This is a genomic window from Streptomyces sp. MAI_2237 (assembly GCF_054189285.1).
In genome coordinates, this window is sequence record NZ_JAJPGQ010000009.1 from 57,672 (window position 1) to 114,872 (window position 57,201).

Consider the following 57,201-nt stretch of genomic DNA (forward strand, 5'->3'; position numbering starts at 1 on the left):
AACGCGACGATCGTCCACGGGGCTGCTCGGCTCGCCGATACGCTCCGACGCACTCGGACTCTGCCCTCGGACCTGAGGGGCTCGGCCCTGACCGCACGGGCCGCGGTGGTGTGGGGGGCCGAACAGGCGCTCATGGGCAGCGCAACCCGCACCCGGCGCGCGCGTACCAGGTCCCCGGTTCGACCGGGCCATGACGGTCCAGCGACAGAACAGCGCGGGCAAGCCCGCCACGCCGTACGTATGGTCGCTGGAGGACCGATCCTCGCCGAGGAGTTCGTCGAGGACGTCCTCTCCCTCCCCGGCAGCTGGTCGGGGCCGGCGAGCTGCTCGTCCCCATGGCCGTCGGCGACTCCAAGAGCGAGGCCGCGATCTACGACGGGGCCAGGACACCTCCGCCGCCAGCCCATGCGGGGCCGCCTCAGCGCCTTTCAGTCACCGCAGGCAGCTGAGGGTAGCGGCGGTGACTACCAGGCACTGGCTGGCATCAAGCGCGGCGTGGGTTGGGCCGGGCGCAGTGGACACAGGTGGTCGCTGCCGGACGGATCTCCAGGCGCTCGGGGGGAACCGTTCCGCCGCAGACTTCGCACTGCCCGTACTCGCCCCGTTCGAGTCGTTCCAGGGCCCGGTCCAGCTCTTCCAGGTGCTGGCGCGCCTGGGCCAGCAGGGCGACAACGTGAGCTCGCTCGAAGGCGGTGGTGCCCCCTTCGGGATCGTGCTCGTCGTCTACCGCCACCAAGGCGTTCGCCGCGACGATCCCGTCGAAGTCGCGGCTCAGTGCCGCCGCCCGAGCGAGAGTGTCCGCGCGGTCGGCCGCGAGGCGGGCGCGGGCGGTCGGGAAGCGGGACGGGCCGGACTCATCATGGCCCTGCTGGGATACATGACCCATGTCGGGACAACGCTGATTCAAGCTTCCCGATTCCCCCTCCGCATCCTGCTGCTCCGCAACCTTGGCAGGGGGCGCTGGGGCAGTCGCTCTGGTTGAAGGAACTGCCCCGCGTGGGATGCGCGGCTCAAGTGGTCACGCCAACGGCAAGGCGTCCGCCTCACCGCCGAGGAGCCAGCACCTGCGAAGTTCGGTGAGTACCAGCCGGCACGAGCCCCGGCGCCCGGTCAGAACGCCGTGTGTGCGAACCAACGGTCAAGGAGCCCGGTGTCCCCCGATACCTCGAAAACCGGCTCCCGGTGGGACCGGCGGCCGTAGAGCAGTAGCAGAAGGTCCGCGGCCGGAGCCCGGACGGCCGCGAAGTCCGCCGCCGCGGGGCCGTTCCCGCCGCCCGGCACCAGCCCGAAGCCGTCCGGCTCCAGCCTTACCCGCCACTCCTCACCGACCGCGCCACTGGCGTCCGTGCACCCGAACGCGAGGACTTCGCCGTCGCCGCGCAGTTCGGTCACCCCAGGCGCGAAGAGGCCCGCATACGGCAGGTTCATCAGGAACTCGTCGATGCCGTCCGCGGCCAGCTCCGGATCGACATCGGCGTCGCGGCCGACGGCACGCTCCGCGTCCACCCGGTGCACCAGCGTCTCGAACAGCATCCTCCGGGCCCAGAATCGCGCGTGTGGGTCGGCGCCCCAGGTCCACATCACCGCACTGGGATCGGCGTCCCGCAGCACGGCCGCCACCGCCGGAACGCCCGCCGTAAGCCAGTCGGCGTAGTCCCGCACGTCCTCGGGAAGATCCAGCTCGACGTCCCGGTCGCGGGGAACCTCCTGCACCCGCCGGGACAGCAGGACGCAGAACCAGCGCTGCAGCGCTCCCACGTGCCGAGTGAGATCGGCCAGGGTCCAGCCGGGGCAGGACGGCACAGCGCCGGCCGGGTCGGTGCCCCGGACCGCGTCGGCGAACCGGCAGGTCTCCCGCCCGATCGCCTCACGATAGGTGTCGTACGGCAGGGGGTGTCCTGCCTGGTTCGTCGTCATCTGCAGCCGCCGTTCTGTGCTGTGCACTCGATTCAGCGATCAGTGTGGCGGCTGGAGCGCACTCGAAGGTGAATCGGCCCCGGGGGTCAGTGGGCGGCCCCCAGGTCGCGCTGAAGATCGACACCAGGGCTCCAGCTCATCCACGGCCGTGCAGAGCTCGATGTCGTCGACGACATTCCGGAGGATTACCTGCGGAGGAACAGCAGCTACGAGATGGCCCCCGGGCGAACGCGTCGAGTGGGCGGTAGAAGTGCGGTCCCTCTCGTACAGCCTGGTCCGCATCGTCGTCAGGTCCGAGCAACAGGCCTCCGTCCAAGACGAATTCCGAGCCGGTGGCGAAGGGAGCGGGCGAGTAGAAGTCGGCGATAGGCAGCCGGCCTCCGACGGTGGAGTGGTTGATCAGCGGTCTGGAGACGACGCCGGGGCGGATGGAGTTGACCGGCATGGTGTCCCGCCCCAACTCCAGCGCGGCCGTCCTGGTCGGCCCGGGCACGGCCCATCTGCTGGCGGTGCAGGGGGCGGAGAAGGCCGTGCCGGCGTGGGCCACGGTGGAGGCGATGTTGACGACGCCGAGGTCTACCCGTGCGATGCAGAAGGTTGCGGTGTCTTCCCTGGGCGATCTTCCTGTCGTAGTAGGGCCGCGAGGCCGGAGCGCCCAGGACGGCGAACGCCGAGTAGGAGAAAGCCCGCTTCAGGTGCTTGTTTCTCCCTCGGGGCGGCTGTTCGCTGCGGATCGAGGAGACCGAGTTCCGCATGGCCGGGGCGAGACCGGCATGGTCGGCCGGGTGGCCGGCGGCCTTCTCCCGCCTCGCCCAGTACCTGACCACCCTGCGCCAAGCTGCGCGGCTGACCCAGCGCGCCCTGGCCCAGTCCGCCAACATCTCCCGCGGCGCCGTCCAGCGCGCCGAGTCCGGCACCGCAGCACCCTCCGCAGCCGTCCTCGAGGCCTGCATGCGCGCCTGCGGCGGCAGTTCGGCAGAGACGGCCCGTGCCCACCTTCTGCGCAGGTGCGGCCGCCGCCCAGCGCGACCGGCTGCGCACCCTCAACGCGCCCGCCCCGCCCTCATCCACACCGAAGGCGACCGCGGCGCCGCCCTGGCCGCCGCCTACGAACGGGCCGGCGCGCCCTGCCCGAGCGACGGCCGCCTCTCACCCGGCCGCGCATCCCTGCCACGCACCACCGCCTGGCGCATCACCAACCGCAAAGGCATGCCGGCCACCCCCGCGCAACTGGTGACGTTCCTGATCGCCTGCGGCATCCAACCCGCCGAACGTCGCCCATACATCAACGCCTACCACATCATCACAATCCGCCGCACTCGCCCAACACCCTCTGCACGACGTGCCGCCAACCAGATCACGGGGGCCACTCCACTGGCAGAGATCCTGGAAATTCTGGAGCAACTACCCACAGGGCTGCATCGGGGACTGCTCGCAGCCACCACCCGGGTGGCCAGCCGGGAGGCACACGGCAACGGGATTGTCATCCCTGACCGGCCGTACTTCATCGACTTGACCACCACCGAGGGATACCCGTCACCACGGCCCCCACTCGACGACTCCGCCTCCGTGTCATGCGCTGGTGGTGAGCCCGCCCTTCGATCGATCACCTGCCTGATGTTTGCAGGTAGCACAGACCGCGGACTGCCTTGACTTTGAAGCTCCGGGAGGCAGGGACTTCGGTCTCGTCAATCCCAAAGCTGCGATGCGTCGAGGCGGAGTGTGTACGTGCCGTCGGGCCCGCCGATCGTGAGGTGCAGACCGGGCGAGAGGACGAGGGCCTGGCACCGTACGAGAAGGGGGATCGTGCGCACGCGGCCGGTGGGAACATGCCACAGATGCACTGACGCGTCGTTCCAGGCCACGGCGAGTACCGGGCCGTGGGCGGTGTGTGCGGCGGCCATGGCGGTGCCGAAGGCCGGCCGCTGCTCGACCGGATCTGGCATGGGATCGGCGGAGGTTGCCCAGAGCCGGACAGTGCCGTCCATGGCCGCGCTCATGACCAGCGTGTGCTGATCGTCAGGAAGACCCAGGCAGGTCACCGCAGTGACAGGGGCCTTGTGCAAGGCTCGTGAGTGCGGAGTGGGGTGGTAGGTCTCCAGGGCCCAGACATGCACGTTTCCCTCTTCGTCACCCACGACCGTGATGCCGCTGCGGGGGCACTGCCCAAGGGCCGTCGGTCGCATGGGGGGGTGTTTGAGGGTGAGTTGTCCGTGGCGGGCCGCGATGTGGCCGAGGACACCGGCAGCCGTTCCTTCGGCGTCCAGGGTGACGGGTTGCAGGGCGCCCGTGTCGGTGAGCAGCAGCACGGAGTGGTCACGGCGTACGGCGATGCCATCGGGAAGCACGGTCCTTGGAGATGCGACAGCGGCGGTGGCACGGCCGGTTGCCGGATCGAGGAGCGTGAGACCGCCCAGCGGATCTGCGGCGAGCAGGCCTCCCTGTTCGCCGGGCATCGGCGTCAGAGCGGTCACCGCCGCGTCCGGACGGGACCATACGGCCGTGAACAGGTGCTGTTCGGCGAGGGGCAGCAGGTACTGAGCGAGGGTCGGGCTTGCTCCCAGGGCGGCGGTGTGAAGGATGGCGGCGCGCTGGGTAATGCTGTGTCCAGTGTCCGACAACTGAGGGGCTGCTTCCCGCCAGACCTGCCGCAGTCCACGAGGTGCGGGGATGCGTTCGTCGGCCAGGCAGGCCGCGATGGACACAGGGGAACCGTGCACGAGAAACCCCGGGTCGGTGAGCAGAGCACGGACGGTGCGGCCCGTGTCCAGGGAGCGCAGCGCCTGGTCCAGAGCGTGTTCGCGGGCGAGTGCGGAGGCCAGGTCCCAGCGCGGACGGCCGTCGTCGTTGCGGGGAACCTGAGAGGTGAGGTCTCCGCCACCGAGGGCGCGGTCAGGCGCGACGAAGCTCTCGTGAGGTCTGTCGCCGACGTCGATGGTTTCGGCGCCTGTCCAGGTGTCGTGGAGGTCCATGTCACCGACCTCCACGACGGCGCGCGTCTGCGGCAGTCGCAGGAGAGGAACGAGTAGTTCACGCGTCAGGGCGGCCGGGTCGGCCGGTGGTCGGTCGGCGGGGCCGCGCCCGGCCAGATGAAGGTCCGGTACGAGGAGCAGCAGGGGGCGCGGATCGGCTGTGAGTTGGTCCAGCAGAAGATCGAGGGAGAGCGGGCCGTAGCCGAGTTGCCGGCCCAACTCCCAGGCGAAGGCGTCGGTGAAAAGCCCGGCGGAGGGGATCGTCGCGTGCGCGCTGGTGCGGGGGTGGCTGGCTGAGCCGAGGAGGAACCAGGTCAGCAGGTGGCTCTTTCCGCTGCCGCGGGCCCCACGGATCAGGCAGATCTTGGCGCGGCCGGGGGCTGTGTCGGCCGCCCAGTCCAGCAGCGTCGGACCGTGGGTCGCGGTGACCCCTTCTCGCGGCGGCCATACCGTGATGTCGGGCCCGCCGAGCGCGGGCGCCGTGCTCGCCAGCCGACTGCTCACTGGCCGGCCTCCTCGTTCTCGCGGAGCAGCCGGATGCCTTCCGCACGCGAGTCGGCCGACTCGCCGTAGGGGTAGTGGTGGGTCAGCTGGGCGTCCGGGAACACCTGCGCCAGCCACAGGGAGCAGTAGTGGCCGGGCATGAAACAGGGGGCCAGGTCGGTGTGGATGCGCAGGACCTGTTCCGGCTCGATCCCGGCCGCGCTCAGTCTGTTCCACAGCCGCTCTTCGGGGTGCAGTGCGATGGCGCCGGACTGGGTGACGATCTGCTTGCTGCCCTTGGCATCGACGTACTCGAAGGCCGCGTACCACTCAGCGCCGGCCGTGTCGCGGATGTCGTCGAGGACCAGGGGCCACCAGTTCTCCCGCTCGGCGAATGCGCGCGGATCCTGTGCGCGCAACCGCTCCCCCAGCCTGTCGAAGGCCGCCGAGGCGACCCGCGGCTGGTCCGTGCTCAGGATGACGCGCAGGGCCTCGCGCGCTTCCGTGAGGCCGGATGCGAACGCTTCGGGCGAGGAGTTGACGAAGCGGTTGGGTTCGTCGTAGCCCAGGAGCACCGCCCACACCGTCCCCTCCGTGTCGGCGCACAGTTCGAAGCCGCCGTCGCTGCCCAGCCGCGCCCAGCGTGCGTGCTCCTCCTGGGCTTCGCGGAGCCCGGCTGAGGCGGCGTATGCGCCCAGGTCCACCGGGTCGCTGTGATCGGTCACGAAGTAGGGCCCGACCTGCACCGGCACGGAAAGTCCGGCAAGCTCCGGCCCGAAGTTCCGCACGTCTCCGTCGTCAGTCACCGATTCCGCGCTCTCTCATTCGAAGTGATGTTCCGGGTCCACGATGTAGGTGAGGACATCGAACCAACAAGAATCCGGGTTCTCCAGAGCGACCGGATCCACGGAACTCATCTCTTCCCGGATGCGCAGGCGTACAGCCTCAAGTTCTTCCTTTCCATGCGATTCCCAGTCATAGTTCGGGCTCTCAGACTTGAGGAGGTACAGGAAATGAACAAATGACCGCAGCCCGCTGTTCAGGAGATAGATCTCTTTGTCTTGAGGCAGACAGTAGACCTTGCCGGTATCCGGGTCGAACGCGATATCGTCATAGGGGATCATCCCCAGACCGATCCAGCCGTCCGCCCCCGGCGGGACCTCGTCGAATCGGTCGGAGAGTTCTCCGTCCCACTCCGCGACCCGCTCCAGTCGCTCGCCGATCCCGTCATCCAGGTCGAACCAGGGGTTCTCCCAGACCGGAATACCCAGCGCTCCCAGGACATCCCGGGCATCCGCGTCCGACACAGGTCCGAGAATGATCTCCGGCGACCTGATCAGCTCGCCCGGGTCGAACACGGCCTCGAGCATGCCACGAGTGAGGTTGCTACTCATTTACCCTAATCTCACCGAAAGTAGATAACTCACAAGATCTTATCTACTTAGTTTCAGCTGGTCAAGATAGCTCTCCATGATGGCATTCCCGCGTTCCCTGGATGCCTTGTCGCCGTATTCGACGCTATGGCTCACCTCGGTTCCCGGGAATCTCTCCGCCATCCATGAGCTGCAATTCGCCCCTGTACTGCAGGGTTCTCGCTCCGTATAGAGATGGCGTATTCGCGCCGGTTCCCCCTCTCTCAGGAACGGCGTCCCGATCATCCGCTCGGAGTGCCGGCGCCCATTGCTGCGGGCAACGAGAACAAAGTCTTCGCTGCCGTCCGCACTGCGCACCCGCGCGGCCGCGTAGTTGTTACTCGTGAACTCCCCGTCCTTGTTGTGGGTGCCGTAACTGCGATCCGCGTGGCGGGCCAGCCGGGTGGCCTGGGAGAGGTCGGTGCTGCCCAGCGGAACCTGCTGGGAAGATGCCTTCGGCCGTGGATCAGTGCGCCCCTCGCTCCTGTCCTTCAGCTTGGCGTTCCGTTCACCTTTGACCGGACGTCCGATCGAGGTGCTGTCGAGCCCGAGCTTCGCCCGGTCCGCGTCCGTCAGGTCCGAATGGGAGCGGTCAGGGTTCAACCGGCGAATGCTTCCGTCGTCGGCCATGTGGTAGACCGGCGTCTCCTCGGTTCTGGGACGCTTGGCGATCCGCTCTAGCTCCGCCGCGTGCTTCGCATCGGTCTCGAGGTGGTTGTCCGCGACCCTCTTCAGCCGTTTCCCGGTGTCGTGATAGAGATCCTTGACGGCCTTGCCGGCGTCCTCTCCGACGGCTTTGCCGGTCTTCTCCGCGGCGTGCTCCAGTGCCTTGACGATCTGGTTGGTCACTCGAAGCTCACCCCCGCCAGCTTGGACTTGAACTCCTCGGCGTGCGCGGTCACCTTCTCCGCGTGACCGTGCATCAACTCCGCGCGGGTGTGCACCTGTTCCGGGTCGATGGAGAAACCCGTCCCCGCGTCGCCGCCGCCGACACCCGCTGCCGACTCCGCCGCCTGGAACACCAGTCCGCTCACCGCCCGACCGACCACCTCCACCAGCGGTTCCACGGCCGCCTCGATGACCTGCCCGATGATGTACTGCTCCAGTTGCTGTTCCAGGTAGTCCATCAGCTTCTCGGCGGCCTCCACGATCAGCACCTCGGCCGCCTCCGCGAGCCCGAGAGTTGCCACCGCTGCCGCCTGATCCGCCACGAACGACGCGGCCAGAACCGCCAATTCTGCGATCGCCTCCACCTTCATGCCCACGATCACGTCCGCCGCCACGTCGAGTGCGGTCGCAACCGTATGGCAGGCCGTCAGCAACTCGGACATGTGGCCGGAAGACAACTGCGACCACTTCGTCAGCAACGCCTCGTACGATGGCCCTTGGTACACATCGGCCATCCGCTTGAGTGTCGCTGAGGAATCCTGGTGCGTCTCGTCCAGCTTCTCCGCGAAGTCCCGCACGTGGGACGCGAACTCACGAACCTTGTCCTCGTTCACATTCGGCCAGTTCACACCGATGAACTGCAGGAAGGAAACGACTTCTTCAGGCAGCTCAATAGCCACAGTGCCCCCGTCCGGCAACAGCAAAAACCAGCTCAGCAGGCTAGTAGAGCGCGGGCAACGGTAGGGCAAACGCACCCTGTTGATACCTCCAACAGCGTCGGCCTCAACGCATCTGTGGAGCAGCCAGGTCTGGGCGGGGCACACTCGCGCTGCGCCGTCACCGACGAGCTGGGTGACGGCCCCCCGGAGTTGGTCGCGGACGGGGACCGAGACGGTGCCGACCCAAGACACCCGGGACCACCTCGGTGGTCCACCGGCGGCGGGCGCCGCGTAGGCGATCGGGGACGGCGGTAATGGCGATGACGAGCATGGAGGGCATCTCAGCCTCCGCTCGGCGCACAGTTCACCCCAGCAGACAGGAACCCGGTCTGGGGGTCCCAGAGGCAGACCATGCGTGCGTCGCTGCGTTCGCAGACGCCGTCCTCGGTGTCGGCTCTGGCATGAGGAGGTAGAGGCACATCCCCTCCGCGACCGAACCGGACACAAGACATGAATAGTTCGCGGTCACAGGCCTCAAGATGGCGTTGCTCGTTGGGCCCATGGCCGCTGTGGTTCTGCGGTGGTACCTCGAAGGGGGCAATTGTGGCCCCTTCGGTCGCCGGTCACTTCTGGTTTAGCGGCTGGCGAGTTCTCCGGGCAGTCGTTCGGTCTTGATGAAGGTGCTCAGGGCGGCGCCCCAGGGCACGGTGCGGGCGAATCCTTCGGCGAGGTGGGTGCTGGTCCGTATCGGTTGGGGGAGGTGACGGTCGTGGGTGAAACCGAGCATGCGGGCGACCGCCCGCCAAAGGCGGGCGTCCGGGGGGATGCCAACGGCCGCGTGGTGGCGTCGACATCGGCCGCCCGCACCAGCTCGCCCAGCGGCTGATCTCCATCTCCGAGCGACACGGCGTCGACTTCGAGCACGACCCCCCGTACGGGCGTGCCCGAGCCTGGCTCCGTCCCCGAGCCAAGGGCTGGCCGATGGCGGAGGAACTCTTCACCACTGCCCCCGCCCGCGTGATCAACAAGCAGGACGACAACTTCGAGGAGCACTGGGACGGCCTCGTCTCGGGCTCCGCCGTCCAACTCCCCCTCGGCTGAGCCACCCTCACCGTCTCCTCGGAAGGACTTCCCGTGCGCGCATCCATGCCCTCAGCTCCTGTTCCTCCCCTTCTCCCACTTGTCCGCCGTGCTGTACGTGGCCACGCCATCCGGAGCTGACGGCGGGTCGTCATGCAGGCCGGGCTGCTGGCCTGCATGACGACCCGGCCCAGGGAAATGTGATCCCGCCCGGCGCCCTGTACGCGTGCGACAACGGCAAGTTCGGCAAGGGCTGGCCCGGCGAGCCGGCCTGGTTCGCGTGGCTGACGGCGACCGTCGACCGCTACGGCCCAGACCTCCGCGCCCTGGGCATCCCGGCCGCATTGGCCGCCCAGGACGGCAGCGAGCACGGCCTCATCCCCTGGGACTCGATCGACGTGCTGTTCCTCGCCGGCAGCACCGACTGGAAGACCTCCCCGCCGCCCACCGCCTGGCCGTTGAGGCCCGGGAGCGCGGACTGGCCGTCCACATGGGCCGCGTCAACTCCCGCCGGCGGCTGCGCATCGCGCAGGCCTTCGGCTGCACCGGCTGCGACGGCACCTACCTCGCCTTGAGGCCCGATACCAACCTCCCTCGCCTCCTGGCCTGGATGAACGAACTCCTCACCACCCCAACGCTGTTCGGAGACGAAGCATGACGACCCGCCTGCGTCACATCGGCGCCGCGAGCATGGGCATCCTCGACCCCATTCCCTCCACCATGCCCTCCCCGATGACCGAGGAGGAAGGCGCCTGGGTCCGCGCGCACGCCTGGACGAAGGGACTGCGCAAGGTCGACGACGCCTACCCCCACGGCTTCCACCGCTGGTGCTCCTGCGAGCGCGGCATCTGCCCCGGCTGTGCCTCCGGGTACCACGGCCGGTGCGTCAGCGCCGGCGGCCCCCGCGTCGACGAGCACGCCGACACCATAACCAACGCCCAAGGGTTCGTCGTCGCCGTGATCCGGTACGGACCGGGCCAGCGGCCCTGCCGGTGGCTCTGCCCCTGCCCTCACCCGGTTGACGTCGACGAAACCGCTGACACGGGCAAACCCGAGAAACCCGCTGGCGCCCAGCAGACCGTCCCGGCACACCGGCCTGCAGCCAGCCCTGAAGGACAGCATGGCGTTGCTGCCCTGGGACGTCCGGATCTGCTCCTTCCGCCGCAACCATTTCCGCACCTCGCGGGTCACACCGGTGAAGCACGGCGGGCCGGGCCCCTCCCGGCGCATGGGGAAGGTTTCGGTCGGATGGCACGACGATCACGGGTACGCGCGGTCGCGACGGCGGCGGCGGGCGCGGTGGCGCTGGTGGCGTGGGTGTTCGGCACGGGTCCGGCCCGCGCCGACACGGCGGACGCCGCACGAGAGATGACGGTCCGGTTCACCGAGCACGAGGTCTTCATCGGGACGGAGCCGGCCGCTGTGAACGTGGTCTACCGGTGGAAGGTGGCCGGCGGGGGCACGGCACACCACGTCCACCTGACCGTCGACCTGTCCAAAGTGGCCGACTTCGCCGAGCCGGCACCGTCGCAGCACTGCAACGGCAACCTCTGCACGCTGGACCTGGCGTCCGCCACCTCGGACTTCCACGCCATCACGCTGGTGCCGAAGCCCGGTGCGGCCATCGGCAGCAGCGGCACCGTGACCGTCTCCGGCACGGCGTCGGACGCCACCGTCACCGGCGACCACCTCACCCTGACCAACGGCAAGACGCAGCTGAAGGTGAGCGCGTCCGCCGACCAGCTGGACCAGGTGCCGGGCGACACGCTGACCTATCCGCTCCACGTGTGGAACAACGGTCAACTCCCCGCGGCCAAGGGGGTGCAGCTGCGGATCGACACCACCGCCGGGCTGCACCTCCAGGGCTCCTGGGCCAACTGCCGCGACGTGTCCGCGAGCGGCCGCGGGGGGCACATCGTGCGCGAGACCCTGTGCGACTTCCCCACCCCGGTGGAGCCCGGCCGGCAGTACGCGTTGTCGTCGCCGCTGCGCGTCAAGGTCGGCGACGAGGCCTGGCGCGACAAGATCTTCTACGAATTCACCCCGCTGACCAGTGCCGCCCCGGCCAACGGCCCCGGGACCCCGCTGAGCCTGGTCCCGAGTGGCGCGATGCCGTCCGACGGGAACACCACCCCGTATTTCACCACCTACGTCAACAGCATCAACCACGCCGACTTCGCCGTCACCGGGGACACCGTCACCGGGCGGCGCGGCGGTCACGCCACGCTGCACGCCACGGTGATCGACCGGGGGCCGGCGGTGGTGCAGTTCGTCCAAGACGACTACGCCTCCCTCCCGGTCCTCGTCAAGCTGCCGCCGGGCACGAAGGCCACGAAGATCCCGGACAACTGCCAGCCGCCGCCCACGGACGACGGGTCGGACCCCGGCCCCCGGATGGGCCGGTCCTCCTACCAGTGCGACTTCGGCGAACCCGCCCCGGGGGACAGACACGTCCTGTCGTTCACCGTCGCCATCGGCCCCCGTACCCCGGCCGTCTCCACGGGCCGGGTCCGCACGCTGGAGATCATGCCGGGGCTCGACCCCGACGACTCCAACGACAGCGCGGCGCTGACCCTGCGGCTGGCGCAGGGCGGCTCCGCGGGCGGCGGCACGGCCGGAGCGTCCGGCTCCGTTTCGGGCGGCCCTTCTGCAGGGTCCCAACCGCTGGCCGACACCGGATTCGGCGGCGGCTGGATCGCCCGGGCGGCCGGCGCACTGCTGCTGGCGGGTGGGGTGGCCGTAGCGCTTATCCGACGGTCCCACGGTGGGAACTGACACGCCGTCCGCGTGTCACAACCAGTGCAGGGTGCATGAACCCGTCTTCTGCATCAGGGTGTGGATTTGCTGCCGCCGGGGCCCGCGACGAGCAGACTTGACCCGCTGACTGCGGCGACCCCTCTGCGGCTCAGGCTTCCCGTTGCCCTCTCGGCCGCGTGCCGTAGCCGCTACCGGCTGGGGCACATAGGTGCACGGCATGGGCGGCTCCCAAGCCGAGGCGTCCACGCGACGGTTCGAGGCGCTGGCCAAGGCCGAGGGACTCGCCCCCTACAGGGTGCTGGACAACCTGGTCGGCAACACCGACCTGGCGCACGAGTTCCTCGCCCACGCCTCCGCCGAGGGCAAGAACCGCGAAGCCTGGGACGCGATCTTCCGCGCCTACTTCGGCCAGACCCGCCCCGTCTTCAGCCTGGACGACCGGCTCGACCTGGCCAGGAGATCGGCCTGGACCGCGAGGGCACCCGCCGGGCGCTCACCGAGCACCGCTACCAGCGGCAGGTGAGCGACGATGCCGACCGCGCCCAGCGCCTGGGCGCCACCGGCGCGCCCTTCATCGTCATCGACGGCACGTACGGCGTCCCCGGAGCGCAGGACAGCGACGGCCTTCTCGACGTTCTGCGCACGGCCTGGGACGCATCCCACCCGCTCACCCTCGCGACCGGCGCCGACGCTGCGGTCTGCGGCCCCGACGGCTGCGCCGTACCGGCCCGCAGCTGACCTCCAGCGGTCACTCCCCGATCCACCCTTGATCGATTTGAAAGGCTGACTTCTCCATGTCCTATCTGCTGCACATCGACGCGTCTACGCTCGGCGAGGCCTCCTTCTCCCGTCAGGTCGCCCGGTCCTTCCGTGACGAGTGGCAGGGCGCGGTCGTCCACCGCGACCTGGCCGTCTCCCCCGCCCCGCACCTGAGCGCGGCGGGCATCACGGCCCGCACCACCGACCCCGCCGAGCACACGTGTGGATCCTGGGGCAGGACCTTAGGCGCGCCGTCCGTCGACGGCCCGCTGGCCAGCACGCCGACATGGCTCTGGCGGGTGCGCCGCGCCTGAGCGGGGGCCGGCAGTCCCGGGTGCGGAACGCCGGTATCCGCATCGGTACCGCTGTGGGACACGGTCGGCCGCATCATCCTCGGCACTGGCTCTCACCCCCCTCGTGCACGAGGGGGCAGGGGGGAGGGGCGATGTCGCATGCTGGCCGTATGGGGTTGTTCGCTGCGGATCCGGCGGCCTGCGTCTTCTGTGGCATCGTCGCAGGCCGGGTGCGCGCCAGCCGGGTGTACGAGGACGCCCGGGTCCTGTCCTTCATGGAGATCCGCCCGGCCGCGCCCGGAGATCTCCTCGTCATTCCCAAGGCGCACGCCGCAGGCCTGGAGGACATCGACCAGACCTTGACGGCGCACCTGTTTCAGGTCGTCCATCTGCTGGCGCGGGCACTGCGGCGCTCCGGGCTGCCGTGTGAGGGAGTGAACGTGTTTCTCGCCGACGGCGAGGTGGCCGATCAGACGGTCTTCCACCTTCACGTGCACGTTTTCCCCCGTACCCCGGACGACCGGTTCCGTTTGGAGGTCACGTGGCTGGATCGGTCCCGAGCAGACCTGGATGACGACGCCGCACGGGTCAGGGACGGCCTTACGCGCAACGGATACCGCTACGGGCATCCGTGAGGTGTGGTGGGTCGAAGGCCAGATCCTGTACGGCCGAGCTCCGTTCTAGTTCAACCGGCCCCGCATCCTCACCAGCCATGAGATTCATGGGGCAGGGCTGGATGTTCTTCAGGTCCTCCAGGGGCTTGGGTGCGTCTGCCGGGTGTAGGCGCTGGACCAGGGCTGGTCGCTCGCGAGGATCTGGCCTGTCGGCTCCTCACCATTGGCCGTACACTGCCAATTCATAAGCAAGCGGGCTGTATTGACGGGGGGGAGCCCACCATGTCTGGGGATTTCTACGGCCAGAACAGATTCGTACCGCCGATGCCGTCGAGTCCTCCGCCCGCGCCGCCGGACGCAGGCCGGGCCGTCGCCGTCGCCCTCCTCAACCTCAGCGGTCTGGGCCTGGGTTACGCACTGATGCGCCGCTGGGTCCTGGCCGCCGTGTGCTGGGCGGCGACCGTCGTCCTGCTGCTGATGGCGCTGCCTGCGGACGCCGACGGCGTGCCCGGGCTCGCGCTCGGCCTGTACGTCGTGTTCCTGGTGCTGACCGCCGTCCACGGCGCCGTCGTCGCACTGCGCACGCGCCTGGCCTGGCCTGGACGGTCGCCGATCGCGATCCTGCTGGGCGTGGCGCTGCTCGCCGTACCGGTGGGCGGGTCCGTGCTGTACGACAACGCCCGCCAGGAGGCCATCGAGCAGGCCCTCCTCAACCGGCTCCAGAAGGCCGACGACCTGGTGACGGCGGCCGGCCGGGACTCGTTCGGCAGCGGCAAGTCCGACTACAGGTCGGCGCTCGAGACCTACCGGAATCTCGCGATCCACCACTCGGGGTCCCGCGCGGCGGCCGAGGTCCCCGACCGGATGAGGACCTACTACGCGACGGTGGGCGCGGCCTACGGCCACAAGAACTACTGCGACGCCGTCGCACCGCTCGAGTACCTGCGCACGGTGCCCGACACCATGCCCAAGGACGCCATCGGCTCTCTGCGCACATGGCCCGACGACCGGCTCGCCACTTCGCTGTACGAGTGCGGTTCGCAGCGGATGTCCGGTGGCGACTCGGACTGGGTCACGCAGTACGGCAACCTGCTGGACACCTTCCCCGACTCCGAGCCGGCCGCGAAGGTCGCCCCCGCGGTGAGTTCGGCCGTCGACGCCGCCACCAAGGAGGTACACGGCGACGACCCGTGCGCCGCCGTCTCCCAGCTGCGCGAGCTGAAGACCCAGATCGGCGACCTGTCCGGCAGCGCGGGCGAGCAGTCGAGCGACCTCGACAAGGACGCCGACCGGGCGGGCGCGAAGGCCGACGCCGGTGACTACGCCTGCGGCGTCCACCAGTACAAGCACGGCGACTTCGATGAGGCCCAGCAGACCCTCACCAACTTCGCCTCCGCTCACAAGCACGACAAGAACCGGGCCCGCGCCCAGAAGATCGCCATAGCCGCTGAGATCGCCCAGACCATCCCGGCCGCCGGCAAGAAGCTGCCCACCACCGCCTCCGGCGGCGGCATCTCGGTGACGGTGAAGAACGACAGTCCCGACGACATCACCGTCCTCTACACCGGCCCCGTCACGGGCAGTTTCACCCTCAAGGCCTGCGGCAGTTGCAAGGCCTACTCCTTCACCGACACCATCACCCCCGGCTTCAAGCCCTGCTCCAGCGGCAAGAGCTACCCCCAGCGCACCATCAGCCTGCCAGCGGGCACCACCTACTTCGTCCACAAGCCCAAGAACCGAACCACCGCGTCGCCCGCCAAGGACACCGCCAAGATCAGCTCCGGCTACATCTACACCGAGTGCTCCTACACCACGCAGAGCCTCGGCAGCGTTCACTGACGGTCCGTTCCCTGCCGGTGGCGCCGAGCGTCACCGGCCGGAGCGAACCGCCAGGTGTGCCATGAGCGTGTAGTGCCCTTCTTCATCACGGGTCGCGGTGCGATCAGGTGCAGATCCGCGAAAACCCACGGATCGGGGCTCCATGCGTCCGTTGTCCGAGGTCGGCCGTCGAGGTGGTGCTCGCCGGCCGGCCACCGCACCGGCGCTCAGTCCTTGGTCTGCTCCAGTGTGGACTTGGTGTCCGACTTCAGCCAGTCACGGACCTCGCTGAGATCCGGCGGGCTCGTGTCACTGTCGTACGTCGTGCGGTACTCGGTGAACCCCATGGTGTACGTCATCCAGCCGTCCCGGACGGCGAGAGTGGCATAGATGGATCCGCTGGTCGTGCCGCTGGTGGTGTCGTTGCTGACGAGATACGCCTCGTCACCGATGCCCTTGACGATCTCCACGTCGTAACCCGAGTGGCTCTTGCGGTAGTTCTTCCACAGAGCGGTGAACTCCGCCGCCGGATCGGTCCTCTTGTGCAGGTCCATCTGCATGGTGAGATAGGCGTCCCCGTAGCTGGACGGGGTCTTCTTCAGGCTCAGGCTGCAGTAACTCTCGTCCAGCGCATTGGACTTGAGGGAGTTGCGGAGCGGCGAGGAGTCGTCATTCGGGTACTCGTCCTTGAACGACGAGTAGTCCGCGCCTGTGCACAGGTTCGAGGGGGTGCTGTAGCCGCGCAGGTCGGCGCTGTCGCCCCGGCCGAGGAGGAACACGCCGCCCGCCCATGCGGCGGAGGCGACCACCGCGCCGACGACCGCCCACAGCACGGCCCGCCCGGCGCCGCCACCGCCCCCCGGGGCCGCTGGGACGGGCACGGGGCCGTAGTAGGGCTGCGCGGCATACGGGTTGCCCGGCTGGGGCTGGGGCTGCGCTGGCTGGCCGACCAGGGTGGGCTGGGCGTAGAAGTTCGGCTGGGCCGCTGTGGGCGCGGGAGCCGGCGGCGGGTCGGATCCCGGCGCACCCGGAGTCGCGGGCTGCGGATTCGGGGACTGCGGCTTGGGGTGCGGATACGCGCTCGGCGTCTCCGGCGTCTCCGGGATGCCTGGCTGATCAGATGGCTGCGAAGCCTCGGGTGGCGTGGACATGATGTGAAGATAGTCGGCGATAGGCGTCAAGTCCCATGATATCCAGGATCGTTATGGCCCGGGGGACGGCTCTGGTACGGCACAGAGGGAACCGAACGAAGGAACCGCGTCAGTGCGGAATCACCCCCGTCTGCGTCCGTCCCGCCAACGAGGCGGACGTATCCGCCGTCTACGACCTCGTCAAACATCGCGACCAGCACGGATCAACTTCCGTACGCAGCTGCAAACTCTTCAGGAGTGTTGGACGACTTCACCCGCCTGCGCGACCGCTACCCCCCGCTGGTCGCCGTGGCGGACGGCCAGATCGCCGGCATCGCGTACGCCTTCCCCTGAAAGGCCCGGCGCGCCCACGACTGGACGGCCGAGGCCAGCCTCTACGTCTCCCACCGCCACCAGCGCCGGGGCCTGGCCCTGTACACGCATCTGCTGAAAACTTTGGAGGCGCAGGGCCTTCAAGAGCGTGATCGCTGTCATCGGCCTGCCCAACGACCCCAGCGTGCGCCTGCACAAGGCCTCGGCTTCACCCCTTGCGCCACCCTGCGGAGGGCCGGCTTCAAGCACGGGGAGTGGCACGAAGTCGGCTTCTGGCAAAGAGAGTTCACACTGCCGGCCCCGCCCCGCCCGGTGCGGCCCGTGGCGGATGCCGCCGCAGATTACGGCGTTGTGCCTGATCGCGAGGTCGGCTGTGGATCTCGCTATCGGCCGGACGCAGGAAGCCACTGACGATGCCGGGTGGGCAGGACCCGTCGCCCTGACCGTGCGTGGTCTCAATTGTGGTCTCGATTGCAACCGGATCCACTGGCGTCCAGAGCGGTACGGCAGCGTCGGAGCGAAGGGTTGACCAGGCGCGAAGTCGGCAGTCCATCCCGCAGACGACCTCGCCGACGTGGTCCTACAGCGATCAAGTCGCGCATCCCAACTGGCGGTCGAGTCGTCGCGGGCGGCCGGCCATGTTCTATGAGCCATCCGATCGGCTCCTCCATGACAGCCATACCCGGAGCGCCTGGGCCCACCGACCTTACGAATAACCAGCAGAAACCCGCGCTTGAAAGGTAGGACTCCATGATCTTGGGAGCCTGTGCCTGTCAACTCCGGGATGATCGCCAAGCCGGCGCACTGTCAGGAACCGGACGCCCGTGCAGCAACGCTGAAGCCTCCCGTGAGCCCTGCTAGGGCAATCGCCTGAGCCACAACACGGCAAGGCCGTAAGCAACAGCCGACACAGGTAGTCCCGTGAAGAACGTAGCCTCGTACGCCCAGTCGGGCAGCGTGCGCATGAAGAACCCGAACGTGACGTCGCGAGTGACGAGAAAAGCTGCGAGGGCGGCGAACATCGCACCTGCTGACTGTCGGGTCCACCCTCCCGGCTTCGAGGCGACGCGGCGATCCGGGAGAGGAGCAAGAGGGTCTGTCACTCGTCACTTGTACCGGTCCCGATGCTACTCATCAAACACCTGGTCGCGGTGGGAGACGCGGACCGGACCTGGCTGGGCCCGGGCAAAACTCTGCGAGCGAGCATGCAGACGCCGGGCCAAATGAGTTCAGCGCCTCGATACGTCAGGCTCGTCGGTGACCTGCTCCCTCTCTTCCAGCGTCAAAGGAGCGGCACTGATCAAGATCAAGCCTGGCGCCAGGAACGCATCCTCTCGGCGATGCCGTAGGAGTCCAGCCGTAGCTCTCGGATGTCGTAGATCAGTTCCCGCCAGAGCTCGAATTTCGTGTCCACGCGTTCTCCGGAGGCTTCCAGGTAAGCAACGGCGATCCCGTATCCGTACACCTCATTGCGGGCCGGGAGGGGGCGCAGTAGGACGCACTCCTCCAACATCACCGCAGCCCGCCAGAAGGCGTCGGGATGGTGCTGATCGTGCCGGGGCGGGTCGACCCGATGGCGCTGGGCCAGGCCGACGAGCACCGAGAAGTCGTTGACGGTGAGGTCGTCCCGCAGAACATCTTCCTGACGCTCAAGGAACCACCGGTAGTCGACGTAGACGACGGGAGGCACAGGTCAGGCCGCCCGCGAGGTGTGGTGCATAACGGGCGGCAGCCCGCCGAACTCGGCATCGAAGGCATCCATCACGCCGGGCTCGTTGATCGCGCGGCGGAAAGCGGCGGTCGCCGTCTGCAAGGCCCGCTCTTGCTCCTTCTCACCCACCAGCTTGGCCAGGTAGGCCTTCACGGAAAGGCCTTCGGCAGCGGCGAGGCCCTGCAGGGTGTCCCTGGTACTCGTATCGACCTTGACGGTGGTTTCAGCCATACTCATAGTATCCCGCAAAGTATCCGCCCTGCGCTACCTACTCGCTTGCGAGCACATCCGCCTCTTGCCCAGGCCTCCCCCGTCGCAGTCACCTCGGACGCCCCTGCCACCCCTCACCCATGCCGGCTCCGCCGCGCGACAGCCAGCCCAGGACGCAGGCACACCGCTTCCCTCCCCTGCAGGACGGCTGCAGCGGCAGCGGCTGGAAGCTGAAGACGGCCGCACACCCCGGCAGCTGATTTGCATAGGGATAGTCAAGGGCCGTCGACACTTTCTCGGCCTGATTGCCGGACGCCTGAACAAGAGAAGGGGCACCGCATGGCCGCCTGCCCGCTGTTCGAATCCACGACGCGCCAGGTGCCTCCCGAAGTGGGTGGACATCTGCTGCCCATTCTCGTGGACAAGGCGCTGCCCTTTCACGGACAGCAGTAGATGGTCGTGGAGCAGTGGCATGCCGGAACGTGCCTCGTCATGGCGGAAGCGTGCGGCGATCAGACCACCGGGCGGCCCGACCCGGTAGATGCCGTTCTTGCCGTAGCGAATCACCGCCACCTCGGCCTCGATCCACTCCAGCACCAGCTCGATCGCGCGCTCGTGTGCGGCCTCGATCACCGCCGGGTCCGCTCGGCGAGCCTGGCAGCAGCGTCCCGCAGGGCCGGGGCCTTCAACGCCTTGGTCAGATAGACGAGTTCGGAGCCGACGTCGCGGGCGGTCCTGGCCTGGTTCGTGCCGTTCTTCGTGCTCATCACGCCGCCCCTTCACCCGTGCTCAGCCCGCCGTCGATGACGCCGAAGATCCGGTCGTAGGTCTCCAGCGACCGCTCCTCGACCTCGGTCACGTCCAGTGGCGCCGGTTTCGTGCCGGCAGCCGTCTTGCGGGCGGCCGCGGCAGCGGCCGCGTGGTCCGGGTCGGTGATGGTCTGGTGGCGGGCCCAGCTGCGGGCATGGCGAGCGACCTCGACGCCGTCGCAGGTCACCAGGACCTAGTCCAGGTCGGCGGCGACCTCGATGCGGCGGCCGACCGCCAGCGGATGCACCGAGTAGTCGCAGGTGTCCAGGCGGACGTAGTGGTCCCGGGGCAGTCGCAGGGAGGCCTCCCACCAGCCCGGCGGGGCGATCGGCGGCAGAAGCCGGCATCCGGGAGCGGTCCGCTTCCAGCCGGTCTGCCGGGCGGGCCTGCAAGGTGCGGTGGATGCGCGGGTTGACCTTGGTGAGCCAGTCGGCGAGCTGGACGCTGCTCGCCCGCGCAGCAGGCGGCTCATCAGGGGTACCAGATGCCCTGCCAGGCAGGGTGGAGTTCGAAGGGCAGCGCGAAGGCCTTCATCACGGTGAAGGCGAGAATGGAGTCCACCGGCCAGCACGGGCCAGCGGCCCGTTCGCGCTGGACGCGCTGGACGCGCTGGACGCAGTCGTCCAGGATGCGCCGCTGCGTCGCCAGATGCGCACGGATCCCGGCCGGACACGGGCATGAGCACGTTGTGTGCGGTCCGGCCTGCAGAGCGAGGCAGTCGAGCTCGTGGAGGAGCAGAGCGGCCTCTTCTTCCTCGTCCCAGCGGGCGCGCAGGAAGGCGGCCAGATCACTGACGATACCCACGGCCTTCTCCGTGAAGGGCGGAAGCAGACTTCATTCGAAATCAGCGGGTGAGGCGGTAGCCGGTGATGAGATCAGCCTGGATGCGGACGATCTCGTCGACGTCCCGGTCGGTCCACGGGATCAGCAGCGCCCGGTAGCGGGCGGCCTCCCATGGCGCGGTGATCAGGCGGGCCCGGCCGGTGACCATCACACTCCACCCGGTCCGGGCGCGCGGATCGAGGTCGTCGGCCTCATAGACCACGACCTCGTCCACCGTGGTGTGGCAGGCCAGCGCCGACCCGGGATGGGTACGGATGACGACAGTGCCGCCGTCGACGAGATGGTTGACCGGGCGGATCACCGGCAGCGCCTGACGGGTGAAGCCGACCCGGCCGAACGGCACACCCGCCAGCAGCGCCAGGCACTCCTCGCGCCCCAGCTCGATCATCCGGGCGGCACGGGTACCGGCAGCGGATTCACTCTTCATGGCCGCTCCCTCAACACCGCGGACCCAACACTGAAGACCTTCGAGGATGCCCGGCACGGGCCGACCAAGGGCAGGGCCATTCGGCCCGACCACCCGCCCATACGGCCCCGAATCTCACTGCCCGCCGACAAGGAGTGACTAAAGACGCCGCCACATGATCTTCAACCGCTTCACCGGTGTCCGGAGGCCTGCAAGCGGAGCCTCAGGCAAGGGCATGCCGATCCAGGCTGAGATGGAGGTTGACGGCAGCGTGACCGCACCGACCCCCGCGCGTTGGGCCAGCTGACACTCGGACATCGAACGTGTCCTTGCGGGCTACAGCTTCTCCGGCGTGGGCTCGGGCACCGCGTAGGCATCCCGATCGTCGGCTTGTCATGACAGTTGGTCTCTGGTCTTCCCCCTCGAAGACCAGAGGCCATCGGCATAGCGTGGTGGTCTCCCTACTCGGCTGCCTTGGCATGTTCCGCAGCTTGCCGCCCGCTCGGGGGACTATCGCTCAGACGCCGAGCCAGGCCAGGGCGGCGACGGTCAGGGCGCTCACGCCGGTGTCCAGGGTGGGCTGGAGCACGGGGGCGAAGGCGGGGCTGTGGTTGACCGGGACGTCCTGGGCCACGGTGCCGTTGCGGGCGGCCTCGGCGTAGCGGGCGGGATCGATGCCGCCGATGCCCCAGTAGGTGAACGGCACGCCGAACGCCTTGGGAATCTCGCTCATGTCCTCGCTGGCGGTCTGGAGGTCGATGGTGTGCGCGTCGTCGCCGAAGCGGGCGGCGAAGGCGCCGGCGACGCGACGGGTGGGCTCCTCGTCATTGACGGTGGGCGGGAAGGAGTTGATGCGCTGGATCTCGGGTGCCTCGGGCGCGCCGGACGCCTCGCACTCCGCCCTGACGATGCGCTCGATGGCGTTCAGGACCTGGGTGCGGGAGGAGTCGTCGTAGGTGCGCACGTTGAGCTGGATGACCGCGTTGTCGGGGATGACGTTGGGGCCCGAGCCGGCGCGGATGCTGCCGACGGTGAGCACGGCGGGCGTGGTGGCGGCCAGTTCCCGCGAGACGATGGTCTGCAGCCGTATGACGATCATCGCGGCCATCACCACCGGGTCGACCGCCGCCTGGGGCATGGAGCCGTGCGCTCCGCGCCCGTGCACGGTGATGCGCAGGCTGTCCGCAGCTGACAGGAATGAACCGGGGCGGGTGCCGACGTAACCGGCCGGATAGGGCAGGACGTGCTGGGCCAGCACCACGTCGGGGGTGGGCGACCGGGACGTCAATCCGTCGTCGATCATGGCCTGGGCTCCGTCGCCGTTCTCCTCCGCGGGCTGGAAGAGGGCCACGAACGTGCCCCGCCAGGCGTCCCTGGACCCGGCCATCAGTCGTGCGCAGCCGGTCAGGCAGGTCACGTGCACGTCGTGCCCGCAGGCGTGCATGACCGGCTGCTCGGCCCCGTCCCGGCCGGTCACGGTCGTGGTGGAGGCGTAGGGCAGGCCGGTTCGCTCGCGCACCGGGAGGGCGTCCATGTCGGCGCGGCCCATCACGACCGGGCCGTCGCCGTTGGCAAGGACCCCGAGGACGCCGGTGCCGCCGATGCCGTCGGTGACCTCGTAGCCGCACGCGCGCAGGGCCTCCGCGGCCTTCTGCGCGGTGCGGTGCTCGCCGAAGCCGAGTTCGGGATGGCTGTGCAGGTCCTTGTAGAGGTCCTCCAGACCAGAGCGGATGCCGTCGAGACCGGACAGCACGATGGAGGCACGGTCCTTCATGATGATTCCTCGGGTGGTTGGGACTGCTCTCCCCCGTTGCCGGGGGTAGGGCCGATGCGGCGGCGCACCGCGGAGGCCACTTTGGACTGCGGCTCCCAGTCCAGCCCGTTGGGCAGGTTCCAGCCGTAGTGCACAGACACCAAACGGAAGACCAGCGCGAGGCCGACGCCGAGAGCCACGCCGAGCGCGGGGAGGCCGAGGTAGGAGCAGATCACCGTGACCCCGGCGACCGCGACGGCGACGGTGGCGTACAGGCCGTTCCCGCCGAACACCGCCGGGACCCGCCCGAGGATGACATCGCGCAGGGCGCCGCCGCCGACCGCGGTCATCGTGCCCAGCAGCACGGCGGGCAGCCAGCCCAGGCCGACCGCGAGGGTCTTGTTGGCGCCGGTGACCGCCCAGAAGCCGATCACCGCGGCGTCGAGCGCGGTGAACAGCCGGTTCCACGACTCCACGCTGATCTTGATGAGGAACACCACCACCGAGCCGGCCACCGCGGTCGTGAGGTACGCGTAGTCGGTCAGGGCGACCGGCGTGCCGTGCTGGAGCAGCACGTCCCTGATCAGGCCGCCGCCCAGTCCGGAGATGATGCCGACGACCAGGAATCCGAACAGGTCGAGGCCGGCAGTCCGGGCCACGGCACCGCCCAGCACGGCACAGGAGAAGACCCCGGCGAGGTCGAGGTAGCGCGTCACAACGGCCATGCCGGCGGGGACCAGGGAGTCCGCCATTACGAGTGCGGTGGACACATCGGGAGCATAGCCACGATCTACCCCTCGGCGGCCGGGACGGAACGCTCCCTCCGCCGGCGGCGGTCAGCCGGTCAAGGGCGGCCAACTCACCCAGCCGGTGCTGCCGGTCGTGCATTCCGCCTGACAGGACCGGCTGGTACCCCTGACACCGCACCGGGCAGGCGCAGGCGCCTCAGCAGGCAGCCGCGGCCGTCGATGCCCGAGGACGTTGCGGCAACAAGACGGCCCATCGCAACTCCAGGCCAAGTGCGGAACGGTGCTGGTCGTGGTCGACCAGCCGGCCTCGATCGGCGCCCTGCCGCTGGCCGTCGCCCGCGACATGGGCTGCCCGGTCGCCTATCTGCCCGGCCTGATGATGCGGCGGATCGCCGACCTCTACTCCGGCGAGGCCAAGATCGACGCGAAGGACGCGTTCATCATCGCCGACGCGGCCCGCGCGATGCCGCACACACTGCGGGCGGTCGACAGCGAGGACGAGACGATCGCCGAGCTGGAGATGATCGTCGGGTTCGACGACGACCTGGCCAGCGAGGCCACCCGGGTTGCGTACCGGCTGCACGGCCTGCTGACCCAGATCCATCCCTCGCTGGAACGGGTGCTGGGGCCGCGGTTGCAGCACCCGGCCGTCCTGGCCCTGCTGGAACAGTTCGGCTCCCCGGCCCAGATCCGCAAGGCGGGACGTCGGCGGCTGGTCACCCTGCTGCGGCCGAAGGTCCCCAGGAGGGCCGAGCGTCTGGTCGAGGACATCTTCACCGCTCTGGACGAGCAGACCGTGACGGTCCCGGGGACCGAGGCGGGCGCGTTGATCGTCCCGAGCCTGACGGCCTCGCTGACTGCCGTCCTTGACCAGCGCAAGCTGCTGGCCGGGCGGATCGAGGAACTCCTGGAGGCCCACCCACTTTCCAAGGTCCTGACTTCGATGCCGGGGATCGGCGTCAGGACCGGAGCCCGCATCTTGATCGAGGTCGGCGACGGCAGCACCTTCCCGACCGCAGGCCACCTCGCCGCCTACGCGGGACTCGCCCCGGCGACCCGCAGCTCGGACTCATCGATCCGCGGTGAACAGCCATCCCGGAGAGGAAACAAACAGCTCAAACGAGCCTTCTTCCTCTCCGCATTCGCCGCCCTGGGCGACCCGGCATCGCGGGCCTACTACGACGAGAAGATTGCCCAGGGAAAGCACCACACCCAGGCCCTGCTCTGCCTCGCCCGACGCCGGGCCGACGTCCTGTTCGCCATGCTCAGAGACGGCACCTTCTACGAACTTCGGACAACCGGAACGAGGTGACAGCAACAAGCCTGCCTGGAAACCGAGATCGCGGAGGCCCCAACGGCAGCACTACATGTCGTGAACCTCAACGGAGAACCCCTCCGCAAGGACGGAGTTCAGGTGCTCCGCATGCGCACCCAGCCATTGGCGCGCGTCAGAGCACTTCGCCGTCAGTTCGACAAGCACGTAGTCCTCGGCGCCATCAGTCGACCCACCACAGACGCAGCAACGGAGACGCTGACTGACCGCACCCGTCCACTCCGGTCCGTTCCCTCCCGTTGCCACGGCCTCATCATCAACAGGCACGAGCACATCGTTCCAGGCACCTTGGAACAGCCTCACCCACCTTGACCAAAGAGATACCTTGGCGACATCGAGGGCGCCGGGCCGTACCTGAAAGTTCTCCGCACGCCCCGCCTGAAGAACCTGCGGCACTGCCTCCATCTCGATTTGAGGCCCCGCCCCGTCGACGCTCACCGTCAGACGGCGGAGGTGGCCCGCTGGACCACCCTCGGCGCGATGTCCGCCGACGCGGGCCGGAGCGACTTCCCCTAAAAGGTGATGGCCGGCCGGAAGGCAACGGGTTCCGCGTGTTCGGGCCGGCCTGAGACACGGCTGCTCGGCGACCTCCCGGTACCGCGGCCGGCCCTCGTCAGCGGTTGCGCGGGCGCGGGGGCGCCGGGAGGCTAGGGCCGGCAGACCGAGAAGGGGCGACGAGGAGGCGGTGTGGCTCCAGCACAGCACACGTCGCACGGCGACCGGACCGGGGTGTCACGGCGCCGCTTCCTCTGCCTGTGCACCGGCACGGCCCTGGGGGCCGCCGCCTGTGACCACGCCACGGAGCGCCGTCGCCCTCGCGACGGGGCCACCGGTCAGCGCCCGGACGCCGAACGCGACGCGCCGGGCAGCCCCGACTGGCGCATCACCTCCCAGGGCCCCGCTGAGGCGATCGCGGGTTACACCGACCGGGTGAGCGTGGTGCCGGGGCAGGAGTGTGGCCTGTTCGTGTCGACGACGGCCGCCTCGTTCCGGGTGTCGGCGTTCCGGGTGGGCTGGTACGGCGGTGCCCTGGCCCGGCGGGTGTGGACCTCGCCGCCGGTGCCCGGCCGCGCCCAGCCGGCCCCGCTCGTCCTGCCGGAGACCCGCACGGTGTACGCGGGGTGGCGACGCAGCCTGCCGCTGGACACCACGGGATGGCCAGAGGGCGCGTACCTGCTCCGGCTCGACGCGGATACCGGCCACCAGCGACACGTTCCGCTGATCGTGCGCTCGGTCCGGGGCATGGGCCGCACGGTGCTGGTGCACGCCCCGGCCACCTGGCAGGCGTACAACCGGTGGGGCGGAGCCAGCCTCTACACCGGATCGTCGGGGGCGTACCAGACCCGCTCCCTGGCAGTCAGTTTCGATCGGCCTTACGCCGGCGACGGCGCCGGCAAGTTCCGGGTCTACGAATGGGCCGCGGTGGTCCTGGCGGAGCGGCTGGGCATACCCCTGGCCTACAGCACCGGCCTCGACGTCCACGACGACCCCTCAGTGCTGGAGGGAGCGGCGGCCGTCGTGTGCCTGGGACACGACGAGTACTGGACGCCCGAGCAGCGCGCGCACGTCACCCGGGCCCGGGACGCGGGCACCAACATCGCGTTCCTGGGCGCCAACACATGCTTCCGCCGGATCCGTCTCGACCCCGCTTCGGGGCCGGCCGGCCGCACCGTGGTGTGCTACAAGTCCGCCTACCGGGCCGACCCCTGCTACCCGTCCCGGCCGGCCCTGGTGACCACCGACTTCCGCACCGCTCCCGCGCCGAACCCCGAGTCGTCGTTGACCGGTGTGCTCTACGAGGGGTATCCCGTGGACGCCCCCTACGTCATCCACCGGCCCGGACACTGGATCCACGAGGGCACCGGAGTACGCGCTGGCGACGCCTTCGCGCACCTGGTGGGCGTCGAGTACGACCGCGTCACACCGTCCGCGCCGACGCCTCGCATGCTGGAGGTCACCGCCCACTCGCCGCTGGTGTGCCAGGGCCGGTCCAGTCACAGCGATTCGGCGTACTACACCGTGCCCGGCGGTGCGGGAGTGTTCGCGACCGGCACCATGCGCTGGGTGGAGGCCCTGGTGGCGGGTACCGGCGAGTTGGGCCGCGACCACGGCATGGACGCCCGCACGCGCGCCTTCGTGACCCGCGCGACGGAGAACGTCCTGCGCGCCTTCGCCGAGGGCCCGGCCGCCCGGCATCGCCCCGAACCGCAGGCCGGCACCGCCGAGTTGTATCCGGCGTGACCCGTGGTCCACGCGGCCACCCGGCCGTCGCCGTGCGCAGTATCGCGCGGTGCCGCCGTGCCGTGGCGATCAGGGCGTCGAGCGCGTCCCTCGTCCGGACGAGGTCGGTGACGTGCTCCAAGAGCCGGTCGCGTTCCTGCGCCGTCCGCTCCAGCGCGGCGTCGGAGTGTCCTCGTCGGGGTGCGTCGACGCACCGCACCGGCTCGGCGATGGTGCGGCTGGAGAGGTCGCCCGCGTACACCCGCTGGATGAACACCACCCGTCCGACCTGACCCGAAGTGTCCGGGCAGGTCCGTCCACGGTGTCCCGGTGCGGTACTTGAACGCGATCGCGTCGATGACCTGCCGGTGATCGACCGCCGTCACGGCCGCTGCCATGGGGACCGTAGCGCTGCCGGCCGCGGCCGCCGACCACCACTCCAGCTACCCCCGCCACGCGGCGGTGTACATCAGCGGTGTGCAGGCCGACTCCCCGGGATGGGACGACCGCTCCAACCGGTCGCTGAACCGGGAATGCTACACTTTCCGCCACATGTGGCTGGACGGCCGGTCCACGGTCCGCGTGCACACCGGAATCGGCCGGGACGTGGAGTCCGACGTGTACCAGGACCGCCAGGCGTACGTATGGGACAACTACAGCGACACCGCCACCCTGCGCAACGACCACGGCCGCTTCATCGACGCCGTCTCCTGGGGGCGCCTCGACCGCGACCACCGCGGCGGACACCACCACTGGCACGCCGCTGACGGTGCATGACGCCGCACCGCACACCAAACGTGGCGGGCCGGGAACAGTTCGGGGGAGCTGACCGTTCATCAACACGTGGCTGCGGAGGGGACAGTGCCCCCGGGCCTCACCTTCCGCCCATGGGGACGATCGTCCGGCTGAAGCCCCATGGAGCACCCAGCCGAAAGGCGACCGCCCTCCGCACGCCACCACGCCCGGCCCCGGCTGGTCTCCCCCGTCCAGCCGGGGCCTTTCCCCCATCTGCCGTCCCGCGCCCAACCTGGGGCGTCCTGTTCGTGCGTGTGGCGCTCCGCGACTCTGGTTCAGCCGAGGTGGAGGGTGGTCAGGGCGGTGTTCCAGTCGGTGACGACGGCCTTCTGCGCGGCGGCGAGGGTGATCTGGCCGGCGCAGACCGCGGTGTGGAGCTTGGTCTCCACCGGGTCCTTGCGGTTGTTCACCCCGGCGCCCTTGCGGTGGCCGGGGTCGGCGGGTTCGACCCACAGGTTGCGGGGGTCGTTGGGGTCGCCGCCGAGCTGCAGGTTGATGAGGTGGTCGTATTCGGCATCGGCCCTGCGGCCGGTGTAGCCGTAGGAGGCGGCGTTCAGCCTCTTCTCCTTGCCCGTCACATAGGCGGAGGGGCGTACACCGGAGGTGCAATCACCCTTGCGGCAGATCGTCGACTTCAGACTCGCCTGCGTCACCGCCGGAGAGAGCGCGCCAGGGGTGCACTTGCGGTCCTCGAAGGGCTCGCCGTGCTCGTAGCGGTAGTGACACGAGCCGGCTGGCGGCTGGTGCTGGACGGTGTAGTGCTTGCGTGAGCCCGCGCCCACCGGAATCGCCTTCCCCTGCCGCCCCGCCCGGCCGTGGCGGGTGCCGCTGCGGCGGCGTCATTTTTTCCTAGCGGATGCTGTTGGGTTGCCGAGCTGGACGGACGAACAGCCCGCGAGCAGCAGGCAGGTGAGCAGAGCGGGCGGCAACACGGTGGGTAGGACCCATGACGATCCCTCACAGACGGGCGACGCCTGAGCAGATGCTGCCCCACGATCGTCCGGTCCTACCGTGCGAGGTACCGCGGCGAAGCGCGGCGCCCGCTCGCGATCGTTGAGCCCCGCAAAACGGTGCGAGCCCCCATCTCGCCATACCGGTGATGGCGAGATGGGGGCTCGCGCAGTGGAGCGCCGGGCAGGCCTTGCACCTGCATTTCCCCGCAGGAAGCGGGGCGTCTTTCCTTAGACCACCGACGCATGTTCGAAGGCCCACAGTGGGCGATCGACTCAAGATCGATCATAGCGTGCCCGTGGCGGTCGGCGCCCTCCCAGCGGGGCCAACGACCCCCACCCGTCAGATGCCTGCGGAGCTCTTCAGGGGGCCGACTGCGCCGGAGAGAACCACGCGCGGCGCCCGATCCCCTCGCGCGCCGCCCGGGCCTGATCCACCCACTCCTCTTGTTCTTGGCTCGGTGACCGCGGCCTGTACATCTCGTGCGAGGTCGCGCCATGCCTGCCACGCGGTCTCGTAAGCGGGCGGATCGCCGGTCGCGTAGGGCTTGCACGGTCGCGTGCGCCCGGTCGGCGGAGCGTTGCATCTCCAGGAGCTCTTCGAAGGTGTGTGTCACGAAGGGACCAGGTCGCGCTCGCGAAGGGCGCCAAGCCGTGCGCTCAGTGCCCGTCGCTCCACTCCGGAGACGGCGACGTCAGGACCGCGCGTCGGCCGTGCGCCGTCGGGGCGGCTCGGACCCTACGGTCCACACGTAAGTCGCGGCGCATGGCCCTGGCGACTACCGCGAGCTCGGCATGGACGTTCGCATCGGCGCGGTGCTCCGCGTCCAGGGGCCAGAACGCGTCCCCGCGACGTGCGTCTCCTCCTTGTGGTGGATCGGTCTGCTTGACCCGGTCAGGGGCGCGCCCGTTCCGCCCCGTTGGGTGGCGATGATCTCCGCCGCGATGGACAGGGCCGTCTCTTCGGGTGTGCGGGCACCGAGATCGAGGCCGATCGGCGATCTCAGCCGGGCCAACTCCCCGTCGGTCAGGCCCGCTTCCCGCAGCCGTCTTTCCCGGTCGGCGTGCGTACGCCGTGAGCCCAGCGCGCCAACGAACGCGGCCGGCCTCCGCAGGGCCACTTCCAGCAGGGGCACGTCGAACTTGGCGTCGTGGGTGAGCACGCACAGCACAGTGCGCGCGTCGGTCGCGGTGCCGCGCAGGTAGCGGTGTGGCCAGTCGACGACGACATCGTCGGCCTCGGGGAAGCGGTTCGTGGTGGCGAAGACGGGGCGGGCGTCGCACACGGTGACGTGGTAGCCGAGGAACTTGCCCATCCGTACGAGTGCCGCGGCGAAGTCGATCGCCCCGAAGACGATCAGGCGGGGCGGAGGCACACTCGACTCGACAAGCAAGGTCAGTCCACCGGGGCAGCGCGAGCCGTCCGCCGACAGCTCGACTGTGCCGGTGCGGCCGGCGCCCAGCATGGAGCGGGCGTCGCCTGCCGCCGCACGGTCCAGTTCCGGGTGCCCGCCGAGTCCGCCTTCGCAGGAACTGGCCCTGGAGGGCCGGGATGGCTCCCCTTCCGCTTCGCTCGGCCGCACCAGCAGGGCCGTGCCGAGGAGATCGGCGGGGCCGCGTACGACGCGGGCGAGGGCTGCCGGCTCGTCCCGGACGGCAGCCAACAGGGCCGACCGGAGCACCGGCCTCCCAGGCGCGTCCGTGCCGACCGGGGTGACCATGATGTCGATGATCCCGCCGCAGGTCAGACCGACCGCGAAGGCGTCCTCGTCGCTGTATCCGAACCGTTCGACGACCGTCTTGCCGTGCTGCAGCGCCTGGAGGCAGAGGTCGTACACCGCTCCCTCCACGCAGCCGCCGGAGACGGAGCCGATCACCGTGCCCTCGCTGTCGACGGCTAGAGCGGCGCCGGGGCCGCGCGGGGCGCTGCCGCCGACGGCCACGACGGTGGCGACGGCGAACGCGCGGCCCTCCTCCATCCAGCGGTGCAGGTCCCCGGCGAGATCAAGCACGGACGCCTGCCATCAGGACACGGTCGGGGCGGATCGGCAGGTCCCGGTGGCGTACGCCGGTCGCGTGCCAGACCGCGTTGGCGACGGCCGCGGCGGCGCCCACGACGCCGATCTCGCCGATGCCCTTGATGCCGACGGGGTCGTCGGGGTCCGGGTCGTCGATCCAGTCCGCCTCGATGGCCGGAACGTCGGCGTGGGAGGCGACGTGGTAGCCGGCGAGGTCGGCGCCGTAGTGGCTGCCCAGCGCACGGTCGCGGACCGCCTCCTCGTGCAGGGCCATGGAGATGCCCCAGGTCATGCCGCCGACGAGCTGGTTGCGGGCGGTGAGCGGGTTGACGATCCGGCCGGCCGCGAAGATGCCGAGCATGCGGCGCACCCGGACCTCGCCGGTGGCGGGGTCGACGGCGACCTCGGCGAACTGGGCACCGAAGGAGTGTCGTTCCGCCCTGGCGAGGGCGCCGAGGGCCTCCGTGGTGTCGGACCGTACGGTGAGCCCCTCCGGCGGGATGTCGGCGCCGAGGGCGAGCCTGTCCCGCAGCTCCTGTGCGGCGGCCATGACCGCCCATGCCCAGGAGCGGGTGCCCATGGAGCCGCCGGCGATGAACGCGGGGCCGAGGTCGCTGTCGCCGATGCGCACCCGGACGTGTTCCGTCGCGGTCTGAAGGGCGTCGGCGGCGATCAGGGTGAGTGCGGTCCGGGCGCCGGTGCCGATGTCGGCGGCGTTGACCCCCACGGTGAAGGTGCCGTCGGCCTCCGCCGTCACGGCCGCGGTGGACGGGCCGGCACCCGCCGGGAAGGATGCGGCCGCTGTGCCGGTGCCGAGGAGCCAGCGTCCCTCGCGGCGCAGGGCCGGGGCGCCGGTCACGGTCGGCCCAGCCGAACCTGCGGGCGCCTTCCCGGAAACAGGCGGTCAGGTTGCGGCCGCTGAACGGCAGCCCGGACACCGGGCCCGCCGCGGGGTCGTTGCGGGCGCGCAGTTCGATCGGGTCGAGACCGCACTTCTCGGCGAGTTCGTCGATCGCCGACTCCAGTGCGAACGATCCCGGTGCCTCGCCCGGCGCGCGCATGTACGTCGGGGTCGGCACGTCGAGCCGGACGAGCCGGTTGGCGGTGTGGTGGGCGTCGGCGCCGTACATGGTCCGGGCGGGGCCAGCGGCGGATTCGATGAACTCGTGCACGGTGGAGGTGGCGCTGAGGGAACGGTGCTCCAGCGCCCGCAGCCGGCCGTCGGCATCGGCGCCGAGCCGCAGGCGCTGCCGGGTGGGGCTGCGGTAGCCGGTGAGGGAGAACATCTGGCGGCGGGTCATGACCACGCGGACCGCGCGCTGCAGTTCGGTCGCGGCCATGACGGCGGCCACCTGGTGTGCGCGGATGCCTTTGCTGCCGAAGCCACCGCCGACGTGTTCGGAGCGCACCCGGACAGCGGACGGGTCGAGCGAGAACATCTGCGCGAGTTCGCTCGCGACCCAGAAGGTGCCCTGGTTGGAGTCGACGACTTCGAGACGGCCGCCGTCCCAGCGGGCGGTCGCCGCGTGCGGCTCCATCATGGTGTGGTGCTCTTCGGGGGTGGTGTACTCGGCGTCCACGACCACCGCGGAAGCGGCGAGTTCGGCCTCCAGGTCGCCCTTCTCGATCACCGCCGGCCCATGGCTGTCGAGCGGGTACGCGTCGGGGTGCTCGCTGGTGAAGTCGACGTCGTGCGGCTCCTGTTCGTAGTGCACGACCAGCGCTTCGGCGGCCTCCCGGGCCCGTTCGGAGGTGTCGGCGACGACCAGCGCCACCGGCCAGCCGGCGTGCGGCACTCTGTCGTGCTGGAAAACGGCCGCGGTCGGGTCCGGAACGCCCAGCACACCGACGTACCCCGTCTCGACCCGCGGGGCGTTGCCGTGATGCAGGACGGCTATCACACCGGGCATGGCGAGGACGTCGGCGGTGTCGATGGAACGGATGCGGCCGCGGGTGACCGTGGACAGCACCAGCCAGCCGTACGCAAGGTCGGCGAACGGGATTTCACCGGCGTAGCGGGCGGCTCCGGTGACCTTGTCGCGGCCCTCCACGCGCGTGTGCGCGGTGCCGACGGCGTTCTTGCGTGCCGTGGGGGTGGTGGTCATCGGGTGGCCTCCTCGGTCAGTTCGGTCAGCACGGCCACGACGAGGTTGCGCATGAGGGTCACCTTGTACGCGTTGTGCGGCAGCGGTTTCGCCGCGGCGAGTTCGGCGTCCGCGGCGGCGGCGAAGGTCTCGGCGTCGGCAGGCGCTCCGGTGAGGACGGTTTCGGCCGTCGTCGCCCGCCACGGCCGGGATGCGACCGCCCCGCAGGCGAGGCGTACGTCGCGTACGACGCCGTCCCGGACGTCGAGCGCGGCGGCGACGGAGCCGATGGCGAAGGCGTACGAGGCACGCTCGCGCACCTTGCGGTAGCGGGATCGGGCGGCCACCGGAGCGCGCGGCAGGGTGACGCCGGTGATCAGCGCGCCCGGCGGCAGAGCGGTCTCGCGGTGCGGGGTGTCACCGACCGGCAGATAGAATTCAGAGAGGGGCAATGCGCCGGGGCCGTCGGCGGTTTCGTACGACACGACCGCGTCGAAGGCGGTCAGTGCGACGCCCATGTCCGAGGGGTGGATGGCCACGCAGTGCTCGGAGGCGTCGAGGATGGCGTGGTTGTGGTGCTCGCCCTCGATCGCGGGGCAACCGCTTCCGGGCACACGCTTGTTGCAGGGCTTGGTCACGTCGGCGAAGTAGCCGCAGCGGGTGCGCTGGAGCAGGTTGCCTCCGACGGTGGCCATGTTGCGCAGCTGGCCGGAGGCGCCGGCCAGTACCGCCTGTGCCAACGCTGGATAGCGGCGGCGGACCTCGGGGTGGGCGGCGAGGTTGCTGTTGGTGACGGTGGCGCCGATGCGCAGGTCGCTGTCCGCCGTCACCTCTATGCCGTCCAGGGGCAGTTCACGGACGTCGACCAGACGGGTGGGCCGCTCGACGCCGGTCTTCATCAGGTCGACGAGGTTGGTGCCGCCGCCGAGGAAGCGGGCGTCGGGGTCGGCGTCCAGCAGGGCCAGGGCCCCGGAGACGTCAAGGGCCCGGTCATAGGCGAACTCCCTCACGCTGCCGCCTCCTCGGTTTTCGCTTCCGCCGCCTGGGCCACGGCCTGGACGATCGACACGTAGGCGCCGCAGCGGCACAGGTTCCCACTCATCCGTTCCCGGATCTCCTCGGCGCTCAGGGGTGGTGGTCCAGCCTCGGGGCGGACGTCGTCGGTGACGGCACTGGGCCAGCCGGCCGCGTGTTCCTCGATCACCGCGATCGCCGAGCAGATCTGACCGGGGGTGCAGTAGCCGCACTGGTAGCCGTCCAGGTCGAGGAACGCCTGCTGCACCGGGTGCAGTCGGTCGCCCTCGGCCAAGCCCTCGACGGTGGTGATCTCGCGTCCTTCGGCGGCCACGGCGAGTTGCAGACATGACACCGCCCGGCGTCCGTCGAGCAGTACCGTGCAGGCGCCGCACTGCCCCTGGTCGCAGCCCTTCTTGGTGCCTGTCAGGTCGAGGCGCTCGCGGAGGGCGTCGAGCAGGGTGGTGCGGTGGTCGACGGGCAGACTGTGCTTCTCGCCGTTGATGGTCAGGGTGATGTCGCTGGACGTTGACGAGGGGGCTGGGGCCATGTTCAGCCTTCTTTCACGTGTCCTGGACACGCCGGAGCGTCAGTCCGACGCTAGAGTGAGCTCAAGCGGACAGCTGTCCGCTATCGGTCGAACGTAGTGGACAGCTGTCCGGTTCTCAAGGACCGCTTTCGGACACAAGTCGGCGAGGAGGACGAGTGCGGCAGAGGAACGACCCGCACCTGCGCTCGGACGCGCAACGCAACCGCGAACGCATTCTGGAAGTGGCCCTCACCGAGCTTTCCCAGGCTGCCGACACCCCGCTGAGCGCGATCGCCAAGAAGGCGGGCGTCGGCCAGGGCACGTTCTACCGGAACTTCCCCAACCGCGAGACGCTCGTCCTCGAGCTCTACCGCCACGGAGTACAGCAGATCGCCGACACCGCGTCCGTGCTGCTGGAGACCATGGAACCCGACCGAGCGCTGCGGGCATGGATGGACCACCTCGCCCGGTTCGCGATGACCAAGGCCGGCCTGGCGGAAGCGATCCGCCAGGCCTTGAGCACCTCGCCCGGGAAGGCGGCGAAACCGGGCCACACCCCAGTGACCGAGGCTGCCGGCCTCCTGCTCCACGCCTGCGAGGAGGCCGGCGTGATCCGTCCCGGCGTCACGGCCGACGACTTCATGCTGGCCATCGCCGGCCTGTGGCAGCTCGCCCCGCACGATGACTGGCAGCCGCAGGCGACACGCCTGCTGGACATCGTCATGGACGGACTTCGTGCGGGGGCGCCCGGACGCCGGAGCTCGTCCGGCCCATCAGGCCGACGGTAGGCACCAGCAGACACGGTGCGGCCCGTGTTGGGGCCATCCCCGCCCGCGCGCGGAGCAGCCGCTGCCTGCGCGTATCGCAACCTTCACTACTCCCCGCACGCGCGGGCATGGTTCCAACGACCTGATGCCATGTCCGGGCCGACCATCTCCCCCGCCCGCGCAGGTGTCGGCGTACACGGGGACTTTTTGTTAGCCATCGCCCAGTGGATCATCGTGCGGAATCTCTCGGGCAGGGTCGAGCCCGGCATCACGCTTGAACTTGATCGCCGCCGACTTCGGCGTCCACCCGATCACGCTGTCAAAGTGGCTGCGCCACGCCGACACCGCTGAGGGCGCCAGGCCCGCGACGGCGTCGGGCGAGTCGGCTGAGCTGCGCGAGGCACTTCGGCCGCGCCACCTCCCCCGGGTCATCGGTTCCGGAGTGATCAAATCACCTCGAAGACGCAGGCTGCCGTCGTCACACGGCTCGTCTTATGCTGCCCGTGCACCTGCCGTAGCCTGTCTGCAGTGGCGGCAGATGCCGTCGGTGTGTCAGCCACGGTGACTGTCTCTCAGGGAGAGGTGATGTCGGCGACCACGGGGTTCGACGGGATTCGCATGATGTCCGCTGCTTTCGCCTCCACGGTGCAGTGCGGCTGGCCACTCCCACACAGCACTGTGCCCATTTCAGGCACGGTGGCGTCGAAGACCACGGTGACGTCCGGCGCGTCGCAGACGGGGCCGACCCCGCCGCGTTCCATGTTCAGCTTCCGCAGGGCCGCCTCGTCAGCGGATTTCAGGGATGATCGCGGCACGCCCAGAACGGACGCGAGCCGACCATAGCGGATCCGAGTGGGGCCCGGGATGACCGCCAACACAAGGTGATCAGGGCCGACGGTGAATGCCACCGTCTTCAGCGAGTTCTGGATGTTCTCCTCTGTGAAACCTGTGCGGGTCCGGATGTCCGCTCCGGAGCGGATCTCCACGTGCTGATGCACCTTGAAGGCCACTTCGGCAGCGGCGAGGAGGGCGGCAGCGGGTGGGAGCGGAGCCGGCGTGTCCTCCATGTCTCTCCAATCACAACTGGGCAAGGTCCAAGCCAGGTTGTAGCAGCCACGTGACCGTGCCTTCTACCCATTGCTGCACTGAGGGCGGGGACGTAGGACCCTCACTCGTCGATCTCTCGTGAGGGTTCGCCAAACCGCGAGGGGTGGCGTACGCGGCCGGTGCGCGGGTCGGCGTGCCTGAACTCGTGCCGGTGTGGTTCCGTGACACGGAGCCGTACACCGACCAGCCGGGGGCTTGACCATGAGTCTGACGGGGATGCCATTCTTCGTGACGCTGATCGCGTTCACCGTGCTGTGCGTGATCGGCACCTTGCTGCTGTGGTCACGGCTTCGGGGCCCCCAACCATTGCGCTGGCTGCTGCGGCTGCTGATGATCGGTCTCTGTCAGCTCACCGCGATCTCGGTGGTCGCCACATGGATCAACAACGACTACGGCCTGTACGCCTCGTGGAACGACCTGCTGGGAAAGAACAGCGGTGTGGTCGCCATGCCGGGTCCACCCGCCAAACGCGCCAAGTTCACTCACGGTGGGGCAGGACTGCTGGACACGTACTTCCGCGGTCGGCACTCCAAACTGTCGGGGCAGGTAAAGGTGTGGCTTCCGCCGCAGTACACCCAGACCCGCCACCACCACACCCGCTTCCCCGTGGTGCTGCTCTTGCACGGAGTGCCGGGCGGCCCCGCGTCCTGGGTGGAACACGGGGGCATGCCACAGGACTTCGAGTCGTTGATGAACGCCGGCACCACGCACCCGTTCATCCTGGTCATGCCGGTGGTCGATCCGGGAGGCATCGACACCGACTGCACCGATCAGCCCAACCGCAAGGTCGCCACCTGGATGGCGCGGGACGTGCCGGAACTGATCAGCCACACCTTCCGCACTCTGCCCGGTTCCCGGGGCTGGAGCCTGATGGGCTTCTCCACCGGAGGTTTCTGCGCCGCGCGGCTTCCTCTCGCCTACCCCAAGGTTTTTGGCGCCGGTGCGGCGCTGAACCCCGATCCACTGACCGGTGACAAGAGCGTGATCCCGGCTCCAGTGCTGCGGCTGCGCACCAGCCCCACGTACATGGTGGCCCACAGCAACGCAGCGGCCAGCATCTTTCTGACCACCTCGGCCCAGGACCGGCTCAGCCCGCCGTACTACCTCCAACAGTTCGCGAAGGCGGCCGCAGGCACACGCGTCCAGACCCAGGTTGTGGTGCTGCCAACCGGCGGCCACAACTACAACACCTGGACCCGCTTGTACCCCGCAGCCTTCGCCTTCCTCAGCCGCCATACCGACGCGCCGAAGCCATGACGAGCCGCGTCCACCGGCATCCGCGAACCTACCCACGACCTGCGGGCACTTCTGGACGCGATCCTCTACCTCGCCCGCACCGGCATCCCCTCGCGCCACCTGCCCCAGCAGACCGCGTTCGACTACCTCGCCAGAGGGGAAGCCGACGGCATCTTCGACCAGCCCACCGCCGGCCTGAGCATTCAGATCTCTGCCACCGTCCCGCTGAGAACCAGAGAGTCGATCCAGCGGAGATCATCATCGGGCGCAGAGTGCACGTCGCACCGCCGCCCTCGGTCTCATCCTGCCCCCCACGGTCACCGCCAGGCATCCACGACTTCGCTGCCGGGGCCCCGTTCCTCGGCCAGGTCCGCCGCCCCACCCCGCCCTCGCCAAAGCTACGTCGCCCACCTGCCTCGGCATCGGTGCGGCTGAGGCGCGATCGTCAGCCAGTTGTTCGCTCACCCGCGCTCGTGTCCTGCGCCAGGGTCCGTCTTCAAAGATCACCAGGGTGGTAGATCATGCTGTCGTGGTACGACGTCATGAACTCACTGACCGGGAGGGGGAGTTACTCGCTCCGCTGATACCCCGGGCCGCGACCGGGAAGCGGCCTCGCGTGGAAGACAGGCAGGTCATCAACGGGATGGTCTACAGATCCGCACCGGGATCTCCTGGCGTGACCTGCCAGAACGCTACGGGCCATGGAAGACCGTGTACACCCGCTTTCGCCGCTACGCCCTCGACGGCGTGTTCACCCAAGCCCTGCAGCAGATCCAAGCCCACGCCGACGCGGCCGGCGACATCGACTGGCTGGTCCAGATCGACTCCACGATCGTCCGCGCCCATCAGCATGCCGCCGCCACCGGCCGAAAAGGGGGCGGCACCAGCAGGACGAACCGGACGATCACGTCCTCGGCCGATCCCGAGGCGAACTGACCACCAAATCCACCTTGCCCGCGACGGCAAGGGCCGCCCGCTCGCGACCCTGGTGACGCCCGGCCAACGCCACGACAGTGTCTGCGCACGTCCTCTGCTGGAACGTACCGCGTTCCCCGCACCGGCCCGGGCCGACCTCGGTGCAGGCCCGACCAGGTCATCGCAGACAAGGATTACAACTCTCGCGGCTTCCGTGCCTACCAGGCTCAAGGGCTTCCGCGGGATCGCCACCAGACATGGGAAGACCGCCACTTCCTATGAAGCAGCGGTCACCCTCGCATCGTTCCTGCTCTGGGCAAGATCTGTTTGAAGACGGACCCTGGGCCAACCCTAGGCCTCGAAGCCCGAGGCCCCTCCCGACGGGCGAGGTCTGGATCGTAGATTGGGCCCATGATCGAGGAGACGTCGCCCGGGCGATTAGAGCGATCCACAAGACGGAGGCACGCTGCCCCAAAACAGGCGAAAGGTGGGGGACTGCTGCGTTCGTCTGCGCTGATGGCGGCGGGCACAGTGGTCTCGCGCGCCACCGGTCTGATACGGCAGGTGCTGCAGGCCGCCGCGCTGGGCACCGGGCTGCTGGCCACCACCTACAACCAGGCCAACACGGTGCCGACCAGTTTGTACTTCCTGCTGATCGGCGGCGCACTGAATTCTGTCCTGGTCCCCCAGTTGGTACGGGCCCGTACAGAGGACGCAGACGGCGGGGCCGCCTTTGAGCAACGCCTGGTCACTCTGGTGTTGTGCGTCCTCGGTGTGGGGACCGCGCTGGCCACATGGGCCGCCCCTGAGATCATCAGCGTCTACCAGCGCGACACACCCGCCACGCACGACGCGTTCGAGCTGACCGTGGTCTTCGCCCGCTTCCTGCTGCCGCAGATCTTCTTCTACGGCGTTTTCAGCATCTTCGGCCAAGTCCTCAATGCCCGGAACCGGTTCGGGGCGATGATGTGGACCCCGGTCCTCAACAACGTCGTCCTGATCACTATGTTCGGCCTCTATCTCGGTCTCGTCACCGCACCCGAACAGGTCTCGGACATCACCGACGCCCAGGTCAGGCTGCTGGGAGTCGGAACCACACTCGCGTTGGCCATCCAGGCTCTCGCTCTGGTCCCCTACGCCCGCGCTGCCGGCTTCCGGTTCCGACCGCGCTTCGACTGGCGGGGCACCGGACTACGCAAGAGCGTGAACGCGGCCCGCTGGACCCTGTTGTTCGTACTGGCCAATCTCGTGGCGAGCACCGTGGTCACCCGCCTGGCGTCCGACGCCGACGCCGCTCTACCTCACGATGGCGTCGGCTACACCGCCTACAGCTACGCCCAGCAGATCTGGATGCTGCCCCAGTCGATCGTCACCGTCTCCCTCGTGACGGCCCTGCTCCCGCGCATGAGCCGGGCCGTGGCCGAGCACCGGCTCGACGACCTGCGCGCCGACCTGTCCCGCGCGCTGCGGGTCAGCGGCGTCATCATCGTCCCGGCTGCCTTCTTCTTCCTCGCCTTCGGCCCTCAGATCGCTCAACTGCTGTTCGCCCACGGCGCTGCCGACACGACCGCCACCGTCCCTCTGGGGCACATGCTGCAAGCCTTCGGCTTGGGACTGATCCCGTTCTCTGCCCAGTACCTCCTGCTTCGCGGCTTCTACGCCTTCGAGGACACCCGCACGCCGTTCCGGATGGCGTTGTGGATCAGCGGTATCAACATCGCCCTCGCCGCGGCCTGCCATCTCCTGCTGCCCCCGCACTGGGCCGTGACGGGGATGGCGGCCGCCTACGCCCTGTCCTACGCGATCGGCCTGCTGCTGACCGCCTCGCGCCTGCGGCGACGCACGGAAGGGCTGCTCGACGGCCGGCGGATCAGTCGCACCTACGCAAAACTGACCACAGCGGCCACCGTCGCCGGGGGTGCCGGGTGGCTCATCGCCCGCTCCTGCAACCATGGCCTGGCATCGGCCTCCTGGACGCCGGCGCTTTCGCTGGCCGCGGGCGGCATCGCGATGGTCCTGCTGTTCCTGCTCTTTGCGCGGATCTTGCGGATCGGGGAACTGCGCAGCCTGCCGGGACTGGGATGAACCTCGCACCATCCCGCGCCCCGCCTCCCGGCGGAGTCGAGACCGCGGTGGCCAACTATCTCTGAGGAAAATGGCCGACCACGACGGCAGCCACTGGCGGGTTTCATGTCAGGCCGTTGACCAGCCCGGCGAACAACGAGGGCAGCCGTGCGGCGGTGGGGACGATCAGGCGGGTGAGTCGGGGGTGAGCGCGGAGGCGTACCAGGGTGTCGGTGAGCAGACGGTGGCGAAGTGAGGCCCGGCGCCAGGCGAGTTCGTAGTCCTCGGGCCGGTCTTCTCGGACGCAGCGGACGAGCTGGGCTGCCCCGGCCAGGGCGAGGGAGATGCCCTCGCCGGTGAGTGCGTCGATGTAGCCGGCGGCATCGCCCACCAGGAGGACTCGGCCGGCCACCCGGCCGCTGACTCGTTGCCGCAGCGGTCCTGCGCCGCGGACGGTTGACGAGGAGTGGGTGGCCAGTCGGGCGGCGAGGTCGGGAAAGCCGTCGAGTTGTACGTCGAAGGGTGCCCGCTCGCTGGTGAGGATGGCCACGCTGACCAGCTCGGGCGCCAGCGGGGTGACGTAGGCCTCCGCTCGCGTGGACCAATGGACCTCGACGTGGTCGCTCCAGGGAGCGACCGTGAAGTGTTTGCGCAGCCCGTAACGAGGTGGGCGCGGATCGGGCAGGTCCAGGCCGAGGTGACGGCGGACAGGCGAATGCAGGCCGTCGGCGGCTGCGAGGTATCGCGCCGTCAGCCCGGCCGCGCTGACGCTGCCCGCGTTCTGCCGGACCGTGACTGCGTCGACCTTGACCGGGCGCACGGGGACGCCCACCTCCGCCACCCGCCGGGCCAGCGCCGCGTGCAGGTCCGTACGCCGCACGCCCAGTCCGAGTCCGTGGCGGAAGCCCGCCTCGGCGCGTTGCCGGGCGTCGGCTGCGTCGACGTAGCGGATGCCGCGCAGAGGATGTCCAGGCGGGGCGATGCCCAGTTCGGCGAGGGCTCGTACCGCGCCCGGCATTAGGCCTTCGCCGCAGGCCTTGTCGACCGGCGTCGTCCGGGGCTCGGCCACGGCCACGTCAAGTCCGGCCTGGGCGGCGTGGATCGCGGTGGCGAGTCCTGCCGGCCCGCCGCCGACGATCAGGAGGTCGAGCATGGCGGGGTCGCGGCGGCCGCAGGTGGGGCGGACCGAGCCAGTGCCGTGTTCTCGCAGCGGAGCCGGACCGTCAGGAGGGGCCAGTTGAGCAGAGTGAAGCCGGTCGCGGTCAGCCATGCTCCGTGGACCAGTGGCAGGGCGAGTCCCTCCACGACCACGGCGAGGTAGTTGGGGTGGCGCAGCAGCCGGTAGGGACCGGCGTTGACCAGCGGCAGGCCGGGTACCACGATGACGCGGGTGTTCCAGCGCGGTCCGAGGGCGCTGATGCACCACCAGCGCAGCGCCTGCGCTCCGAGCGTGAGGGCCAGCATCGGCCAGCCGAGCAGCGGCTGGAAGGGGCGCGGGGCGAGCTGGGTCTCGGCGAGGCAGCCGACAAGCAGGCCCGTGTGCAGGGCGACCATCACCGGGTAGTGACCGTCCCCGTACGCCACGCCGCCGTGCGCGCGGCTCCAAGAGGCGTTGCGGCGCGCGACGACGAGCTCAGCGACCCGCTCGGCGGCCACCAGCAGGATCAGCACGGTGTAACCGGTCATCCCTCACCTACCAGCGCAGGAGCACGAGTTCGGAACTGAAGCCCGGCCCGAGCGCCAGCAGCAGGCCGGGACTGCCGACCGGGGGCGGGCGCAGGGCGAGGGTGTCGTGCAGGATGTGCAGCACGGAGGCGGAGGAGAGGTTGCCGACCTCTGCGAGAGAGCGCCAGGTCATTTCCAGTGAGTCGGGCCCCAGGCCGAGTGCGTCCTGGAGCGCCTCCAGGACCTTGGGGCCACCCGGGTGGCAGACCCAGCCGGTGATGTCGTCCGGCTTGAGGTCATGTGCGGCCAGGAACGAGCGCACCTCCTCGCCCAGGTGGAGCCGGACCAGTTCGGGCAGTTCGGCGCCGAGAACGATCGTGAAGCCACTGTCGCCGATGTCCCAACCGAGGGCGTCCTCGGTGCCCGGGTACAGGCGGCTGCGGGTGGCCACCACCTGAGGTCCGGCGTACTCCTGAAGGCGGGGATGGTCCCGACCGACGGCGACCAGCGCGGCGGCACCGTCGCCGAAGAGGGCACCGGCCACCATGTTCTGCGCGGAGGTGTCACCGCGCTGCAGAGTGAGGGAGCACAGCTCGATGGAGAGCAGCACCGCGACCTGGTCCGCGTGACCCTTCAGGTAATCGTGGAGCCTGGCCAGCCCGGCGGCGCCGGCCACGCAGCCCAGGCCGAAGATCGGCACGCGCTTCACGTCCGGGCGGAGCCCCATGCGCCCGGCCAGCCGGGCCTCCAGGGACGGGGCCGCGATCCCGGTGACCGAGGTCGCGAAGATGAGGTCCACGTCGTGCGGGGCGAGCCCGGCGTGGTCCAGAGCGGCTTGCAGTGCCTCCTCGCCGAGCCGCAGGCCCTCTTCGATGAACAGGTCGTTGGCCTGGCCGAAGCCGTCCAGCAGGGCGTAGCGCTCCAGCGGCAGGGCGAGGTGGCGGGTGCGGACACAGGCTGTGGCGTGCAGCCGGTCCAGCACACCACGGTCCCGCTCCGGGGCTGTGGCTGCCGGGAGGCGCATCGCTGCGAGCGCATCGGTGATCTCGCGCTGGTGGTAGCGGTGAGCGGGTAGCGCTCCGTGGACGGCCGCGATACGCGTCATCCGGCAAGAATAAGGACGATCATTGAATAATCCCCGTAAGCTGCGCATCACCGGCATTTCGTGAGTGTGGGAGCAGCGGAAGCGGTCCGGCCAGGCCTAGCATTCGGGGCGTGCACAGCGTCGAAACCTCGGCAACCCCGGCCACCGCGCTGCCTCGCCGCCGGAGAACCGGGCGCGTGATCGGCCTCCTTCAGGCTGCACACCCTGCGCCTTCGGCGGCCGTGACCGCGGTGGTCACCGCGCTGGCTGCCGCATCCGGGCGGGGCAGCGCCGGTACGGTGCTGATCGCGGCAGCGGTGCTGAGTGGGCAGCTGTCGGTGGGCTGGAGCAACGACCTGATCGACGTCGACCGGGATGTGGCCGCCACACGCCACGACAAGCCCCTGGCGAGCGGAGCGGTCTCGGCGCGGGCGGTAAGGATCGCGGCGACCTGCGCCCTCGTGGCCTGTGTGTCGCTCTCTCTTGCGAACGGATGGCAGGCGGGCGGCGCACATCTGATCGGTGTGGCCGCGGCGTGGGGCTACAACCTCGGCGTCAAGACCACCGTCTGGTCGTGGCTGCCGTATGCGGTCGCCTTCGGGCTGCTGCCCGCGTTCGTCACCCTCTCACTGCCCGGTGCCCCATGGCCGCACTGGTGGGCGTCGGCCGGCGCCGCGCTGCTGGGCGTGGGCGCCCACGCCGCGAACGTCCTGCCGGACATCGAGGACGACCTCGCGGTGAGCATCCGAGGCCTGCCGCAACGCCTCGGCCCCCGCGGCGCGCGGACGCTGGCAGCATCGGCGCTCGCTGCCGGCTCGGCCGCGCTGGTCCTGGGCCCGTCGGGACCCGTCGGCATGCCCGAACTGGCCGGGCTCGCCATGACCTGCGCGCTCTCGCTCATCGTCGCTCTGTGGCCGGCCGGGCGGAGCCGCACGCCCTTCCTCCTGTGCCTGGGCCTGGCAGCCTCCGACGTCGCCCTCCTGCTCCTGAGCGGCGCGCACCTCGCGTGACGAGGCGTCATTTCGATCGCGTACCGAGAAGCGCCGGGACCGCCCCACCCTCACGGGAGTTCGTTCGCAGGCGATGAGCCAGGAGTAGCCCCGCGGCAGCGGTGACCATCGCTGCCGCCTCGGCGACAGCGGACGCGGTCTTCTCCGGATACCAGCCGGGTTCGTACATGTTGGGCAGTGGCCCGACCGAGCCGACGTCGACGTACCGGTAGAGCAGCACGGCTGCGACTCCGGCCGCAGCCACCAGCAGCGCGTAGATCCACACGAGGGGCCTCGTGCCCAGGAGGACCACCAAAAGGGCCGCCAGGGCCGCGGCGCCGGCCTCGATGCGGAACAGATCTCCCTGGCTGATCGCCTTGGTGACCGCGTCGTAATTCGCGGCGAGGTCGGCGTGCACGTAGGCGTCCACCGCCAGACCGGCGGCGGTGAGCAGGCGAAGCACCCACAGACAGGCGCCCAAGGTGAGTGTCCGCCGCGTCTGGAACGGTACGCGTGGTGCAGGTGCCTTGGTTTTCACGGGGCGCCTCCCTGGATGCGTAGCCCTCCTTCAAGGGGTACGTATCAGGACACTTCACTGTTCATCCTCAATGCCGGGTTTCTGGGTTGATCGCGTTCACCGGGGCCGGAGGTCGAGGAGGACTCGGCCAGAGCTGGTGACGACATCCATGCGGGCGATGTCGCGCACACCGAGCGAGGATGATCCCGGGACACCGACCGCGGTGCCGTAGCCGGACGTCCAGGTGGCCGCCGTCTCGGTGTGGCCGTCATGGGCGTGTACCACCAGTCGGCAGACGGCCGGGGGGAGTCCTGACAGGCGAAGCCGGATCGAGGCACCCGTGGCGCTCGGGGTGAGCGCGGCGGAGGCGGTCACGTGTGTGGCCGGATCGGTGGCGGAGACGGTGACCGCCGAGCGGACTGCAGCCGGTTGATTGCTGTGCGTGCTCAGAGATATGCCCATACCCGTCAGGGCGGCCGCGGCTGCGAGCGCGCCCGCGATCAGGACCCGGCAGCCCCTTGCCCGACGTACGAGGCGGGACATGGCCTGAGCCGTCCCGACCGACTTGGGCGCGGCACCCGGGGCTGTCGATGTCGGAACGGCCCGAGCTCTCCGTGGCGGCTCCTCGAAGGGCACACGCTGGAGCAGTCCGACGAGCGGCTCCAGCTCCATCAGTTCGGCGCGGCATTCCGCGCAGCGGACCATGTGCCGCTCCAAGCCTGAGTGCTCCGCCGGCTCGAGCACCCCCAGCAGGTAGGCACCGAGAGCGAGGCTCTCGCGACACGTCATCGCATCGTCACCCCACCTCCGTCCCCCTGCCGACCGAACAGCCACCTGTGGGCGGAAAGTCGCTTTACCCGATATACGCGCATTGGATACCACATGTTCATCCACTGCCCTGCTCGGCAGTGGAGTGCCGGAGGCCCGCCAAACGAGACAAGGGCATGAGTGAATTAAATGGGCGTAACGGACGTATCGAACTACAGACCCGCCCCACCGCGGGCTCGTGGACCAGCCCTACCGCACCCGTCGCGGCAGGAAGTCCCAGCGGAAAGAAGAACCGTCATGAACCGCACCGCCACCATTGCTGCGGCTGCGACCGCCGTCGCGGCCTTCGCCGCCGGATGCGGAAGCTCCGGCACCACAGGTTCGTCGTCTCCAGCCACCAGCTCATCGCCTCCGCCCATCAGCTCCGCGCCCGCCACCGGCGGCTCCGGCACGCTACAGGCACACAGCTCCCCCCTCGGCCAGATCCTCGTCGACGGATCTGGCCGGACCCTGTATGTGTTCGAGGCCGACAGCGGAACCACCTCGCATTGCTACGGCAGCTGCGCCCAGGCCTGGCCACCCGACATCACCACCGGACACCCCAGCGCCCACGGCCTGAACGCCACCATGGTCGGCACCACCACCCGGCGCGACCACACCACCCAGGTCACCTACAACGGCCACCCTCTCTACCGCTTCTTCCAAGACGCCAAGCCCGGTGACACCACAGGCCAGGGCAGCACAGCCTTCGGAGGCGCCTGGTACGTGGTCAGTCCCAGCGGCACCCCGATCACCAGTTCCGTGCCCAGTCCCTCCTCAAGCGGGTCGGGAGGCGGCGGCAGCTACTGACCGTCGCAGACTGGACGTGCTGCTCGTGACGCCGGCCGGTGAGCGAGACGTCGTATGGACGTGCCGTGCAGTGAGCGACGGGTTGACCGCCACGACCGGCCGTTGTGGGTGGCACTTCGCTGACAAGCTCGTGTCGCGGCCGCGGGGGCCTGTCCACTTTTCGCCGCAAGTGCCGTGTAAGCCGTGTGCGGTGTTCTGTCCGGTGTCCCTCGATCCCACAGGCAAGGGCCAGGCCCGCTGGACCATGCGCTGGAAGACCGCGCTGAACGCCTTCGACATCACCTTCGGCGGCCGCCTGGCGGCGGCCCGCCAGTAGCCTCCACAACTACCCCGGTTACACCACTTGTTTGACAGTCCCAGCGGGTGCTTTCCGGACGGCCGTCGGCCGGGGTCTCCCAGGCCGGGACCGGCAGCAGTGGTTCGATCAGCGCCCATTCGTCGTCCCAGGTGTCAGAGGGGTAGCAGCGCCTGCGCGGCATCGTTGCCTCCCTCAAAGACGGCGGGGCGGGCGTCGGCGTCGGTGTAGTCGGCGATGACGTCGAGTGTCGACTCGACCGAGTTGAGCTGGGTGTTGAGGTGTCGCCCTGCCGTTCGAGCCGCACCCGGCATGGCAGGACAGCTGGCTCCCCTGACATCCCACAGGGGCGCTCAACCAGCCGGGGGCGGCCTGCGGAGCAACCTGGGCGGTCGCGGTTGGTCTCCAGATTCGGCAGGGCCCTTGGTCGGCGAGTTCCCAGCCCTGGTTACTGGCGAGTACAAGTGCCTGTAAGATCAACTTCGACCATGTAAGCCCAATATGGGGGAAGCAACTCATGACCAAGCGCTTTTCCGTCCTGGCCGTCTCCGCGGCCATCGTCGGTGGTTTCTTCATCACGTCGGCGCCCGCTCAGGCCGCCACCCCGGCCGACGCGGGTGTGTCGGTCAAGGCCTCCGTCACCTGCAACACGAGCCAGATGCGCCAGCAGATCGCCAACCTCAAGATCAAGGCCGCGAAGCTGAAGCAGCTGGGGGAAACCGCGGCGGCCAAGAAGGCGCTCAACGACGCGGCGGCCCTTCAGAGGAAGCTCGACGCGTGCATCAAGGCTGACGACGACGCGAGCAAGCCGTTCCCGGGATAGGTTTCCGGTTTGGAAGTGTGGCGCTGTCCGTCCCGTCCCACGGATGGGTGGCGCCACACGCTTGCGCGATCCGCTGACATCGCTTCGCACACTCCGGCCCGCGGCATCCAACGCCGCGAGATGGGGTCCCGGGTCTTCTCATTCTTCCGTGCCGACCTGGCCTTCACGGCCCCCGGCTCGGTCTCGGCACCCATATGGACCCGCCGCGCCACCTCACCGCCGCCGACGAAGTCGTCAGTCGCGTCGAGGGTATCCGGCGCGACCCGCCAGCGGTGGCAGGCCACCGAAGACCGGGGAGCCTCATGGTCCGCAAACTCACTGCTCCGTTGAGCAAAGCCCGGCCTGTAGCCGGGGGCTGCCCCCTCCCCCGCCGCTTCGAGGGCCGCACCGTCCTGGGCATCGGCGCTGACACCGGCTACGGCGTCGAGATCATCGTCGCACCACCCCAGCCGCACAGGTCATTCTCGGCTCAAGGGACATGCAAGCGCCCCCCGTCGGCACCTCGTACTCAAGGGCACCGGAGCGTCCGACAGTCTCGTGCAGAGGTCGAGTGCACCCGGCGGCAGGCTACCGCCTGTGTGCCCGAGGGCGGCCGTGCGATGCTCACCGCCCTAGGTAGTACCGGCCCGACCTGCTCTCCGACAGCGCGGTCTCGTCCGACTCCGCCGCATGGCGACGGGGCAGACCGGGGCAGGAATCACAGGGCATCGCCGGGCGGAGCGGCGAGTTGGAGGGTCCAGCCGCACCAGGCAGTATCGGCACGCCGTTCGGGCAGCTCCAGCAGGGTGGAGACGGTAAGGACCAGCCCCCCTTGCGTCGCAGCTTACGTCCAAAGACGCAAGCCCTACTGGCCCAACAAAGCCTTTGGACGTGGCGGTGGATGATCAGGCAGACGGCGAGTCCGAGGAAGGCTGCGTGGATGTCGTCGCGTCGTTCCCAGCGGATACGCAGGCGGCGGAAGCCGTGCAGCCAGGAGATCGCGCTCGACGACCCAGCGGAAGGTACCCAGGCCGGTGCCGTGTGACTGGCCGCGTTCGGCGATCGCTGGCCGGATGCCGCGTCGCCGTAGGATCCGGCGGTATTTGTCGTGGTCGTACCCGCGGTCGGTGAAGAGCATGTCGGGCCGCCTGCGCGGTCGCCCGACGAGTCCGGCCGCGGCCGGGATCTCGTCCAGCAGGGGTAGGGGTTGGGTGACGTCATTGCGGTTGTCGCCGATCAGTGACACCGCGAGCGGGATGCCCCCGTCGTTGATGACGTGTTACTGCTGCCCGGGCGTGCGCGCTCGACCGGGCTGAAACCGAACCTGGGGCCCCGGCCAAGTCCGGGACCCCACGCCCTTGTCTGCCCCTCTTGACGTTCCCTGTGTCAGGAGCCGGACCCGGCCAGGGGGACCCGGGTCCATCTGAGGACCTGGGAGTTGTGGGGCTGGACGGTGACCTTCAGGTAGTCCTTGGCGTTGCTGGAGCCGTCGACGGTGATGCGGTGCAGGTTCGGCACGGCGTCGGCGAGGTGGTAGAAGGACAGCCACGGCGAACCGGCGGCCAGCGGCTGGTCGCTGTTGTAGAGGTGGCTGTCCCCGTTGAAGAGGTAGACCGGACCGTCGAAGGCGACCGACTCGCGGGCGATCGCGGCGACGATCGGCTGGAAGGCGTAGTAGTCGGCGTACGAAGGGTCACTGACGGTCGGGTCGAACATGTCGGCCTGCATCATCAGGGCCACGGCACGGTCGTGACGGTGGCGGGCCGCGGCGAAGGTGTCGCGGATGGACTCGATCACCGACGCCGTACGGGACAGTACTTCGGTGGCCTGCTCGGGAGTGGGCTGGGTGTTGCCGGTCCACGGCGCCATGCTGTTGTTGCTGCCCACCACGTCGAACGCGGCGAACGCGACGCCGGCACGGGTGTAGCGGACGTTCTCCGGGACGCCCTCGTCGGCCTGCGAGGTCACCCGCACGCTGTTGTGGCCGAGGGTGAAGCCCGGGCGGGCGAAGAACACCTGGCGGATCTTCGCGAGGCGCTCCAGCGGGTTGTAGGAGCCGTTGTTCGGTCGGTGGCAGTCGGTCCACTCGTTGTCGCCCACCGTGTACACCAGGGGGTCCTCGAACTGGTCGAACTCCGACTTGATCATCTGGAAGTACGAGTCGCTGCACACCGTCGATCCGTTCTTGATGTCTCCGAGGTGGGAGACGAACGAGACGTCGGGGTCGGCGTTGATCTGGCTGATGACATGCGGGAAGTCGGCGATCTCGGCGTCGCCGTAGGGCATGTCGCCGATCACCGCGAAGGTGAACGGAGTGTCGTGCGTGCCGGTGATGGTGTCGGCGGCGCGGGGACCGGCCGAGGCGCTTTCGGCGGACACGGCGAGCGTGAGCAGGCTCAGGGCCGCGGTGGCCGACACGATGTGGCGCCACGATCTCATGGGATTCTCCCTCGGGGACGAGCGGCCCGGGCGGGCCGAGGACACGACAACTCAACGGCCGGCATGGGGGCATCGGTGCGGCCCGCGACAGGCGCGGACCGCAGCCGGTGATCGGCCCGGCCGGAGTCTGACGCCCCAGGCAGACCCGGCCATCAGCCGCAGCACGTACGAGCGGTGAACTCTTGCCGACGCTCCGGTGGACGGAACCCGGGGCCACTGACGCGGGCGCCCCGCGATGATCGAAGCCGCCGCACTGCCGCCCCAGGTCGTGCCGTCGGCATCAGGGGGCCACCGCAGCCGCGGCACAATCGAGGTCCTGGGCAGTCGGGAGCGCGGAGACGTGGAGGGCAGACTTGAGTCTCCTGCAGGGGGAGACAGGAAAGTGGGCTCATGGACGGCGGCTACCTCTACTCGATCGGTGAACTGGCCCAGCGCACCGGGCTGACGGTCAAGACGATCCGGTTCTACTCCGATCGCGGCATCGTGACGCCGGCCGACCGCAGCCACGCCGGCTACCGACGGTACGCCCCGGAGACCGTCGCCCGCCTTGCGTATGTGCGGACCCTGCGAGAACTGGGACTCGGCCTCGACGTGATCCGGCGGGTCGTGGATCAGGAACTCACGCTCGGCGAAGTCGCCGCGGAGCACGCCTCGGCGCTGGACGTTCAGATTCGCATCCTGCGCCTGCGACGGGCGGTGTTGACGGCCGCCGCACGACGCGAGCCCACACCCAAGGAGATGGAACTCATGCACCAGTTGGCCACGCTGTCCCAAGCCGAGCGCCGACACCTGATCGACGACTTCCTCGACACCGTCTTCGACGGCCCGCCCAACGGCTCCCCGCTGGCCGCAGCTCGGCGCTCCATGACGCCCGAGCTCCCCGACAACCCCACCGACGAGCAGCTGAGGGCATGGGTGGAGCTGGCCGAACTGTCCCTGGATCAGGAATTCCGCGCCAGTGAGCGGCGCCTGGCCGACGAGCATATGACTCGCCTGGCCGCCGGCACTCCCACCCCTCCGCGCCCGGACATCTTCGCCATCGCTCGTGATCTCGTGGCGCCGGCCGTGGCGTCCGGCATCAACCCTGATTCGTCCCAGGCCGATTCCGTCGTCGCGGCGCTCACCCACCGGTGCGCGCGCGTCTACCACCGGCCCCATGACGCCGAGTTGTACCGATGGCTGCTGCACCGCCTGGAAGCCGCCGGCGATCCACGCAGGGACCAGTACTTCCAACTGCTCGCGCTGATCAACGACTGGCCGCCACCGGAACGCCTCGCCCCGCTGATCGACTGGTCCGTCACAGCGCTGCGGCTACGGGCGGCTGGGTGAGACAGCAGCACGGGTCAGTGTGAGATACGGCCAACGCCGCAGACCCAGACGGGTAAGGCGGCCATCCATGACGCACGGGCCTCTTTCCGCGTCCGCCCCCTCTTCGAGGTCCGCCCAGGCGGCGCTGCCCGGCTCCGGATCGCCAAGGAAACCCTCGACGATGGCGGCGAGTTGCCCGAGGGCAGGTAGGCGCCGCTGAAAGGCAGCTCGTCCGCGGCCACGGAGCCGGTCGAGCACCGCAGCTGACCGGCTTGCACGTCATGCCACACGTAAGACGTCGCCATCCCATCGAAGCCCAGCGTGGACGCGGGAGCGGACGGCGTCAGCGGTGCGCCCATGTTGTCGGTGAGGTTGTCGCTGATCAGGGTGCCGATGACGCTGATCAGGGCGACGCCGAGACAGCGCCCCCGCCCGGTGGGCGGTGGCGCGGAACTGGACGACCAGCACGACCGCGAGGAGGGGCGCTCATCAGCACCGAGAGATGTCAGGCCGAGACCGGCCTCCTCGTTGAGCAGGCGGTCTCGCCGACCCTCGCGCACAGGACCTTGACGATCCAGAAGCAGGCGGTGACCTCGGAAACCTTGTTCAGGCGGAGGCGGGGCACATGCCGCAGGGGCCCGGTGGTGTGGCCGTCGCGGCTTGTGGTGTCTCGGACAGTTCGTAGGTCATGAGGCCTGCCCCTGCCAGGACCTACCTGAACGCATTCTGACTGCGCGTCCCGCTCATCTCACCTGGGCCGGGGTGCGGCTCGTGAGGGCTCGGCGCCCGAGGCGCGCACCGTGGTTCGGGCGGGTGCGTGGTGGTGGCGGGGTACGACGTCCTGGGGGAAGGTCAGCTGCTGGTTCATCCACTTCAGGGTGGCCGGCATCTCCCGCGTCCACGTGGGGAAGTTGTGGCTGCCCTGGTCGGGGAGGATCGACACCACGCGCATGGGTGCTTTGACGGCCTTGATGAAGGCCAGCGTCTGGGCGTAGCCCTTCTCGCCGTGTTTGCTGTCGGCGACGAGGACGGAAACCTGGGGTACGGGCAGGTGCTTGAGCCGCCACATCAGGTCGTGCCCGTTGATCCGGTTGACGCGGCCCAGCCCGCTGCCGAAGAGGTTTCCGGTCGTGGGGTCGTCCTTGACCTTGTAGTCGGGCGACAGGGCACCGGCCGTCGTGTACGCGTGCGGGTCGCGCATCGTCAGCTGCAGGGCGCAGCTGGCGCCGGAGGAGTAGCCCATGACCCCCCAGGAGTTGGCGTCGTGGCCCACGCGGTAGGTGGACTTCAGGGCGTCGGGGAGATCCCTGGCCAGGAACGTCTCGGTCTGGGGCCCGCCGGGCACGTTCACGCACTCGGTGTCGCGGGGCGGGGCGATCGTCGGCCGGATCATCACCATGATGGTCGGCTGCATCTGGCCACTCTTCTGCAGCTGTCCGGCCGTCTGCGACACCCGCAAGTACTGGGCGAGGTTGAAGATGCTGCCGGGGTAGCCGCTGAGGGCGACGATCACCGGGAAGCGCTGCCTGTGGTAGGCCTTCTGGAAGTACTGCGGCGGCAGATAGACGAACGCCGGGTCGACCACGCCGGTGCGGCGCCCGATGACCTTCACGGACTCGACCCGCCCGTTCACCGCGGCGGGCCCGGTGGGCAGTCCGCTGACCCGGCTCAGCTGCTGCCCGCCGGCGGGCTGTACCAGGGGACCCTTCACGGAGACGCCGGTGACCGTCCCGTCGCCGTTGTGGCCGGCCGCCTGCGTGACGCCGACGGGAGCGGTGTCGACGTTGCCGAAGAGCTCGCCCCACGATCCGAAGAACTGGTACGAGGAGTTCAGCCAGCAGGCGAACGTCGCGATGATGGTCACCTGGGTCACGCCTACGGCCGCCAGCCGTCCGAGCACCTGCCACAGGCCTTGCCTGGCCAGCCGTGGCCAGAGCCAGACCAACAGCGCCACTGAGAGGGCGGCCAGGAGCGCCATCACGTACACGGTTGTTTTGCTGGTCAAACCCATGCCACTCAGTCCCGGTTTCCTTGCCCGTGGTCTCTCTGTCACCAGGAAGATGTTGGGCGACCCTTGTGCGTTCACCAAGAAAAGCTCATGGAACAAACGAGCGGGCCCTTCCGCGTCTCCGTGTGAAGGGCCCGTCGCGCTCCGAACCAGGTTTCGGTGGTCAGCCGTCAGTCATCCGTGAGAGTCCTGCGGTAGGCGGCGCAGTCCTCGTACGCCGGGAGCAGGCCCTGTGCCTCCGCGTCGGCGAGCGACGGCGCCTGCTCGTCCTTCGGGGACAGCAGCGGTCGGATGCCGGAGGGCCACTCGATGGCGAGGTCCGGATCCAGCGGATGGATGCCGTGCTCGCGCTCGGGGGCGTAGCCCTCGGAACACAGGTAGACGACCGTCGCGTCGTCCGTGAGGGCGAAGAAGGCGTGGCCGAGGCCCTCGGACAGGTAGACGGCGTGGTGGGTCTGGTCGTCGAGCCGGACGGCTTCCCACCGCTTGTACGTCGGGGAGCCGACGCGGATGTCGACCACGACGTCGATGACCGCGCCGCGCACGCAGGTGACGTACTTCGCCTGGCTCGGCGGGACGTCGGCGAAGTGGATGCCGCGCAGGGTGCCCCGCCGGGAGACGGAGCAGTTGGCCTGCGCCAGGTTGAGGTCCTGGCCGGTCGCCTCACGGAAATCGGCGCCCCGGAACCATTCGTGGAAGCTGCCGCGGTCGTCGGGGAAGACCTTGGGCTCCAGTAGCCAAGCGCCTTCGATGTCCAGTGGTCGCACGTGGTGATCCTCGTTCGCGTGATTCGGTTACTTCTTCAGTGTCCGACGGAGCCTGCCCGCCGCGCGGCGCAAGAACGCCGACCCGGGGAAGGCGGACCGCCTCCGCGCGGGTTTCCTGGCCGCGGAGGGGAGACGCTTGACCACGACATCTCCGCTGGCGCGGACATCGAGCGCGAGTGGGAGCGCCACCGGCTTGCCGCCTGCGGTCGACGGCAGGATCAGCTCCAGCCGCCATCGTGCTCCCGCGAGTTTCTCGAGCGGAAGGCCGGTTTTCAGCTCGGCCTCGCCCAACCCGTGGGCGCTCAGCGTGCCGTGCAGTTCCATCGAACGGCTGTGCGCAGCATCCGTCAGCTTCAGGCTCGCCTCGCTCTCGCCGTGGACGTGGAACGGCAGGGCAACGGTGAGGCGGCCGGGATCCGTTGTCACGGTGACGTCGGCAGACGTGAGGCCGGCGAACTCGTACGCGATCCTTTCGGTCTGCTGCTCGACCTCGAGCGAGAGGTTGCCGTGCGGATCGGTCCAGAAGGGCAGGAAGAGACGAGCCGGGGAGCCGACAACGGCGGCGCGGCGTCCCTGTCCGGCCCCTTCGCTGCGTACGGCACCGAGGCGGGTGTCCTTGGTCCATCCGCAGGAGGTGATGCGGATGAAGACGTCCCAGATGCCGGCGTCCAGTGCTGCGCCGTTCGCCGCCGACAGCGGGTCGACCCGGGAGGTGGCTCGGAAGAGGTGCCGGAAGTGTCCCTGCCGGCCTTGCACCGGGACCTTCTCGCGGGTGAACTCGACAGGCTGGAAGAACTCCGCGGCTGTCGCACGATCCTTCATGACGAGGTCGACCTTGGACTTGGCCAGCGGGGCGGGGGTGTCCGCGCCGAGAGGGGCGACGGCGTCCGGGCCGGCCTGCGGCAACGGCGGGACGAGCAGGTCCTTTCCGTCGACGGTACGGAAGACGATGGGCTCGCCGCCGGACTTGTACTCGGCGGTGTAACCGATCGTCAGCTTGCCGTCCTTCCAGGCGAGGTCATCGAGGACGCCGGAGGGTTTGACCTGCGATTCCCACCGGGCGAACTCCTCGATGTCGGCGAGGCGGCCGGCCGCGATCAGGTCGGCGACGATCCGCTGCGTGGTCGGCAGACCGGCCGCGACTCCGGGTCCGAACCGCTCGACGACCACCTTGTGGATCTGGTCGAACAGTTCCTGGCGGTAGTCGGCGGGCAGCTTCAGCAGACGCTGTCCGCGCATCCGCTCGACCATCTCGTTGCGTAGCCAGCGGCGGAAGAGCCGGTCGCGCAGCGGCCCGGGCTCGGTGAGTTCCTCGACGACGTCGAGGGCTTCCCGAAGGTTGTTGAAGTAGCCGACCGGCTCGAATCGCTGGAAGCCCGCGTTGGAGGCGTCCTCGCGTTTGACGTGGTGGTAGCACAGGTAGTCGCTGAGAACGGCGACGTTGTCCGCCCGCAGATACGCCTCGGTGACGAAGACGTGGTCCTCCAGGCGGCGGCGTCCCTCCTTGTAGCGGAGGTCGTGCTTGTCCAGGAATGCCTTCCGGAACATTTTGTGCGGGGTGAGGCTGTCGATCAGCGGGGCGTTCTCGACATTCGCGTACGGCCGGTTCTTGCGAAACAGCTCCCGCGGGACCGGACGCCCTTTGCCGGCCATCTTGCCCACGATGACGTCGGCGCCGTTCGCCACGCCGTAGTCGTACATCCGCTCCAGGGCTTCGTCGCCCAGCCAGTCGTCGTTGTCCACGAACTGGATGAACTCACCCTTGGCGGCGGCCATGCCGACGTTGCGGGGTTTGCCCGACCACCCGGACCCTTCCTGGTGGATGACGTGCATGTGCGGATACTCGGCGGCGAGCCGGTCCAGGCGTTCGGGGGTCTCGTCGGTGGAGCCGTCGTCGACGAAGATCGCTTCGTACTCGTCGTCCGGCAGGCTCTGCCGCAGAAGAGAGGCGATGCAGTCCTCGATGTACACGCCCGGGTTGTACACCGGGATCACCACGCTCACTTTGATCGGCACGTGACTTTCCGCTCCTCCGCTACTCAGCGACTTCGTGACGGTCATCTCGGACTCCTCGCCCCGTACGGCTGAAGACTCTGGCCGCCGCCCTGCCGGACGATGCACAAACACTCTTGTGCAGACGGAACGAGATCGTCGGTAGTTCCATGCGGGCGAGGGCCCGGACCACCCGTACGGGCTCTTGCCTGATCAACGGTTCGTCCGTCGGTTCGATGACAGCCTTGATGACACCGCTCCGGAGCGGCTCCGCCTTCCCACCAACGAACCTACTACATGTTGTAGTGTTCAGTTGGCCTCTCCGACACCGGCTCGTTCCCCGGCCGACCCATCGCCATCACATCAAAGTGATGTCATACCGGACTCTTACTCATGAAAATCATGGAATATCCGGACATGATTCGGCGACCTATGACACAGCAGACGGAGCCATGACTTGACTGGATCTAACATGCCGCAAATGAAAGCCCTTGTACTGTCGGGGGGTTCGGGCACGCGCCTGCGTCCCATAACCCACACATCGGCCAAGCAACTGGTGCCCGTCGCCAACAAACCCGTGCTGTTCTACGGACTGGAGGCCATCGCCGATGCCGGCATCACAGACGTCGGGATCATCGTCGGCGACACCGCCGAGGAGATACGGGAAGCCGTGGGTGACGGCTCGAAACTCGGAATCGACGTCACTTACATACCGCAGGACAAGCCGCTCGGTCTGGCCCACGCCGTGCTCATCGCACGCGAGTTCCTGGGTGACGACGACTTCGTGATGTACCTCGGCGACAACTTCGTCGTCGGCGGTATCACGGGTCTCGTCGACGCGTTCCGTGCGGATCGCCCCGACGCCCAGATCCTGCTGACCCCGGTGCCCAACCCGACGTCGTTCGGTGTCGCCGAACTCGACGGCAGCGGCCGCGTGAAGGGGCTGGAGGAGAAGCCGAAACAGCCCAAGAGCGACCTCGCACTGGTGGGTGTCTATCTCTTCACCCCCGCGATCCACCAGGCCGTCCGCAGCATCGAACCCTCCGGGCGCGGCGAGCTGGAGATCACGCACGCCATCCAGTGGCTGAT

General features: G+C 69.2%; 50 protein-coding genes and 9 pseudogenes (1 of these 59 cut by a window edge). 21 read left to right on the top strand and 38 right to left on the bottom strand.

Annotated elements, in window-relative coordinates:
- Positions 1–484: 484 nt before the first annotated feature.
- The 4 genes and pseudogenes from LN251_RS35500 to LN251_RS35515 form a co-directional block, all read right to left on the bottom strand.
- Positions 485–886, bottom strand: a complete 402-nt coding sequence (locus LN251_RS35500; RefSeq protein ID WP_458248285.1) for a TraR/DksA family transcriptional regulator — start codon at positions 884–886, stop codon at positions 485–487.
- A 224-nt stretch (positions 887–1,110) separates the two neighbouring features.
- The gene (locus tag LN251_RS35505) at positions 1,111–1,944 is read right to left on the bottom strand and encodes a maleylpyruvate isomerase family mycothiol-dependent enzyme (RefSeq protein ID WP_458248286.1); all 834 of its coding nucleotides are present in this window, start codon (positions 1,942–1,944) and stop codon (positions 1,111–1,113) included.
- Positions 1,945–2,053: 109 nt separating this feature from the next.
- Positions 2,054–2,506, bottom strand: coding sequence for an SDR family oxidoreductase (locus LN251_RS35510; protein WP_458249484.1), 453 nt, complete (start codon positions 2,504–2,506; stop codon positions 2,054–2,056).
- A 13-nt stretch (positions 2,507–2,519) separates the two neighbouring features.
- Positions 2,520–2,711, bottom strand: a pseudogene (locus tag LN251_RS35515) (IS110 family transposase); the annotation flags it as partial.
- On the opposite strand from LN251_RS35515, the gene LN251_RS35520 reads away from it, so the two are divergent.
- On the top strand, positions 2,671–3,570 hold the full coding sequence (locus LN251_RS35520) for a helix-turn-helix domain-containing protein (protein ID WP_458248287.1): 900 nt from the start codon (positions 2,671–2,673) through the stop codon (positions 3,568–3,570). The pseudogene LN251_RS35515 and the gene LN251_RS35520 overlap by 41 nt on opposite strands.
- A 35-nt stretch (positions 3,571–3,605) precedes the next feature.
- On the opposite strand, the gene LN251_RS35525 is transcribed toward LN251_RS35520, so the two are convergent.
- From LN251_RS35525 to LN251_RS35555, 7 genes are all read right to left on the bottom strand, one after another.
- Positions 3,606–5,393: a WD40 repeat domain-containing protein gene (locus LN251_RS35525; protein ID WP_458248288.1), complete on the bottom strand. Its 1,788-nt coding sequence runs from the start codon at positions 5,391–5,393 to the stop codon at positions 3,606–3,608.
- Positions 5,390–6,178, bottom strand: a complete 789-nt coding sequence (locus LN251_RS35530) for a nucleic acid/nucleotide deaminase domain-containing protein (protein ID WP_458248289.1) — start codon at positions 6,176–6,178, stop codon at positions 5,390–5,392. The genes LN251_RS35525 and LN251_RS35530 overlap by 4 nt, the downstream gene beginning before the upstream one ends.
- A gap of 15 nt (positions 6,179–6,193) precedes the next feature.
- Positions 6,194–6,766: an SUKH-4 family immunity protein gene (locus LN251_RS35535; RefSeq protein WP_458248290.1), complete on the bottom strand. Its 573-nt coding sequence runs from the start codon at positions 6,764–6,766 to the stop codon at positions 6,194–6,196.
- A gap of 39 nt (positions 6,767–6,805) precedes the next feature.
- Positions 6,806–7,633 (bottom strand): nucleic acid/nucleotide deaminase domain-containing protein, encoded by an 828-nt coding sequence (locus LN251_RS35540; RefSeq protein WP_458248291.1) that lies wholly within the window; start codon positions 7,631–7,633, stop codon positions 6,806–6,808.
- Positions 7,630–8,352, bottom strand: a complete 723-nt coding sequence (locus tag LN251_RS35545) for a WXG100-like domain-containing protein (RefSeq protein ID WP_458248292.1) — start codon at positions 8,350–8,352, stop codon at positions 7,630–7,632. Before LN251_RS35545 ends, LN251_RS35540 begins: the two co-directional genes overlap by 4 nt.
- Before the next feature lie 157 nt (positions 8,353–8,509).
- A complete protein-coding gene (locus LN251_RS35550; protein ID WP_458248293.1) occupies positions 8,510–8,671 on the bottom strand; it encodes a type I-E CRISPR-associated endoribonuclease Cas2 in 162 nt (53 codons plus the stop codon).
- 294 nt (positions 8,672–8,965) lie between these two features.
- The gene (locus tag LN251_RS35555) at positions 8,966–9,118 is read right to left on the bottom strand and encodes a hypothetical protein (protein WP_458248294.1); all 153 of its coding nucleotides are present in this window, start codon (positions 9,116–9,118) and stop codon (positions 8,966–8,968) included.
- Between the two features lie 493 nt (positions 9,119–9,611).
- On the opposite strand from LN251_RS35555, the gene LN251_RS35560 reads away from it, so the two are divergent.
- The 8 genes and pseudogenes from LN251_RS35560 to LN251_RS35595 all read left to right on the top strand — a co-directional run bounded on the left by LN251_RS35560 (position 9,612) and on the right by LN251_RS35595 (position 15,673).
- A complete protein-coding gene (locus tag LN251_RS35560) occupies positions 9,612–9,986 on the top strand; it encodes a hypothetical protein (RefSeq protein ID WP_458248295.1) in 375 nt (124 codons plus the stop codon).
- A gap of 157 nt (positions 9,987–10,143) precedes the next feature.
- A pseudogene (locus tag LN251_RS35565) lies at positions 10,144–10,473 on the top strand (DUF6248 family natural product biosynthesis protein); the annotation flags it as partial.
- Positions 10,474–10,659: 186 nt separating this feature from the next.
- On the top strand, positions 10,660–12,186 hold the full coding sequence (locus LN251_RS35570; protein WP_458249551.1) for a hypothetical protein: 1,527 nt from the start codon (positions 10,660–10,662) through the stop codon (positions 12,184–12,186).
- Positions 12,187–12,385: 199 nt separating this feature from the next.
- Positions 12,386–12,691, top strand: coding sequence for a hypothetical protein (locus LN251_RS35575; protein ID WP_458249552.1), 306 nt, complete (start codon positions 12,386–12,388; stop codon positions 12,689–12,691).
- Entirely contained in the window at positions 12,634–12,906 is a 273-nt protein-coding gene (locus tag LN251_RS35580; RefSeq protein WP_458249485.1) for a DsbA family oxidoreductase, read from the top strand. Before LN251_RS35575 ends, LN251_RS35580 begins: the two co-directional genes overlap by 58 nt.
- Positions 12,907–12,962: 56 nt before the next feature.
- Positions 12,963–13,241 carry a hypothetical protein gene (locus LN251_RS35585; RefSeq protein WP_458248296.1) on the top strand — a complete coding sequence of 93 codons (279 nt, stop codon included), beginning with the start codon at positions 12,963–12,965 and terminating at the stop codon, positions 13,239–13,241.
- Between the two features lie 149 nt (positions 13,242–13,390).
- Positions 13,391–13,855, top strand: coding sequence for an HIT family protein (locus tag LN251_RS35590; protein WP_458248297.1), 465 nt, complete (start codon positions 13,391–13,393; stop codon positions 13,853–13,855).
- A 261-nt stretch (positions 13,856–14,116) separates the two neighbouring features.
- Positions 14,117–15,673 carry a hypothetical protein gene (locus tag LN251_RS35595; protein ID WP_458248298.1) on the top strand — a complete coding sequence of 519 codons (1,557 nt, stop codon included), beginning with the start codon at positions 14,117–14,119 and terminating at the stop codon, positions 15,671–15,673.
- 206 nt (positions 15,674–15,879) lie between these two features.
- Here LN251_RS35595 and LN251_RS35600 read toward each other — a convergent pair whose 3' ends face one another.
- From LN251_RS35600 to LN251_RS35645, 10 genes and pseudogenes are all read right to left on the bottom strand, one after another.
- The gene (locus LN251_RS35600; protein ID WP_458248299.1) at positions 15,880–16,803 is read right to left on the bottom strand and encodes a hypothetical protein; all 924 of its coding nucleotides are present in this window, start codon (positions 16,801–16,803) and stop codon (positions 15,880–15,882) included.
- Positions 16,804–18,421: 1,618 nt separating this feature from the next.
- Positions 18,422–18,805 (bottom strand): toxin Doc, encoded by a 384-nt coding sequence (locus tag LN251_RS35605; protein WP_458248300.1) that lies wholly within the window; start codon positions 18,803–18,805, stop codon positions 18,422–18,424.
- A 3-nt stretch (positions 18,806–18,808) separates the two neighbouring features.
- Positions 18,809–19,057: an antitoxin MazE7 gene (locus tag LN251_RS35610; protein ID WP_458248301.1), complete on the bottom strand. Its 249-nt coding sequence runs from the start codon at positions 19,055–19,057 to the stop codon at positions 18,809–18,811.
- 435 nt (positions 19,058–19,492) lie between these two features.
- A pseudogene (locus tag LN251_RS35615) lies at positions 19,493–19,669 on the bottom strand (relaxase domain-containing protein); the annotation flags it as partial.
- Complete coding sequence (locus tag LN251_RS35620; RefSeq protein WP_458248302.1) at positions 19,666–19,803, bottom strand: hypothetical protein; 138 nt, start codon at positions 19,801–19,803, stop codon at positions 19,666–19,668. The gene LN251_RS35620 and the pseudogene LN251_RS35615, both read right to left, overlap by 4 nt.
- Positions 19,803–20,318: pseudogene (locus LN251_RS35625) on the bottom strand (Mu transposase domain-containing protein). The gene LN251_RS35620 and the pseudogene LN251_RS35625 overlap by 1 nt, the downstream one beginning before the upstream one ends.
- The gene (locus LN251_RS35630; RefSeq protein WP_458248303.1) at positions 20,318–20,650 is read right to left on the bottom strand and encodes a DUF6221 family protein; all 333 of its coding nucleotides are present in this window, start codon (positions 20,648–20,650) and stop codon (positions 20,318–20,320) included. Before LN251_RS35630 ends, LN251_RS35625 begins: the two are co-directional and overlap by 1 nt.
- A 40-nt stretch (positions 20,651–20,690) precedes the next feature.
- Positions 20,691–21,116: a pyridoxamine 5'-phosphate oxidase family protein gene (locus LN251_RS35635; protein ID WP_458248304.1), complete on the bottom strand. Its 426-nt coding sequence runs from the start codon at positions 21,114–21,116 to the stop codon at positions 20,691–20,693.
- A 496-nt stretch (positions 21,117–21,612) separates the two neighbouring features.
- Entirely contained in the window at positions 21,613–22,869 is a 1,257-nt protein-coding gene (locus tag LN251_RS35640; protein WP_458248305.1) for a M20 family metallopeptidase, read from the bottom strand.
- The gene (locus tag LN251_RS35645; protein WP_458248306.1) at positions 22,866–23,618 is read right to left on the bottom strand and encodes a trimeric intracellular cation channel family protein; all 753 of its coding nucleotides are present in this window, start codon (positions 23,616–23,618) and stop codon (positions 22,866–22,868) included. The genes LN251_RS35640 and LN251_RS35645 overlap by 4 nt, the downstream gene beginning before the upstream one ends.
- Before the next feature lie 235 nt (positions 23,619–23,853).
- Between LN251_RS35645 and LN251_RS35650 the strand changes: the two are divergent.
- The 3 genes and pseudogenes from LN251_RS35650 to LN251_RS35660 form a co-directional block, all read left to right on the top strand.
- Positions 23,854–24,909, top strand: a pseudogene (locus LN251_RS35650) (IS110 family RNA-guided transposase); the annotation flags it as partial.
- 708 nt (positions 24,910–25,617) lie between these two features.
- The gene (locus tag LN251_RS35655) at positions 25,618–27,171 is read left to right on the top strand and encodes a N,N-dimethylformamidase beta subunit family domain-containing protein (protein WP_458248307.1); all 1,554 of its coding nucleotides are present in this window, start codon (positions 25,618–25,620) and stop codon (positions 27,169–27,171) included.
- 375 nt (positions 27,172–27,546) lie between these two features.
- Entirely contained in the window at positions 27,547–27,927 is a 381-nt protein-coding gene (locus tag LN251_RS35660) for a lamin tail domain-containing protein (protein WP_458248308.1), read from the top strand.
- A gap of 293 nt (positions 27,928–28,220) precedes the next feature.
- Here the strand turns inward: LN251_RS35660 and LN251_RS35665 are convergent, their stop codons facing one another.
- The 5 genes and pseudogenes from LN251_RS35665 to LN251_RS35685 form a co-directional block, all read right to left on the bottom strand.
- Positions 28,221–28,727 (bottom strand): hypothetical protein, encoded by a 507-nt coding sequence (locus tag LN251_RS35665; RefSeq protein ID WP_458248309.1) that lies wholly within the window; start codon positions 28,725–28,727, stop codon positions 28,221–28,223.
- 947 nt (positions 28,728–29,674) lie between these two features.
- Entirely contained in the window at positions 29,675–30,907 is a 1,233-nt protein-coding gene (locus LN251_RS35670; protein WP_458248310.1) for an XdhC family protein, read from the bottom strand.
- Positions 30,900–33,018: pseudogene (locus LN251_RS35675) on the bottom strand (xanthine dehydrogenase family protein molybdopterin-binding subunit). The gene LN251_RS35670 and the pseudogene LN251_RS35675 overlap by 8 nt, the downstream one beginning before the upstream one ends.
- Positions 33,015–34,007: an FAD binding domain-containing protein gene (locus LN251_RS35680; RefSeq protein ID WP_458248311.1), complete on the bottom strand. Its 993-nt coding sequence runs from the start codon at positions 34,005–34,007 to the stop codon at positions 33,015–33,017. The pseudogene LN251_RS35675 and the gene LN251_RS35680 overlap by 4 nt, the downstream one beginning before the upstream one ends.
- A complete protein-coding gene (locus LN251_RS35685) occupies positions 34,004–34,561 on the bottom strand; it encodes a 2Fe-2S iron-sulfur cluster-binding protein (RefSeq protein WP_458248312.1) in 558 nt (185 codons plus the stop codon). The genes LN251_RS35680 and LN251_RS35685 overlap by 4 nt, the downstream gene beginning before the upstream one ends.
- Before the next feature lie 155 nt (positions 34,562–34,716).
- Between LN251_RS35685 and LN251_RS35690 the strand changes: the two genes are divergently transcribed.
- Positions 34,717–35,328 (top strand): TetR/AcrR family transcriptional regulator, encoded by a 612-nt coding sequence (locus tag LN251_RS35690; RefSeq protein ID WP_458248313.1) that lies wholly within the window; start codon positions 34,717–34,719, stop codon positions 35,326–35,328.
- 551 nt (positions 35,329–35,879) lie between these two features.
- Here LN251_RS35690 and LN251_RS35695 read toward each other — a convergent pair.
- A complete protein-coding gene (locus LN251_RS35695; RefSeq protein ID WP_458248314.1) occupies positions 35,880–36,374 on the bottom strand; it encodes an aminoacyl-tRNA deacylase in 495 nt (164 codons plus the stop codon).
- 241 nt (positions 36,375–36,615) lie between these two features.
- Here LN251_RS35695 and LN251_RS35700 point away from each other — a divergent pair, with 241 nt between their 5' ends.
- The 3 genes and pseudogenes from LN251_RS35700 to murJ all read left to right on the top strand — a co-directional run bounded on the left by LN251_RS35700 (position 36,616) and on the right by murJ (position 40,650).
- Positions 36,616–37,671, top strand: coding sequence for an alpha/beta hydrolase (locus LN251_RS35700; RefSeq protein WP_458248315.1), 1,056 nt, complete (start codon positions 36,616–36,618; stop codon positions 37,669–37,671).
- A gap of 508 nt (positions 37,672–38,179) precedes the next feature.
- Positions 38,180–38,896 (top strand): annotated as a pseudogene (locus tag LN251_RS35705) (IS5 family transposase).
- Between the two features lie 80 nt (positions 38,897–38,976).
- Complete coding sequence (gene murJ, locus LN251_RS35710; RefSeq protein ID WP_458248316.1) at positions 38,977–40,650, top strand: murein biosynthesis integral membrane protein MurJ; 1,674 nt, start codon at positions 38,977–38,979, stop codon at positions 40,648–40,650.
- 103 nt (positions 40,651–40,753) lie between these two features.
- Here the strand turns inward: murJ and LN251_RS35715 are convergent, their stop codons facing one another.
- Genes LN251_RS35715 through LN251_RS35725 form a run of 3 tightly spaced genes read right to left on the bottom strand, consistent with a single transcriptional unit; the run spans position 40,754 to position 43,399 of the window.
- Positions 40,754–41,782: an NAD(P)/FAD-dependent oxidoreductase gene (locus LN251_RS35715; protein WP_458248317.1), complete on the bottom strand. Its 1,029-nt coding sequence runs from the start codon at positions 41,780–41,782 to the stop codon at positions 40,754–40,756.
- Positions 41,767–42,315, bottom strand: a complete 549-nt coding sequence (locus LN251_RS35720) for an isoprenylcysteine carboxyl methyltransferase family protein (RefSeq protein ID WP_458248318.1) — start codon at positions 42,313–42,315, stop codon at positions 41,767–41,769. Before LN251_RS35720 ends, LN251_RS35715 begins: the two co-directional genes overlap by 16 nt.
- A 7-nt stretch (positions 42,316–42,322) precedes the next feature.
- A complete protein-coding gene (locus LN251_RS35725; RefSeq protein ID WP_458248319.1) occupies positions 42,323–43,399 on the bottom strand; it encodes a type III polyketide synthase in 1,077 nt (358 codons plus the stop codon).
- A gap of 221 nt (positions 43,400–43,620) precedes the next feature.
- Between LN251_RS35725 and LN251_RS35730 the strand changes: the two genes are divergently transcribed.
- On the top strand, positions 43,621–44,388 hold the full coding sequence (locus tag LN251_RS35730; protein WP_458248320.1) for a UbiA family prenyltransferase: 768 nt from the start codon (positions 43,621–43,623) through the stop codon (positions 44,386–44,388).
- A 7-nt stretch (positions 44,389–44,395) separates the two neighbouring features.
- On the opposite strand, the gene LN251_RS35735 is transcribed toward LN251_RS35730, so the two are convergent.
- Both LN251_RS35735 and LN251_RS35740 read right to left on the bottom strand, forming a co-directional pair.
- Positions 44,396–44,905, bottom strand: a complete 510-nt coding sequence (locus LN251_RS35735) for a hypothetical protein (RefSeq protein ID WP_458248321.1) — start codon at positions 44,903–44,905, stop codon at positions 44,396–44,398.
- Between the two features lie 96 nt (positions 44,906–45,001).
- A complete protein-coding gene (locus tag LN251_RS35740; protein ID WP_458248322.1) occupies positions 45,002–45,673 on the bottom strand; it encodes an anti-sigma factor family protein in 672 nt (223 codons plus the stop codon).
- A gap of 276 nt (positions 45,674–45,949) precedes the next feature.
- Here LN251_RS35740 and LN251_RS35745 point away from each other — a divergent pair, with 276 nt between their 5' ends.
- Entirely contained in the window at positions 45,950–46,501 is a 552-nt protein-coding gene (locus LN251_RS35745) for a COG4315 family predicted lipoprotein (RefSeq protein WP_458248323.1), read from the top strand.
- A gap of 368 nt (positions 46,502–46,869) precedes the next feature.
- Here the strand turns inward: LN251_RS35745 and LN251_RS35750 are convergent.
- A pseudogene (locus tag LN251_RS35750) lies at positions 46,870–46,980 on the bottom strand (IS5-like element IS4811 family transposase); the annotation flags it as partial.
- Positions 46,981–47,313: 333 nt separating this feature from the next.
- Here LN251_RS35750 and LN251_RS35755 point away from each other — a divergent pair.
- Entirely contained in the window at positions 47,314–47,619 is a 306-nt protein-coding gene (locus LN251_RS35755; RefSeq protein ID WP_458248324.1) for a hypothetical protein, read from the top strand.
- An 864-nt stretch (positions 47,620–48,483) separates the two neighbouring features.
- On the opposite strand, the pseudogene LN251_RS35760 reads toward LN251_RS35755, so the two are convergent.
- Together LN251_RS35760 and LN251_RS35765 are read right to left on the bottom strand one after the other, a co-directional pair.
- Positions 48,484–48,939, bottom strand: a pseudogene (locus LN251_RS35760) (transposase); the annotation flags it as partial.
- A gap of 45 nt (positions 48,940–48,984) precedes the next feature.
- Complete coding sequence (locus tag LN251_RS35765) at positions 48,985–50,037, bottom strand: metallophosphoesterase (protein WP_458248325.1); 1,053 nt, start codon at positions 50,035–50,037, stop codon at positions 48,985–48,987.
- Positions 50,038–50,427: 390 nt separating this feature from the next.
- On the opposite strand from LN251_RS35765, the gene LN251_RS35770 reads away from it, so the two are divergent.
- Positions 50,428–51,366, top strand: coding sequence for a MerR family transcriptional regulator (locus tag LN251_RS35770; RefSeq protein WP_458248326.1), 939 nt, complete (start codon positions 50,428–50,430; stop codon positions 51,364–51,366).
- A 727-nt stretch (positions 51,367–52,093) separates the two neighbouring features.
- Here LN251_RS35770 and LN251_RS35775 read toward each other — a convergent pair.
- From LN251_RS35775 to LN251_RS35785, 3 genes are all read right to left on the bottom strand, one after another.
- A complete protein-coding gene (locus tag LN251_RS35775; protein WP_458248327.1) occupies positions 52,094–53,356 on the bottom strand; it encodes an alpha/beta hydrolase in 1,263 nt (420 codons plus the stop codon).
- Between the two features lie 167 nt (positions 53,357–53,523).
- On the bottom strand, positions 53,524–54,120 hold the full coding sequence (rfbC, locus tag LN251_RS35780) for a dTDP-4-dehydrorhamnose 3,5-epimerase (protein ID WP_458248328.1): 597 nt from the start codon (positions 54,118–54,120) through the stop codon (positions 53,524–53,526).
- Positions 54,121–54,147: 27 nt separating this feature from the next.
- Positions 54,148–56,136, bottom strand: a complete 1,989-nt coding sequence (locus tag LN251_RS35785; protein ID WP_458248329.1) for a glycosyltransferase family 2 protein — start codon at positions 56,134–56,136, stop codon at positions 54,148–54,150.
- Positions 56,137–56,593: 457 nt separating this feature from the next.
- On the opposite strand from LN251_RS35785, the gene LN251_RS35790 reads away from it, so the two are divergent.
- Positions 56,594–57,201: the 5' portion of a glucose-1-phosphate thymidylyltransferase gene (locus LN251_RS35790; RefSeq protein WP_458248330.1), read on the top strand. It continues 460 nt past the right edge of the window; only the first 608 of its 1,068 coding nucleotides appear in the window; it begins with the start codon at positions 56,594–56,596; its stop codon lies beyond the right edge, outside the window.

Bases quoted from the DNA above. Each gene is read 5' to 3' on its own strand.
- LN251_RS35695 (WP_458248314.1), bottom strand. From the start codon at position 36,374: ATGGAGGACACGCCGGCTCCGCTCCCACCCGCTGCCGCCCTCCTCGCC.
- LN251_RS35590 (WP_458248297.1), top strand. From the start codon at position 13,391: ATGGGGTTGTTCGCTGCGGATCCGGCGGCCTGCGTCTTCTGTGGCATC.
- LN251_RS35535 (WP_458248290.1), bottom strand. From the start codon at position 6,766: ATGAGTAGCAACCTCACTCGTGGCATGCTCGAGGCCGTGTTCGACCCG.
- LN251_RS35685 (WP_458248312.1), bottom strand. From the start codon at position 34,561: ATGGCCCCAGCCCCCTCGTCAACGTCCAGCGACATCACCCTGACCATC.
- LN251_RS35715 (WP_458248317.1), bottom strand. From the start codon at position 41,782: ATGCTCGACCTCCTGATCGTCGGCGGCGGGCCGGCAGGACTCGCCACC.
- LN251_RS35770 (WP_458248326.1), top strand. From the start codon at position 50,428: ATGGACGGCGGCTACCTCTACTCGATCGGTGAACTGGCCCAGCGCACC.
- LN251_RS35575 (WP_458249552.1), top strand. From the start codon at position 12,386: ATGGGCGGCTCCCAAGCCGAGGCGTCCACGCGACGGTTCGAGGCGCTG.
- LN251_RS35610 (WP_458248301.1), bottom strand. From the start codon at position 19,057: ATGGCTGAAACCACCGTCAAGGTCGATACGAGTACCAGGGACACCCTG.
- LN251_RS35725 (WP_458248319.1), bottom strand. From the start codon at position 43,399: ATGACGCGTATCGCGGCCGTCCACGGAGCGCTACCCGCTCACCGCTAC.
- LN251_RS35500 (WP_458248285.1), bottom strand. From the start codon at position 886: ATGGGTCATGTATCCCAGCAGGGCCATGATGAGTCCGGCCCGTCCCGC.
- LN251_RS35595 (WP_458248298.1), top strand. From the start codon at position 14,117: ATGTCTGGGGATTTCTACGGCCAGAACAGATTCGTACCGCCGATGCCG.
- LN251_RS35740 (WP_458248322.1), bottom strand. From the start codon at position 45,673: ATGACGTGTCGCGAGAGCCTCGCTCTCGGTGCCTACCTGCTGGGGGTG.
- LN251_RS35585 (WP_458248296.1), top strand. From the start codon at position 12,963: ATGTCCTATCTGCTGCACATCGACGCGTCTACGCTCGGCGAGGCCTCC.
- LN251_RS35600 (WP_458248299.1), bottom strand. From the start codon at position 16,803: ATGTCCACGCCACCCGAGGCTTCGCAGCCATCTGATCAGCCAGGCATC.
- LN251_RS35660 (WP_458248308.1), top strand. From the start codon at position 27,547: ATGGGGACCGTAGCGCTGCCGGCCGCGGCCGCCGACCACCACTCCAGC.
- LN251_RS35765 (WP_458248325.1), bottom strand. From the start codon at position 50,037: ATGAGATCGTGGCGCCACATCGTGTCGGCCACCGCGGCCCTGAGCCTG.
- LN251_RS35700 (WP_458248315.1), top strand. From the start codon at position 36,616: ATGAGTCTGACGGGGATGCCATTCTTCGTGACGCTGATCGCGTTCACC.
- LN251_RS35520 (WP_458248287.1), top strand. From the start codon at position 2,671: ATGGCCGGGGCGAGACCGGCATGGTCGGCCGGGTGGCCGGCGGCCTTC.
- LN251_RS35640 (WP_458248305.1), bottom strand. From the start codon at position 22,869: ATGAAGGACCGTGCCTCCATCGTGCTGTCCGGTCTCGACGGCATCCGC.
- LN251_RS35555 (WP_458248294.1), bottom strand. From the start codon at position 9,118: ATGCTCGGTTTCACCCACGACCGTCACCTCCCCCAACCGATACGGACC.
- LN251_RS35550 (WP_458248293.1), bottom strand. From the start codon at position 8,671: ATGCCCTCCATGCTCGTCATCGCCATTACCGCCGTCCCCGATCGCCTA.
- LN251_RS35745 (WP_458248323.1), top strand. From the start codon at position 45,950: ATGAACCGCACCGCCACCATTGCTGCGGCTGCGACCGCCGTCGCGGCC.
- LN251_RS35635 (WP_458248304.1), bottom strand. From the start codon at position 21,116: ATGAAGAGTGAATCCGCTGCCGGTACCCGTGCCGCCCGGATGATCGAG.
- LN251_RS35775 (WP_458248327.1), bottom strand. From the start codon at position 53,356: ATGGGTTTGACCAGCAAAACAACCGTGTACGTGATGGCGCTCCTGGCC.
- LN251_RS35570 (WP_458249551.1), top strand. From the start codon at position 10,660: ATGGCACGACGATCACGGGTACGCGCGGTCGCGACGGCGGCGGCGGGC.
- murJ (WP_458248316.1), top strand. From the start codon at position 38,977: ATGATCGAGGAGACGTCGCCCGGGCGATTAGAGCGATCCACAAGACGG.
- LN251_RS35720 (WP_458248318.1), bottom strand. From the start codon at position 42,315: ATGACCGGTTACACCGTGCTGATCCTGCTGGTGGCCGCCGAGCGGGTC.
- LN251_RS35755 (WP_458248324.1), top strand. From the start codon at position 47,314: ATGACCAAGCGCTTTTCCGTCCTGGCCGTCTCCGCGGCCATCGTCGGT.
- LN251_RS35620 (WP_458248302.1), bottom strand. From the start codon at position 19,803: ATGAGCACGAAGAACGGCACGAACCAGGCCAGGACCGCCCGCGACGTC.